The following is a 56395-nucleotide window of genomic DNA, read 5'->3' on the forward strand; positions in this document are numbered from 1 at the left end:
ATAAGCGCGTCACCGTGGTGCATGAGGTCAACGGCATCGCGCGAACCATCGAAACGCTGATGCCCGATGTGATCATCATCGATATCGAAAATCCCAACCGCGACATGATGGAGCATCTGTTCCAGCTGACGCGCACGGTCAGCCGTCCGATCGCCATGTTCGTCGATCGCTCCGACACGGCCTCGATCGAGGCGGCGGTCGATGCCGGGGTCTCCGCCTATATCGTCGACGGATTGAAGAAGGAACGCGTCAAACCGATCCTCGACATGGCCGTCAGCCGCTTCAATGCCTTCAGCCGGCTGCGGCGGGAGCTTGCCGATGCCCGCTCGGCGCTGGAGGAACGCAAGCTCATCGAGCGCGCCAAGGGGATATTGATGAAGATGCGCGGTCTCTCCGAGGAAGAGGCCTTCGCCCTGCTGCGCCAGACGGCGATGAACGAAAAGAAGAAGATGTCGGAAATCGCCCAGAGTGTGGTCACCGCCGCGGGACTTTTGATGTGATGGCGGGCCGCCTAAATTTCCGGAGGAAACCGGAGTGGATATGATGACGAAGACCGTCAGTTCCAGCGGCGGGCTGCCCTCGCCCGCGCGCATCGACAATGAAGGGCCGAAAGTGCTGCGGGCCGGTTTCATTCCGCTCGTCGATGCGTCGGTGCTGATCGCGGCGGCGGAATTCGGTTTCGCGCAGAAGGAGGGCCTGACGCTCGATCTCGTCAAGGACGTCTCCTGGGCGAATGTCCGTGACCGCCTGGCATTCCGCCAATTCGATATCGCCCATATGCTGTCGCCGATGCCGGTCGCCTCCATGCTCGGCCTCGGCTCCAATCCCTCGCCGACGATCACGCCGTTTTCCCTCGGGCGCGGCGGCAATGCGATCACGCTGTCGACGCGGCTCTTCGACAGGATGCGGGATGACGCCGGATTACCGGAAACGGCAAGCGCGCTGGATAACGCCCATGCTCTGGCCAAGACGATCGCAGCGATGAAGGCGCGCGGCGAGCCGTTGCCGACCTTCGGGGTCACCTATCCATTCTCCTCGCACAATTACGAATTCCGCTACTGGCTGGCTGCCGGCGGCATCGATCCCGACAGGCACGTCAAGCTCGTCGTCGTGCCGCCGCCACTGACATCGGACGCACTGGCAGCCGGCGCGATCGACGGTTTCTGCGTCGGCGCGCCGTGGAACATGGTCGCCTCGGAGCGCGGCCTCGGACGCATCGTCGCCGCCAAACAGGATATCTGGCCGTCGGCGCCGGAAAAGGTGATCGGCATGCGGCCGGATTGGGCGGAAAGCCGTCCGGAGACCGTTTCCCGGCTGATCGTGGCGCTCGACGCGGCAGCCCGCTGGTGCGACCGGCCGGACAATCACGATGCGCTGGCCGCCGCCCTCGCCGATCCGCGCTATATTGCCGCCCCCGTCGATATCATTCGCCGCGTTCTCGCCGGCGAATTCAGCCTCGATGGCTGGGGAAACAGGCGCATCATCGCCGATTATTTCCAGTTTCATTCCGGCTTCGCCAATTATCCCCGCCCGAGCCATGCGCTGTGGATCTATAGCCAGATGATGCGCTGGGGGCAGGCCGAGGCCAGCCTCAACAAGGCGCGGGCCGCCGCCTCCGCCTACCGCCCGGACCTTTATCGCACGGCTCTTGGCGAGTCCAACGCACCTGACGACGCCGATATCCGCATCGAAGGCAATGACGAAGGCGACCGCTTCATGGACGGCCACGTCTTCGATCCGACGGAACTGCCGAACTATGTGGCGAGCTTCGCCGTCAAAAGCGCCCTGCCCTTCGCTCCCCACAGCGATGAGACCTGATCCATGCCGACCTGCACAAAACGCCAGCAAAGTTCGATGCCCGCCATCACCGCAACGCACAAAAGATTTGCACGTTTTTCGACAGCCACAAAAACGTGCAGACGGATACCCCTTACAAATTCCGTTTCCATTCAATAACTTAAAGCAGAACAGCCAAACTGGCACGCAGTTTGCAAGGCTATCAGCGCACAGGTCAATGGCGATCAGAGCAGTATGAGAGCGCATTAGGCGCTCGCAGAAGACCAAGAATTCGGCGTCCAACGGCGGGCGCCACCAGCAAAGCTGCTGATCAGGATATTTCGCGCACCTCGTGCAGCGCAGCCTGACCAGCGGCTTTTTTGTTTTAACCCCCAGCGATGGATTGGCGCGACCTTGTCGGGCCACGGAGAAGCCATGTCTGTCATCGAGAAAGCGCAGCCCATGTCCGCCGGCGAACCAGCCAAGGCACTGTGGATCTCCACGGTCGCCTTCACCCTCTGTTTTGCCGTCTGGACGATCTTTGCGATCATCGGCGTCCGCATCAAGCAGGAACTCAACCTCAACGAGGCCGAGTTCGGATTGCTGATCGGCACCCCGGTTCTTACCGGTTCGCTCGTGCGCATCGTCCTCGGCATCTGGACGGGGCGTTACGGCGGCCGTCTCGTTTATACGCTGACGATGCTTGCCGCCGCGGTGGCGACTTTTCTGCTCTCCTACGCCCACACCTATACGCAGATGCTGATCGCCGGCCTCGGCGTCGGGCTTGCCGGCGGCTCCTTCGCAGTCGGCGTCGCTTATGTCTCGCCCTTCTTCCCGGCGGAAAAGCAGGGCACCGCGCTCGGCATCTTCGGCGCCGGCAATGTCGGCGCGGCCGTGACCAAATTCGCCGCTCCCTTCGTGCTGCTCGCCTGGGGTTGGCAGGCGGTTGCGGAAATCTGGGCCGTCTGTCTGGCGCTGATGGCCGTCGTCTTCTGGTTCACCACCACCGACGATCCGGCCTTCCGTCTTCGCCGCGAGCGCGGCGTCGCCTCCAAGAGCCTTGCCCAGGAATTCGCGCCACTGCAGAACGTCCAGGTCTGGCGCTTCTCGCTCTATTATTTCTTCGCCTTCGGCGGCTTCGTCGCCCTGTCGCTGTGGCTGCCGCGCTATCTGGTCGGCGTCTACGGCTTCAGCCTCGAAACTGCCGGCATGATCGCGGCGGCCTACTCGATCCCGGGCAGCGTCTTCCGCGCCTTCGGCGGCGTGCTGTCGGATAAGAAGGGTGCACGCAGCGTGATGTACGCAATGTTTGCCGTGTCGGCCGTGGCCACGCTCATTCTATCGCTGCCGGCTGCGACCATCACGCCCGTCATCTTCATCGTCGTCATCTTCGTGCTCGGTTTCTTCATGAGCCTCGGCAAGGCTGCCGTCTACAAGCACATCCCGGCCTACTATGCCGACAGCGTCGGCGCCGTCGGCGGCGTCGTCGGCATGATGGGCGGTCTCGGCGGCTTCATCCTGCCGATCGCCTTCGGCCTCCTCAAGGACATGACCGGCCTCTGGTCCAGCTGCTTCCTGCTGCTCTTCGCAATCGTGGCGATTTCGCTGATCTGGATGCACCTGTCCGTCAAGCAACTGTCGCGCCAGGGGCACTCCGCCCCCATGGCTGCAACCTGATCTAAGGATTTGGAAATATGACCGAAAAACTCGTCATCATCGGCAATGGCATGGCGCCCGGGCGCATGCTGGAGCACCTCTTCGAACGGTCGCCCGGACGCTATGACGTCACGATCTTCAACGCCGAGCCGCGCGTCAATTACGACCGCATCATGCTGTCGCCGGTTCTCTCGGGAGAGAAGGACTACGAGCAGATCATCATTCACGGTGACGGCTGGTACATCAAGCACGGCATCATGCTCTACAAGGGCCACAAGATCGTCAACATCGATCGTGCCGCCAAGACGGTCACCTCCGACCACGGCGTCACCGAAAGCTACGACAAGCTGGTGATCGCCACCGGTTCCGTGCCCTTCATCATTCCGGTTCCCGGCAAGGATCTGCCCGGCGTCATCACCTATCGCGATCTCGACGACGTGCAGGCCATGCTGCTTGCCGCTCAGTCGCGCGAAAAGGCGGTCGTCATCGGCGGCGGTCTGCTCGGTCTCGAAGCGGCGGCCGGCCTCGCCCAGCGCGGCATGGACGTCACCGTGCTGCACGTCATGCCGACGCTGATGGAGCGCCAGCTCGATCCCGCCGCCGGCTATCTCTTGCAGAAAGCGGTCGAGGAACGCGGCATCAAGGTCATCTGCAAGGCCAACACCAAGGCGATCCTCGGCAACGGCAGGGTCGAAGGCATCGAGCTCGACGACGGCCGCATCATCCCGGCAACGCTCGTCGTCATGGCCGTCGGCATTCGCCCAAGCGTCGGCCTGGCGAAAGAGGCCGGCCTTGCGGTCAATCGCGGCATCGTCGTCGATGCGGGCATGCAGACCTCGGACGGCGACATTTTCGCGCTCGGCGAATGCGCCGAGGTCGGCGGCATGGTCTACGGCCTCGTCGCGCCGCTTTACGAGATGGCTCGCATTGCCGCAGCACATCTCTCGGACGACCGTTCGCCGGCTTTCGTGCATGCGGACACGCCGACCAAGCTGAAGGTCACCGGCATCGAACTCTATTCGCTCGGCGATTTCGCCGACGGTGACGACCGCGAGGAGATCGTGCTGCGCGATGCCAGCGCCGGCGTCTACAAGCGCCTGGTGCTGAAGGACAACAAGATTATCGGCACCGTGCTTTACGGCGAGACCGCCGACGGCGCGTGGTTCAACGATCTGAAGAAGAAGGCGACCGATATTTCGGAGATGCGCGAGACGCTGATCTTCGGTCAGGCCTATCAGGGAGGGTCGCCGCTGGACCCTATGGCGGCCGTTGCAGCCTTGCCGGATGACGCGGAAATCTGTGGCTGCAACGGCGTATGCAAGGGCAAGATCACCTCGACGATCACGAGCAAAGGACTGACGTCACTGGACGATGTGCGCGCCCATACCAAGGCGTCCGCCTCCTGCGGCTCCTGCACCGGCCTCGTCGAACAACTGATGGCGCTGACGCTCGGCGAAGGCTACAATCCGGCCGCCGTGCAACCGATGTGCACCTGCACCGAACTCGGCCATGACGATGTTCGCCGCCTGATCAAGGCGAAAGGTCTGAAGAGCATTCCCGCCGTCATGCAGGAATTGGAATGGAAGACCTCCTGCGGCTGCGCCAAGTGTCGCCCGGCGCTCAATTATTATCTCGTCTGCGACTGGCCGGACGAATATGCCGACGACTACCAGTCGCGTTTCATCAATGAGCGCGTCCACGCCAACATCCAGAAGGACGGCACCTATTCCGTCGTGCCGCGCATGTGGGGCGGCGTCACCAATTCGAACGAGTTGCGTGCCATCGCCGATGTCGTCGACAAGTTCGAGATCCCGATGGTGAAGGTGACGGGCGGCCAGCGCATCGACCTGCTCGGCATCGAGAAGGAAGACCTGCCTGCCGTCTGGGCCGATCTCGGCAAGGCCGGCTTCGTCTCCGGCCAGGCCTATGCCAAGGGCCTGCGTACGGTGAAAACCTGTGTCGGCTCGGACTGGTGCCGTTTCGGCACCCAGGATTCCACCGGTCTCGGCATCCGCATCGAGAAATTCATGTGGGGCTCATGGACGCCGGCCAAGCTGAAAATGGCCGTGTCCGGCTGCCCGCGCAATTGCGCCGAAGCGACCTGCAAGGATATCGGCGTGATCTGCGTGGATTCCGGTTTCGAGATCCATTTCGCCGGCGCTGCCGGTCTCGACATCAAGGGCACCGAGGTGCTCGGCCTGGTGAAGACCGAGGACGAAGCGCTGGAGCATATCGTGGCGCTGACGCAGATGTATCGCGAGCAGGCCCGCTATCTCGAGCGCATCTACAAATGGGCCAAGCGCATCGGCCTGGACGAAATCCGCCGCCAGATCATGGACGATGGTGAAAAGCGCAAGGCCTATTACGACCGCTTCGTCTTCTCCCAGAAATTTGCCCAGGTCGATCCCTGGTCGGAGCGTGTTTCCGGCAAGGACAAACACGAGTTCAAGCCGATGGCGACGATCGGCTATCCGCAGGCTGCCGAGTAAGGAGATGGACATGAATTGGATCGCAATCGGTGACATCTCCGATATTCCGCTGCGGGGCGCGCGCTGCGTGAAGACGCCGCAGGGCAAGATCGCCGTCTTCCGCACGGCCGAAAACGAGGTCTTCGCCATCGAGGATCACTGCCCGCATAAGGGCGGCCCGCTCTCCCAGGGCATCGTGCATGCCAAGGCCGTCACCTGCCCGCTGCACAACTGGGTGATCTCGCTGGAAACCGGCAAGGCGCTCGGCGCCGACGAGGGCGCGGTGCGGACCATACCGGTCCGCAACGAGGACGGCGCCCTGTTCATCGCGCTCGAAAGCCTGTTGATGGCGGCTGAATAATGGCGGCTGAGGTCAAGACCACCTGCCCCTATTGCGGCGTCGGCTGCGGCGTTATCGCTACGGTCGACGAAGCCGGCGCCGTCAGCGTCAAGGGAGATCCCGAGCATCCGGCGAATTTCGGCCGGCTCTGCTCGAAGGGTTCGGCGCTTGCCGAAACCATCGATCTCGACGGCCGGCTTCTTTATCCCGAAATCGCAGGCGCACGCAGCGGCTGGGACGAGGCGCTCGATCTGGTCGCCCGGCGTTTCTCCGAAACGATCGCCGAGCACGGACCTGATTCCGTCGCCTTCTACGTCTCGGGGCAATTGCTGACTGAAGATTATTACCTCGCCAACAAGCTGATGAAGGGCTTCATCGGTTCGGCCAATATCGACACCAATTCCAGGCTCTGCATGTCCTCGTCGGTGGCCGGGCATCGCCGCGCCTTCGGCGCCGATACCGTGCCAGGGACCTATGAGGATATCGAGCTTGCGGATCTCGTGGTGCTCACCGGCTCCAACCTCGCCTGGTGTCATCCCGTCATCTACCAGCGGCTGGCCGCCGCAAAAGCGGCGCGGCCGAACATGCGGATCGTCGTCATCGATCCGCGCCGGACGATGACATGCGATATCGCCGACCTGCATCTGGCCATCCGCCCGGACGGGGACGTCGCGCTGTTCATGGGGCTGCTCGCCCATCTTTCGACAAGCCCAGCGATCGACCAGAATTATATCGCCTCCCATACGGAAGGCTTCGCCGGCGCCTTTGCGGCCGCCGCAGCACTTGATATCAACGATCTGCTGGAGCGTACCGGCCTGCCGGCCATGCAGATCCGGGAATTCTTCCGCCTGTTCGAGACGACGTCGAAGGTCGTCACCTGCTACAGCCAGGGCGTCAACCAATCCTCCTCCGGCACCGACAAGGTCAATACCATCCTCAACTGCCATCTGGCGACCGGCCGCATCGGCCGCCCGGGCATGGGACCGTTCTCGCTGACCGGCCAGCCGAACGCCATGGGCGGGCGCGAGGTCGGCGGTCTCGCCAACATGCTTGCCGCCCATATGGCAATCGAAAATCCTGAAGACCGCGACCGCGTTCAGCGCTTTTGGGAATCGCCGGTCATCGCCGCAAAACCCGGTTTGAAAGCGGTCGACATGTTCCGCGCAGTGGCCGAAGGGCGCATCAAGGCGCTCTGGATCATGGCCACAAATCCTGTCGTCTCGATGCCGGATGCCGATAGCGTCGAAAGCGCGATCGCCGCCTGTCCGTTCGTCGTCGTCTCCGACATACTGAGAGAGACGGATACGGCCCGGCACGCACAGGTGCTTCTGCCCTCGCTCGGCTGGGGCGAGAAGGACGGCACCGTCACCAATTCCGAACGGCGCATTTCCAGGCAGCGGCCGTTTCTCGGCATTCCCGGCGATGCCAAGGCCGACTGGTGGCAGCTTGCGGAGGTCGGACGCCGCATGGGATTTGCCGCCGCCTTCGATTTCGATGCGCCGGCCGAAATCTTCGCCGAACACGCCGCCCTGTCCGCCTTCGAAAACAACGGCAGCCGCGACTTCGACATCGGCGCCCGCGCCGGCATGACCGGCACCGCCTATGACGAACTGTCACCGTTCCAGTGGCCGCAGCCGGCAGGCAGCGCGCCAGGCGTCACCCGCTTCTTCGCCGATGGCGGTTTCTACAATGCCGATGGCAAGGCGCGCTTCGTTGCGGTGGAAGCGCCGGCAACCGATCGCACCAATGCCGATTTCCCCTTTACGCTGAATACCGGGCGCATCCGCGACCAGTGGCACACGATGACGCGAACCGGAAAGAGCGCGCGGCTTTCCGCCCATATCGCCGAACCCTTTGCGGAGATCCATCCGCGCGACGCGATCGAGACCGGTATATCGAGCGCCGGCCTCGTCGAGATCGACAGCCCGCATGGCAAGGCGATCGTGCGGGCGCTGGTGACCGATCGCCAGGCGCGCGGCGGCATTTTCGCGCCGATGCACTGGAACGACCAGTTCGCTGCAAAAGCGCGGATCGACGCCGTGGTCGCGCCGATTACCGATCCCGTTTCCGGTCAGCCGGCGTCAAAGAATGTTGCCGTCGCCGTGCGGCCCTTCCGCGCCGCGCATTACGGCTTCGCGGTCTCGGCCGTCAAACCGGCCACGCCGGAGGCGGCCTATTGGGCACTGGCAAAAGCCGAGGGCGGCTGGCGGCTGGAGCTTGCCTTCGAAGGAACCGTCGAGGACTGGACGGCCTGGTGTCGCGCGGTTTTCGCCATTCCCGACGAAATCGAACCGCTCGGTTATGCCGACCGGCAGACCGGCGACCTCCGGCTCGCCTTCTTCGACGGCGAGACCCTGCTCGCTGCGCTGTTCCTCGCCCGCGAGCCGGTCGCCGTGGCGCGCAACTGGGCGATCTCGCAGCTCTCCGCCGCGCATGGTGATTTGAGGAAACGCTTCGCGCTCGTCGCAGGTCGTCCCGGGGCCGGCAGACCGGATCCGGGCGCTACCGTCTGCTCCTGCTTCAGCGTCGGTGTCAACCAGATCGCCGCTGCCGTGCGCGAGGGATGCCACAGCGTCGAGGCGGTCGGCAAGGAAACCAGTGCCGGAACCAATTGCGGCTCCTGCCGCGGCGAAATCGGCAGGATCGTCGATCGCTGTCTTGCCGCAGCTGCGGAGTGAAAGGCAGAAACGTTACGCGGCCCGAGATCAGGCCGCATTCGGGACGATGAGCATCTTATGGTCGGCCGAGATGCGCACCGAGATCTCATCGTAGGATGACAAGGTCGGATGCGGCGTCTCCATCTTCTGGTGATGGGTTGCCGTCACCACCATGATATCGGCGCCCGCCGCCTCGCCGGCGATGATGCCGGCTGCGACATCCTCGAACACCAGGCAGTCCTGGGTGCTGACGCCGAGGCGTTCGGCGCCGAGGATATAGCATTGCGGATCGGGCTTTCCGACCTCGACGTCCTCCGCCGTCACCATGAATTTCGGCAGCGACAGGCCTGCAGCTTCCAGCCGCCGGCGAGCAAGACGCAAGGGCGAAGAGGTGACGATCGCCCAGCGATCCGGCGGCAGCGAACTCAGGAATGCCGCCGCACCGGAAATGGCAACAACGTCGCTGACATCGGCGATTTCGGCCTCGGTCACCAATTTGGCTTCATGTTCGGGATCGACGCCCGGCAGGTTCAGCCGGGCGATCGTGTCGATGCCGCGCGATCCATGCATCTTCGGCAGAAAGTCGGCGACATCGAGCCCTTGACGCCTTGCCCAATCGCTCCATACACGTTCGGCCGCACGGATCGAATTGAGGATGGTGCCGTCCATATCGAACAGGAAAGCGGCATAAGGCTTCTCGAAGCCACGGGGCATCGGCTGGGACAAAAGGCTGAATCCTTCGGGAGAATAGAGTCGGGTGGCGATCGCTGGACGCGATGAAACGGCAAATCGCCCTGTTTTGCAAGCTTTCGATCGTGGCGGCGACGATGTCGCAAATCTGCCCTAAAAAGCGGCGGCGCCCGAAGCCGCGATCAGGTCGCAGGAGAGGCGAAGGCCGATCCGGTCATGGCAGAGGTCGCCGGTGCGGGCGGCAAGCTCCAATTCGGCCGGCGCGTCGGCCCGCAGACGGACCACGCGCGTCGGAACGGCGGTCCACAGCGGGGGACGGCCGACGTCGATCGCGGAAATACCGGCTCTTTCGCCGCCCATGGCCGCGGAAGCGATCGCCATGCCACCTGTCGTCAAAGCAATTGAAAGCGCAATCTGCAGACCGATATCTGCGGCCTCGCGGGGAGAAACGAACATAGTGGCCTCATGCTGCGGATTGGCGTTTCGTCATGCCCTAAGACAGGCAGTGGCAGCGATCCAGCGGCTTCGCCCGTTAAGGTTTGTGCGTAACCATGCAAGGCGAGCGTGCAGGTTTTTCGCAAATTTCGGAACAATGATTCCGTGACGCAGTTTCACCAGGGTCATCCAAGATGAAAATCAAAGGAGGATATCCTCATGACCAAATCCCTTATCGCCGCTTCGCTGCTCGCGATCGGCATGGCATCGTCGGCCTTTGCCCAGACGAACCCCGATCCAATCGGGCCGACGAATGGCGGCTCGACCGATCCGAGATCGGGTAACTATTCGTCGGATTACACCAACAGCGACAATGGCATGTATCCGGTGCAGGTCGCGCCGGTCGATCCGACCACGACGCAGAGCATCGGCCGGCCGCAAACGATGGAATGCCCCGGCATGCCGCAGCAGATGTCGGGCGTCGACACCCGTGGCGGTCAGAGCGGCGCTTCGATCAGCGAAGCCTGCCGCGAATACGACAACTGAGCAGGCCTTCGCCCGCTTTGAGAAAAGGCCGGTTCACGCCGGCCTTTTTCATGTCGCGGCGATAACCAAAAGCCTCTCTCTTCGCATGAAGCTTCTTGATCCGACCATTCCGTAGATTCGCTGCAGCCTGAAAATCGATTCCGATTTTCGGGCCGATGCGCTAGCTTTCAAGGATAATGGCCGGAGGCCGCCCGAGCACTTCGTCATGGATGTATCGTCGTCCCTAACCGGCGAAAAAATGCTGGAGGAGGAGAGATGAGCAAGGCGCAGGATTGGAATCTGCTGGCCCGCGATGCGGTAACGCTGACGGCCGACAACATATCCCGTCTGGTGAAGGGTCTGCCATTCAAGGCCAAGCTGGCGCTGCGCGGACTTCTGCGCATGCAGCACGGCTCGCTTGCCGTCACCCTGCCCGATGGCCGCAGGCTGCTGATCGAGGGCAAGCAGGCCGGGCCGAAGGCGGCCCTCAGCCTCCACAACTGGAACCTTGCCTACCGGGCGCTGACAAGCGGCACGATCGGGATCGCAGAGACTTATATGGACGGCGATTGGGACAGCCCCGACATCGCGGCCTTCCTCGAGCTCTTCCTCGTCAATGGCGAGGCGGCGCACAGCTACGCGCATGGCAAAAGCGGCGTCGGGCGCCTGGTCGAGCGTGTCCGCCATTGGATGAACGCCAATACCAAAGCGGGCTCGAAGCGCAACATCGCCGCCCATTACGACCTCGGCAACGAATTCTACAGGGAATGGCTCGACCCGAGCATGACCTACTCCTCCGCTCTCTATTCCACCGGCGCCAACGACCTGCAATCGGCGCAGAATGCCAAATACCGCGCGCTTGCCGAGGCGACCGGCATCAGGGCCGGGGATCACGTGCTTGAGATCGGCTGCGGCTGGGGCGGTTTTGCCGAATTCGCAGCCGGCGAGCTGAACTGCAAGGTCACCGGGCTGACGATCAGCCGGGAGCAGCTCGCCTATGCCGAAGCGCGCATCGAAAAGGCCGGGCTTGGCGATCGCGTCGAATTCCGGTTTCAGGATTACCGCGATGAAGCCGGGCTCTACGACCGGATCGTCTCGATCGAGATGTTCGAGGCGGTCGGCGAGAAATATTGGCCGTCCTATTTCTCCAAGCTTCGGCAATGCTTGAAGCCGGGCGGCAAGGCCGGCCTGCAGATCATCACCATCCGGCCCGAAGCCTTCGACCAGTATCGCAGCAATCCCGACTTCATTCAGAAATACGTCTTTCCCGGCGGCATGCTGCCGACGCGCAACCACCTGGCCGAGCTCGCCGGCAAGGTCGATTTGTCACTGGTCAGGGACTTCAGCTTCGGGCTCGATTACGCCCGTACGCTTGCCGAATGGCGCGAGCGCTTCCGGTCGGTCTGGGAACGCATCCGTCCGATGGGCTTCGACGAGCGTTTCAAGCGGCTCTGGGAATTCTATCTGTTCTATTGCGAAGCCGGCTTTCGGGCCGGCAATATCGATGTGCGCCAAGTGGTGTTCTCGCGCAGCTGATCATTCCGCCGGATGCGGTGTCGCCGGATGGCGACCTGCCGATGACGGTTCGCGCCAGCCGGTCAAGCGGTTCACCAGCGGGAAATAAGCGCCGTAGGGTAGCAGACGCGCAAGCTTCAGCATCGTGGTGAAGCGCCCGGGGAAAGTGATCTCGAACGCCTGCGATTTCAGTCCGGCTGCGATCTGCCGGGCAGCCTCCTCGGGCGACACCAGCGCCGTCATCGGCAAGGCGCTCTTGCCTGTCGCGGGGGTATCGATGAAGCCCGGGCTGACGAGCTGGATGCGGATGCCCATCTTGTCGAGATCGAATTTCAGGCTTTCGGCCATGTTGATCAGCGCCGCCTTGGTGGCGCCATAGGCAGCGCCCATCGGCAGGCCGCCATAGCCGGTAACGGAGGAGACGATGGCGATCTGCCCCTGCCCTTTCGCCTTCATATGGCGGATCGCCGGCAAGAGACAGTTGACGACGCCGGAAAGATTGACGGCGAAGCTCTTTTCGAAATCGGCGCGGTGCAGGTCCTCGGCATGAACAGGCAGATAGATGCCGGCGTTGAGAATCGCCATGGCGAGCGTGCCGTGCTCGTATTCGATGGAGGCCATGACATGTTCCATGTCCTCGGCATCGGTGACATCGCCGTCGAGAACGACGATGCTGCCGTCAAGGCCGCTGGCCTCGGTCTGCAGTTCGACCAATTTTTCATGGCTTCTGGCGGTGACGGCGACCTTGTATCCCTCGCCGGCGAGCTTCAGCGCAAGCGCCCGGCCGACGCCGGAACTCGCGCCCGATATCCAGACGATTCCATGTTCGGGACGGGCGATGAAATCACGCATGACATGTTCCTCCGGCTCAGCCTGACCAGCACGAAAACAGGTCCGGAAGTTCACATCTCCTCCCGGATTTATGGCTCTATCACACCATTGTGGCTGCTTTCAGCCGATCAGGTCCCCGATCATCTGACGAAGGGATCCGACGAGCTTGATCGGCCCGTCGGAAACGGCAAAGGCGATGCAGGGCCTGTCCTTTTCGGCGACCGGCCGATGCTCGACCGTCTCGTCGGCAATGGAGATGTCGCCGGCACCGAAACGGCCGCGTTCATCGTTGAACGCGCCGTCGAGGATCAGGATCAGTTCCATGCCTTTATGGCTATGGGCCGGTAAGGCCCGGCCCGGACGGATCCACATCAGGCTGACCTCGCAGCCCTCCATACCGAACGAATATTCCTTGAAGCCGGGCAAGCGCCTGCGCCAGGGCACGTCCTCGGCTTCGAAGCCGAGGAGATCGCGCAAAGCCTGCGGAAACAGCGCCCTTTCTGGCCTCGTGGAAACATGAGATTCGGAGGCAGGAGGGGCAGAGGCAAAGATCGCAGCAAGCCGCAGGTCGCGATCGGCAATGGCGGCTTCCGGTGTGCTTTCCAGGGCTTCCCCGGCCAAAAGCTCGAGGCTTCTCACCAGGCTTCGATTATCTGGCTTCATTTGCAGATGTGATCGTACGAGCACCCGCGCCGGCTCGGGCAAAGAACCGGCGACGTAATGGGCCATCAATGCGTCGATCGTATCGATCTGCTCGTGAACCATGTCGGTTTTGGTCACGCCCTGTTGCTACGCTCCGTTTCGTTTTGTCGTCATCCGTACGGGTAAAGTCAATCTTCGGATCACCACGCAACCGCCGGATGGCGGGCGATGCGCCTTTTCGGGCAGGGAAAGCGAAATTTTGTCGTGGCCGACAGAGGCATGGAATAGCATTTCTTGCCAACACAGCCTTGTGAAGGGAAAAGACCGTTCTTAAAGTAAGAGTTCGAAAGAGGCAGATTCCATGACCTTGCACCCCTCCGTCCTCGAAGCCATCGGCAATACGCCCCTGATCAAACTCAAGGGCGCCTCGGCGGCAACCGGCTGCACCATTCTCGGCAAGGCGGAGTTCCTGAACCCCGGCCAGTCGGTCAAGGACCGTGCCGCGCTCTACATCATCCGCGACGCCGAACGGAAGGGGCTGCTCCGGCCCGGCGGCGTCATCGTCGAAGGCACGGCCGGCAATACCGGCATCGGGCTAACGCTGGTCGCCAAGGCGCTCGGCTACCGAACCGTGATCGTCATCCCGGAAACGCAGAGCCAGGAAAAGAAGGACGCGCTGAAACTGCTCGGCGCCGAACTCGTCGAAGTGCCCGCCGTTCCCTACAAGAACCCGAACAACTATGTGAAGGTGTCCGGGCGGCTCGCCGAGCAGATGGCAAAGAGCGAGCCGAACGGGGCGATCTGGGCGAACCAGTTCGACAACGTCGCCAACCGGCAGGCGCATGTCGAAACGACCGCGCCGGAAATCTGGAACGACACCGACGGCAAGATCGACGGCTTTATTTGCTCCGTCGGTTCCGGCGGCACGCTGGCAGGTGTCGCTGCCGGCCTCAAAGCTTTCAAGGCCGACGTCAAGATCGGCATCGCCGATCCCGATGGTGCCGCTCTCTATGAATTCTACCAGAACGGCACGCTGAAATCCGAAGGTTCATCGATCACCGAGGGCATCGGCCAGGGCCGCATCACCGCCAACCTCGAGGGCTTCACGCCGGACTTTTCCTATCGGATCTCCGATGCCGAAGCCCTTCCCTATCTTTTCGATCTCGTCGAAAACGAGGGCCTGTGCCTCGGCGGCTCGACGGCGATCAACATTGCCGGCGCCGTCAATCTCGCCCGGGATCTCGGGCCCGGTCACACGGTGGTGACAATCCTCTGCGACTACGGCAACCGCTATCAGTCGAAGCTCTTCAATCCGGATTTCCTGAGGTCGAAGGGACTGCCCGTTCCGGGCTGGATGGCTAGGTCGTCCGACATACACGTTCCCTATGAACCCGTGTGAGACCCATGCCCGTCAATGCCCTCTACCGTGACGACTTCTATCTCTCGACATGCGAGGCGGTCGTCACCGCCGTTCACGACGACGGGGGCATCGAACTCGACCAGACCTGCTTCTATGCGGCATCGGGCGGCCAGCCCGGTGACACCGGTCAGCTTGAACGGGCCGACGGCAGCAAGATCGCGCTCGGCCAGACGAAACATGGCGCGAGCAAGGATATCATCATCCATGTGCCGCTCGACAATGCGCCACAGCCTGAGATCGGCGAGACGCTGGTGCTGCATGTCGATTGGCCGCGCCGCTACAGGCTGATGCGCATGCACACGGCTTGCCACCTGCTTTCCGTCGTCTGCTCCTATCCGATCACCGGGGCCGCGGTCGGCGAGGAGGAAAGCCGCATCGACTTCGACATGAGCGAGACGATCGACAAGGACGAGGTCACCGCCAGGCTGATGGAACTGGTCGGCCAGAACCATCCGGTCTACCTGCAATGGATCACCGACGACGAGCTTGCGGCCAATCCCGATATCGTCAAATCGAAGAACGTGCGCCCGCCGATCGGCCTCGGTCGTGTCAGCCTCGTCTGCATCGGCGAAAACTCCTCGATTGACAGCCAGCCCTGCGGCGGCACACATGTCTCGGAGACGCAGGAAGTCGGTCAGATCCATATCGCCAAGATCGAAAAGAAGGGCAAGGAGAACCGGCGCTTCCGCATCCGCTTCGGTGCGCCCGGCGAAGAAGCCTGACAAGGGAGATCCAAATGACTGAGAGCAAGAGCCGTTTCGTCGTCTCCGCCGACTGGCTGCAGGCCGAGCTCGGCAAACTGGATCTGCGTGTGCTGGACGCCTCCTTCTATCTGCCGGCGCAGAAACGCGATGCCGATGCCGAATATGCGGCCGGCCATATTCCCGGCGCCATCCGTTTCGACCAGGACAAGATCGCCGACCATTCGACGTCGCTGCCGCACACGATCCCCTCGCCCGATTATTTCGCCACTGAGGCCGGCCGGCTCGGCATCAACGAGAACGATCGCATCGTCGTCTATGACGGCATCGGCGTGTTCGCCTCGCCGCGCGTCTGGTGGCTGTTCCGGGTGATGGGGGCGAAGAACGTTTTTGTGCTCGACGGCGGTCTCGATGGCTGGAAGGCCGAGGGTCGTCCGCTTGAAACCACGGTGCCCGGCCATGCGCCGGCGGCCTTCACGCCGAACTTCGATGCGAGCCGCGTGGTGAGGCTCGATGCCATGCGCGACATCGTCTCGAGCGGCGCGATGCAGATCGCCGATGCCCGCAGCGCCGGCCGCTTCGCCGCCACCGAGCCTGAGCCGCGGGCCGGCATGCGCGCCGGCCATATGCCCGGCGCCCGCAGCCTGCCATCCGGCGTCTTTGCCAACCAGGGCCGGTTCAAATCATTGCCAGAACTCCGCCAGACGATCGAGGAGGCAGGCATCGATCTTTCGAAGCCGGTCGTCACCTCCTGCGGCTCGGGAATCACGGCGGCCATCATCACGCTGGCGCTGGAATCGCTCGGTCATCACGACAACAAGCTGTATGACGGTTCATGGAGCGAATGGGGCAGCCGTGACGATACGCCCGTTGTCACCGGTCCGCCAACACCGGTCAAAGCCTGACCGCCATGGGGAAAACACCCGCTTCGCTGAAAGCTCACATCACCCGTCTCGAAATGACGGCGGCGCCGAAAACCAGCATGCCGGTGCCGGTCAATATCCAGACGGCGATCATGCGTGCGCCCGGCATACCGCTGCCCTTCTACCGCTATCTCTACCGGCAGGTGGGCGCGCGCTGGCAATGGGTGGACCGGTTGCGCATGAGCGACGAGCAGCTTACCCAGACGCTGAACGACAAGCGCAACAATATCAGCGTCCTCTATGTGAACGGCGCCCCTGCCGGCTTCTATGAATATTTCTGCGAGGACGAGGATACGATCGAACTCTGCCATTTCGGCCTGATCGAACATGCGCTCGGCCTCGGCATCGGCAAATGGTTCCTGCTGCAGGCGCTCTATGCCATCTGGTCGCTCAATCCGAAGCGGGTCACCACCACCACCAACAATCTCGACCATCCGCGGGCGCTGCAGCTCTACCAGATGTACGGCTTCTCCCCGGTCTCGACCGGCACCGGCATCGTCCGGCCGCTGAGCGACAAGGAACTACTGGAGATCGCGCGGAAAGGCTGAGGGGTTGGTTTGCTTTTCCGGTGCATGTGCCTGTCAACCATCTCAGGTACACAGCTATGCGGTGAAATGCCCGCCTCTCCTCCTCATTCCTGTGCCTGTCACAGGAATCCAGCCACGGCGCGTCTGCGCGGTGAATGAAGCAATATCTCAAGGAAGAGTCTATGCGCCCAAGGACTTGCTTCACTCATTCCTGTGACAGGCACAGGAATGAGTGAGGAGAGGTGGAATTTCCCTCAAACGTTGATGAACTAGCATGCCTGGCGTGCCGCGGTGATCTCGACAGGCAACAGCATGCGCAAGAATCGGGTGGCTTGCGCGCTCGTTCGGGCGCATTTCATGGCAATTACAAAGGAGATCTGCCATGACCGCCATTCGTTTTGCCGCCATGCCGACTACCGATGCTAGAGCCCTCTGGAGCGGCGGCCGCGATGCCTATGACAGGCTGCCCGAGACAATGGTTTCCGATGGCCCGGGTCATCCCTGCCGCCATTGCCTGAGGAATATCGACGAAGGCGAGGAATTGCTGGTCTTCGCCTACCGGCCCTTTCCGGAGCTGCAGCCCTATGCCGAAACCGGGCCGATTTTCCTGCACAAGCAGCCTTGCCCACGTTATGCCGCCGAGGAAATCCTACCGCCGGTGCTGACGACCAGCCGTGACTTCATCGTGCGCGGCTACGGCGAAAACAACCGCATCGTCTACGGCACCGGCGCGGTGACCGATACCCCCGATATTCCGGCCTATGCGCAGACATTGCTGGCGCGGCCCGAAATTGCCTACGTGCATGTGCGCTCGGCCCGCAACAACTGCTTTCAATGCCGGATCGACAAGGTAAAGGCGCCGGCCCTTGTGGAGACCGGCGCCCTCGCCTAAACCTGGGTCAGATAACTTATGCTACGTTCAGCACACTCTCCGGCGCGAAGACCTCATAGCCGAGCGCTTCGGCGACCGGCTTGTTGGTGATGCGGCCCTTATGCACATTGAGGCCGTTTCTCAAGTGCTTGTCTTCGGCAATGGCGCGCAGGCCGCGATCGGCGAGCGCCAGGCCATGGACCAGTGTGGCGTTGTTCAGCGCGTGCGCCGACGTGACGGGCACAGCGCCCGGCATGTTGGCGACGCAATAATGCACCACGCCGTCGACTTCATAGGTCGGATCGGAATGGGTGGTCGGATGCGAGGTCTCGAAGCAACCGCCCTGGTCGATGGCGACGTCGACGATGACGGAGCCCTTCTTCATGCCGGACAGCATTTCGCGCGTGACGAGCTTCGGGGCAGCCGCCCCCGGAATGAGCACGGCGCCGATGATGAGATCGGCCGAAAAGACCTCCTCCTCCAATGCCTGGATGCTGGAATAACGGGTGTGCACACGGCCGGCAAAAATGTCGTCGAGCTGGCGAAGGCGCGGCAGCGACTTGTCGAGAATGCTGACATCGGCGCCGAGCCCGGCGGCCATCCTGGCGGCGTGCAGGCCGACAACGCCGCCGCCGATCACCGCGACCTTGGCCGGCAGCACGCCGGGTACGCCGCCGAGCAGGACGCCGAGGCCGCCATTGGCCTTCTGCAGCGCGGTCGCTCCCGCCTGGATCGACAGGCGTCCTGCCACTTCCGACATCGGCGCCAGCAGCGGCAAGCCACCGCGTTCGTCGGTCACCGTCTCATAGGCGACCGCGGTGACGCCGGAGGCGATCAGGCCCTTGGTCTGTTCGGGGTCGGGCGCCAGATGCAAGTAGGTGTAGAGAAGCTGACCGTCGCGAAGCTGCGCCCATTCGGCGGGCTGCGGCTCCTTCACCTTGACGATCATGTCGCACTTTTCGAAGATATCCTTGGCGGAGGCGGCGATCTTCGCGCCAGCCGCGGCGTAGGTGGCGTCATCGGCGCCGATACCGGCGCCCGCCTTGGTCTCTACCCAGATCTCGTGGCCGTGGGCGACGTATTCGCGCACCGAGGCCGGAGTCAGACCGACACGATATTCATGGTTCTTGATTTCCTTCGGGCAACCGACACGCATTGGCGTTCCTCTCATTTTGTTTCCGCAGCCGGGGATCTCCTCGCACGATGAATCCAACCACCAAGACAGCGAAATGTCCTTGCAAAGACGATTTGCGAAGAGGCGATTTTTCACGGATTATTGCGTCATCATCATTATTTTTCGAAAGTTCTTCGAATGACTGATCTCGACACCATCGATCTTGCGATTCTCAAGGTCCTGCAGGCCAATGCCCGCATCACCAACGCCGAACTTGCCGAAAAGATCGGCCTGTCGCCTTCGGCCTGTTCGCGCCGGCTCGACATCCTCGAAAGAAGCGGTGTCATCGGCGGCTATCATGCGCGGCTTTCGCACAAGGCGCTCGATTACAAGATGATCGCCATCGTGCATATCTCGCTCTCCGGCCAGTTCGCCAAAACGCTGGCGGAATTCGAAGCCGCTGTGAAGCTCTGCCCGAACGTGCTCGTCTGTTACCTGATGTCGGGCGAATACGACTATATCCTCAGGGTCGCCGCCCGCGATCTCGAGGATTACGAGCGCATCCATCGCGACTGGCTTTCGGCGCTTCCCCACGTGGTCAAGATCAATTCGAGCTTCGCGCTCAGAGAAATCATCGACAGGCCGAATGTGGGACTTTGAGGCCTTGCTTATTTGCCGAAACGCTGCCCAGACTTTCGGAGGGCGCGGACGTTCTCCCCTTTACGGCATATCATGACATCGAAGACCCACGGTTATATTTTTGTCCTGCTGGCAACCACCATCTTCTCTTTGCAGGATGCCATCTCGAAACATCTGGCGTCGACTTATCCGCCGATCTTCGTGACGATGATCCGCTACTGGGCCTTCGCGCTGTTCACGATCGTGCTCGCTTCGAAAATGCGGGGCGGCCTCCAGGCGACGGCCCGCACAAAACGCCCGCTTCTTCAGGTGTTGCGCGGCGTGCTGCTGGCCGTCCAGGTGGTTCTGGCCATCACCTGCTTTGCCGTGATCGGCCTTGCCCGCTCGCAAGCGATCTTTTCCGCGACGCCGATCCTGATCGCGCTGTTGTCGATGCCGATCCTCGGCGAGCGGGTCGGATGGCGACGGTGGACGGCGATCGGCGTCGGGCTTTGCGGGGTGCTGCTGATCCTGAAGCCGGAAGGCGAGTTTTTCGACGTGAAATTGCTTCTCGCCATTCTTTCCTGCTTCAACTTCGCCTTCTACGTCATCGCCACCCGTTTCGTCAGCCGCGACGATTCGTCGATGACCAGCTTCTTCTATACTGGCGTTATCGGCGGCATCACGATGACGCTCGTCGGCCCGTTCTACTGGAGCTGGATGTCGCCGGGCGACTGGGGCTGGATGGCGCTCGTCTGCATGACCAGCATTTCCAGCCACTATTTCCTGATCCGCGCCTACGATCTTCTCGATGCCGCCGCCGTCCAGCCGCTGACCTATCTATCCCTGGTCTACGCCTCGATCATCGGTGTGACGATCTATGACGAAACGCTCAGTCTCAACACGATCATCGGCTCGGTCATCGTCGTTGCCGCCGGCATCTTCACCATCTGGCGCGAACATGTGGTGGGGCGCAGGGCGGCGGCCGCCAACTGAAGTTTCACTGCAATTTTAGCCAAGACCCTAAAACCATTTCAATTTTCCGGCGCTATACTCCCCTCGCGTTTCATAGGGAGACAGCATGAGCAGCAACTTGAAAATCACGGCGCGGAAGGCCGATCGGAAGAATTGCCGCGTCTTCGGCAGCGTCAAATATCTGAACAGCGAAGTGGATGTGCGAATTCTCAACCTGTCGGTGACCGGCGCCGCCCTGGAGACGAAGACGCCGCTCCATGCCGCTTCCGGCAGCAAGGTGCGCATCGAAGCCGAAAACCTTGGACTGCTCGAAGGCATCATCCGCTGGAAGCACAATGGCCGCATCGGCATCCAGTTCGACGTGAATTCGAATGCGCGGGCGCAGATTTCCTCCTATTTCCGCTTTTTTCACAGGGAAATCCGGCCGGTACTGGCGGTGCGTCAACTAAGAGCCGTGACCAACGGCGACCGCCCGCCGCATTCGGCGACATTGACGCTGAAATCGTAGGACCGCATCGCTTTTGCGCCGAAGGAGCGGGCGACATCGTTCCGGCGGCTTGCTTCGGCGTCGGACTGGCGCCGCGGTCCTCTGTCGACGGCGGTGAGGCTATGACCACCCTAAACACGACCCCGCCGCCGATAGATTTTAGCCAGAGGGTTGTGCGATAAATTGCCTTTTAAAACCATTTCGCTTTCGCTGCCGATTGTTGTGACGTCCTGTCATTTTCGCAGTGTACTCCTCGCCAATTCGTCCTAATTCTGACGGGCCGGACGATTGCATGATCCCTATAGGAGAGTTTCCATGTCTTCCATTTTTGATGTCGGCGTCATGAGCCGCCGTTCCCTGCTCGGCGGTCTCGCCGCGACTTCCGCCCTGGTGCTGCTGCACCCTTTCAGCGCCCGTGCCAACGCCAACCAGGCGCATCTGCGGCTGATGGAAACGACCGACATTCACGTCAACGTCTTCCCTTATGACTATTACGCCGACAAGCCGAACGACACGATGGGCCTGTCGCGCACCGGAACGATCATCGACAATATCCGCGCAGAGGCCGTCAACTCGCTGCTGATCGACAATGGCGACGTGCTGCAGGGCAATCCGATGGGCGACTACATGGCCTATCAGCACGGCATGAAGGACGGCGACGTCCATCCCGTGATCAAGGCGATGAACACGCTCGGCTACACGGTCGGGACGCTCGGCAATCACGAGTTCAATTACGGCCTCGACTTCATGTTCACGGTCCTGTCCGGCGCGAACTTCCCCTTCGTCTGCGCCAACTTGACCAAGGGCCAGCTCGCCTCGGATCCCAAGCAGGACGATCTCTTCTTCAAACCCTACATCATTATCGAAAAGCAGATCAAAGACGGCGCCGGCAAGGAGAGCCCGGTGAAGATCGGCTTCATCGGCTTCGTGCCGCCGCAGATCATGCTCTGGGACATCAAGAACCTCGAAGGCAAGGCGCAGACCCGCGACATCGTCGAGGCCGCCAAGGCCTGGGTTCCCGCCATGAAGGAAGCCGGCGCCGATATCGTCATCGCGCTCTCCCATTCCGGCATCGACGGAGCAGCACCGTCCGAAAAGATGGAAAACGCCTCGCTGCATCTTGCCGCCGTCGAAGGGATCGACGCGATCTTCACCGGCCACCAGCATCTCGTCTTCCCCGGCCCGAAGAGCTGGGACGGCATCGCCAATGCCGATCCCGTCAAGGGCACACTGCACGGCAAGCCCGCCGTGATGGCCGGGTTCTGGGGTTCGCATCTCGGCCTCATCGACCTGCTGCTCGAAAAGGACGGCAACAGCTGGAAGATCGTCGATTTCACCTCGGAAGCACGGCCGATCTACCATCGCGACGACAAGAAGAAAGTAGTTGCCGACTACGCCGACAAGAAGGACGTGGTCGAAGCCGCCAAGGCCGAGCATGAGGCGACGCTCGCCTATGTCCGCACGCCGGTCGGCAAGACCTCCGCACCGCTCTATTCCTATTTCGCGCTGGTCGCCGACGATCCTTCAGTGCAGGTCGTCAGCCAAGCCCAGACCTGGTACATCAAGCAGATGCTCGCCGACACCGAGTTCAAGGATCTGCCGGTGCTTTCGGCCGCAGCTCCCTTTAAGGCCGGCGGCCGCGGCGGCGCCGACTACTATACCGATGTCCCGGCCGGCGATATCGCCATCAAGAACGTCGCCGACCTCTATCTTTATCCGAACACGGTGCAGGCTGTCGCGATCACCGGCGCCCAGGTGAAGAACTGGCTGGAGATGTCGGCCGGCATGTTCAATCACGTCGACGCCGGCGCGAAGGACGCGCCGCTGCTCAACGCCGACTTCCCGTCCTACAATTTCGACGTCATCGATGGGGTGACCTATCAGATCGACCTGTCGCAGCCGCCGAAATATGATCCGTCCGGCAAGGCGATCAATCCGCATGCCAACCGCATCCAGAATCTCGCCTTCGACGGCAAGCCGATCGATCCGGCCCAGAAGTTCGTCGTCGTCACCAACAATTACCGCGCCGGCGGCGGCGGCAGTTTCCCGGAGATCGCTGCCGACAAAGTGATCTTCCAGGCGCCGGACACCAACCGCGACGTCATCGTGCGCTACGTCCACGAGCGGGGCACGATCAATCCGTCGGCCGATGCGAACTGGACCTTCAAGCCGCTGCCGGGCACGACGGCGACCTTCGAAAGCGGCCCCAAGGCGAAGCAGTTCCTCGCTGCGGTCAAGAGCGTCAAGATCGAGGAGGCCGGCGACGGGGCCGACGGCTTCTCGAAGTTCAGGCTGGTGCTTTAGCAGCACTATCGACGAAGGCGCGCGGCACAGCGCCTTCGTCATTCGGCCGCGAGCGGCGGAGCTGGCTCACGCAGTTCCGCCATCTCTGCGTGGAAATCGGCCTGGTTCGGGCAATGGGAAAGCCGTGTGCGGAACGCCTCGATCATCCAGGCGGCGGCCGGCCCAGGCGGGTTGGCGAGCTGGCGCATCGAATAGATGGCGTATTCGCCCTGTTCGTAGGCATCCAGGTCGAGATGGACGAGCGCGCCGCTGCGGAGATCGTCGTGCATTATGGGCGCTGGAAGACCGCCCCAGCCGAGACCGGCCTTGATGAGCTGGTGCTTTGTCGCAATATCGCTGACGCGCCACGTCTTGTAGGACAGAACGTTGAAATCCCGCCCCCTCGTCCGGCCTGACGCGTCGGTGACGACGAGCTGCACCTCCTCGCGCACGTCGCCGAGCGTGAGCGGCCGGTCGATCGCGGCAAGCGGGTGGTCGGGCGCGGCGACGGGCAGCATGAAGGAATGGCCGATCCGTTCCGTGACCATCGAATCGTCCGGCTTGAGCACCGCGCCGCCGATGCCGATGGTCGCCTTGCCGCTCAGCACAAGATCCATGACCATTCCGAGTTCACCGACATTGAGGTTCAACGAAACGGTCGGGTATCTTTCGCGGAATTCGTGCAGCACATCCACCATAGCGCGGGAAGGCACCATGACGCTGATGGCGACGGAAACCTCGGCTTCGAGCCCTTCCTTCAGGCTTTTGACGCGCGCGCGCATGACCTGCAGGTCGCCCAGAATGCGGCGTGCATCCTCCAGCATCGCCTTGCCCGCCTCCGTCAACTTCGGTTGGCGCGCGCCGGAACGCTCGAAAAGCGGCATTTCAAGCTGCGCTTCCAGATTGGCAATCGTATAGCTGACGACCGACTGCGCCCGGTTCAGCGTCCGCGATGCGGCCGAAAAGCTGCCTGTTTCGGCAACGGTCAAAAACACCTGCAACTGGTCCAAAGTCGGGTTCGGAAGCATCTTCCATCCATTCCATCGATAATTTCGATCGACATTATCCCCGTTTTTTCGATAGCGGGCCAGACTTATTTTCCTCCTCGACACCGCGGCTCACCTCCCAACAACGAGCCGTCAAATTCAATTCGAAAGGAAATGCAGCATGTCGTCCATCCTTCTTCTGACGTCCAGCCCGCGCGCCGAGTCGCTCTCGACCCCGATCGCCGTCGATCTCGCCGAAAAGCTGAAGAACCAGAAGCCGGGCAGCGTTGTCGTTCGCCGCGACCTCGCAACCAACCCGCTGCCGCATATCGATGACCTGTTCACCGGCGCCATCCGCAAACCTGCGGAAGACCGTACCGCCGAAGAGATCGCCGCCGTCAAGACCTCCGACGAACTCGTCGCCGAACTGTTTGCCGCCGACACGATCGTCATCAGCACCGGCCTGATCAACTTCAATATCTACTCGTCGCTGAAGACCTGGATCGACAACGTCGCCCGCGCCGGCGTGACGTTCAAGTACACGGAAAGCGGCCCGGTCGGACTCGTCACAGGCAAGAAGGTCTATGTCGTTCTCGCCTCGGGTGGCGTCTACTCACAGGGTCCGGCCGCTCCCCTGAACCATGCCGTGCCGTACCTGAAGTCGGTTCTCGGCTTCCTCGGCATCACCGACATCGAAACCATCCATGTCGAGGGCCTGGCTTTCGGTCCGGAAGCTGCGGAAAAGGCCATCGAGGCCGCCAAGTCGCGCGTCGAGGAAATCGCTCTCGCCGCCTGATCGGCTCAATATTCCCTGGAACGGCCGGCCTTCGCCGGCCGTTCGTCATTTGTCGATACCGGCGACAAAAGCCCGGATGGTCTCCAGGATTTCGGCCGACAGAGCCTCGTCGGAGGAAATCCTGGCAAGACCGACGCCACCGGCCATCATCGCGAAGGCCATGATGGCCTTGCGCCGTCTTTCCCCTTCATCGGCTCCCGCGGCCTTGCTCGCCAACCCCGCGAAATTGCGCCTCAGTCCGTCCGTCGCGATCGCTCGCGCCTTCTCGCCGCTGCGCGATATATCGGAGGTCAGCGCTGCAAAAGGGCAGCCCTCGCCTGGATTGTCGCGGTGACAGTTGCTGACATAACGCTCGGCGATATCGGCAGCCGTCATCTCCGCCGGGTTGATCCCCTCGGCCTCCAGCTTGCGTCCCCATGAATCGAAAGCCGACTGGATCGCCTCGGCGACCAGATCGTCGCGGGAGGCGAAGTGCTTGTAAAAGCCGCCGACGGTCAGCCCGGCCTCCTTCATCAGGTCGGCAACGCCGATACCGTCGAGTCCCGCTTCGCGCAGACGCCTGGATGCGGTCTCGACGATCTTCTCATGCGTCTTCTGTTTTTCCAGCTGCGAACGCCCCATCGGTGCCTCTTGACTTATGTGGATTACACTCATAATCCTTATAGATAACGATCATAATCCATAGCGTTGTCATTTCCAAGAGGAGCATGAATCATGCGTCTAAGAAACAAGGTGGCCCTGATCACCGGCGGCAACAGCGGCATCGGTCTTGCCACCGCCAAGGCCTTCATCGATGAGGGCGCCAGGGTCGTGATTACCGGCCGCAATCCGGAAACGCTGGCCGCCGCCGAAAAGGCGCTTGGCGCCGGCACAGTGGCCCTGAGGCTCGACGTCACCGATGCCGTCGCCACCGAAAAGGCCTTTGCTGAAGCGGCCGGAACGGCCGGCAAGTTCGACATCGTCTTCGCCAATGCCGGCATCGGCGGGGCGACACCGCTCGGTGACACGTCGCCCGCGCAGTTCAACCAGATCATCAGCACCAATCTCACGGCGGTTTTCTTCACCGTGCAGGCGGCCCTGCCGCATCTTAACGACGGCGCTTCGGTCATTCTCAATGGTTCCGTGCACGCCGTGGTCGGGGCTCCCGGCTGGTCAGCCTATGCAGCGAGCAAGGCGGCGGTCCGTGCGATGACGCGCAATATGGCCTCCGAGCTTGCACCGCGCGGCATCCGCGTCAATCAGGTGACGCCCGGCGGCACGAAGACGCCGATCTGGTCGCCGATGGCACAGACGGAAGACGCGATGTCGGCACTCGAGGCCCGCCTCGGCGGCATGAGCCCGCTCGGCCGCATGAACGAAGCCGACGAAATCGCCAAGGCGGCGCTCTATCTGGCCTCGGATGACGCGTCCAACGTCACCGGTATCGAGATCACCGTCGATGGCGGCATGACGAGCGCGCCTGCGGGCGCCAAGATCTTTCGGGTCGCCTGAGCGAACGAAAGGCTGGGCAGTCGACCTTGCCCAGCATCGCTTAACCATTCCTGACGCGGTGGGTAATACGAAACAGGACGATTGCCAAATTGGCGGCGGCAAGCAACAGCGGGACATGGAGCATCGTCTGGATGCCGGAGGAGGCGATCAGGTTGCCGGCGATCAGCGGAAAGCCGAAGACGCCGATGAAATAGGACAGCGAGAACAAGAGCAGCGATTGCGGCATAAGGCCCATGGGCGCCTCGTTTGCCGCCAGGTCATGGATGACGGAATAGGTCAGTCCATAACCCAGTCCCAGCATGGCCGCGGCGCCGGCTTAGCCGAGTTTCACCACGCCGGAGCGGCCGACGACGCAGTTGCGGCCGCTCTTCTTTGCCGCGTAAAGCCGGCCGTCGGCAGCCGACAGCACCGTGGTGAAACTGGTGCCGTCCTCGTCGGCGGTCGCGACGCCGATGCTGACGGTGACCGGATTGTCATCCGGCGTCTTGACGCTGGTCGCGATCGTCCAGCGCAGACGCTCGGCAAGCAATAGTCCTTCCTCCTGGTTCGTGCCAGGGCAGACGGCGACGAACTCCTCGCCGCCGAAGCGGAAGATGCGGTCGCTGGAGCGCAGCGTCGTGCCGAGCCGGGCGGCGATCGACTTCAGCACCGCGTCACCCTGGAGATGACCGTAACCGTCATTGACGTCCTTGAAGTGATCGGCGTCAATAATGAGAACGGTCGCAGACAGCCCCTGCCGCAGCGCCTCGCGCAACATCACCGGCGCCTCCAGCTCCATGCGCGTGCGGTCATAGACGCCGGTCAGCATGTCGCGGCCGGTGCGCTCCAGAAGATCGTTGTAGCGCTCGCGGAATGTCAGATCGCCGAAGACGTCGCTGATGGAGCGCGCGGCGGCGTCGGCGCCGAGGCGGCGGATTCGATATTCATAGATCGCAAACATCGCCCCATAGAGGCAGACGGAGAGCATCTTCGCCTTCCAGCCGCCCCAGAATACGCGACCGGCACATCGAGGAAATAGTGCAGCGCGGCGAAGAAGCCGATCTGGTCGAAAGTCAGCAGCACGAAGCCGGAGATCATGAAACGCAGCACGACGCGCCTGCGGAAGAAATCGCCGAGTTTTTCGTAGAGCAGGATGATGCCGAGTGAATCGACATAGAGCAGCGCCGTGCCCCAGATCATCAGCCAGCCCATCTCCTTCAGAAAATCGACGTCGGGCGTATGGTTTAACGACAGCTGCAGCGGCTGGTGCAGTTGCAGTACCCAGGCTATGCCGACGGTGAGCAGGTTGCCGAGAAACAGGCCGTAGATCGGCTGGCGCACCGTCGCGGCATCCTCCCACAGGTATAGCATCAGGATCATCATCAGCTTGCCGGAGAAGAAGACGGATGAACCCGGCGACACATCCCCGAACGGCAGCGAGACGTAAAAGACCGCCGCCAGATAGGTTTCCATGAAATGCATGACGCCGAGCGCCGTCAGGAAGACCCCAAGACCGAGCCGATGGCGGAAGTGCAGAAGCGTCACCATCAGCACGAAATAGGCGACGGCTTCGACGACGAAGAGAACGAGGTTCAGCGCCTCCATTACGACACCTCGGCTACAGGCCGGCGTCGCGCCGACACGGCGATCGCGGCTGCGGATCCTTTGATCGATCGTCCGAAAAAGTCAAACACGAGGGCGCCCTGCAAATCCTCCAGGCCGCAGCTTTCACCGCAATCCTTTAAGATTGCGTGAGCGCGTTCTCATATTTGCGATGAACGCCCAAGTCATACGATTGAAAAGCAAGGAAATTTCTGTCCGGCGCGCCGGGTCGGAACGGATCGCGGCTTCAGACCTGGCGAAGCTTCTCGCCGTCGCCGAAGAGCGACGGGCCATGCTGGTCGATGATCTGGTGCGCCTTGCGCACCGTGCACTCGATCGCGTCGTCGGAGGAGGAGAAGAGATCGGCGCGGATGAAATTGCGCACCAGCACCTCGTCGCCGACCTTCTTTTCGATGCGGCCGGCCAGACGGTATTGGCTGCCTTCCTTGCGCGGTTCCGCATAGATCGTGCAATCGCCGTAAAGCTGCGGCTCGCCGGAGGGGCCTGCCGCCTCCGAAACGGCCTTGCCGCCGGAGAACATCGAAAAGAGATTTGAAAGGAACGAAGCCATGATCCGTCTCTAACACGGCGATATCGCGCTCGCCAAGTCAAATGATCAGACTGGCGAGGATCTCGTTTTCGGTTATATCCTCGTAACCCATGCCGGCGGCTTCGAAATTTGCGATCAGCCGGGCGAAATTCTCCGGCGCCTTGGTTTCGATGCCGATCAGGATCGAGCCGAAATTGCGCGCCGATTTCTTCAGATATTCGAAGCGGGCGATATCGTCGTCGGGGCCGAGCAGATTGAGGAAATCCCTGAGCGCGCCGGGGCGCTGGGCAAGCCTGAGGATGAAGTATTTCTTCAGCCCTGCGTAACGCATGGCTCTTTCCTTTACGTCGGGCAGGCGCTCGAAATCAAAATTGCCGCCGGAGACGACGGCAACGACGGTCTTGCCGCGGATCGCCTGCGCCTCCATCGCGGCGATCGCCGTCAGCGACAGGGCACCGGCCGGCTCCAGCACGACGCCCTCGACATTCAGCATCTCCTGAATGGTGACGCAGATGGCGTTCTCCGGCATCAGTTGCACTTGGCTTGCCGGGAAATCGCGCAGAGCCGCGAAATTCAGGTCGCCGATGCGGGCGACGGCGGCGCCGTCGACGAAGTTGTCGACCTTGGCAAGCGTCGTCACCTGGCCCGCCTCGATGCTGCGCCTGAGGCTCGGGGCGCCGGCGGGCTCGGCAAAGACAAAGGCCGATTTCGGCACGATGCCGTCGAGATAACCGGTAATGCCGGCGGCAAGCCCGCCGCCGCCGACCGGCAGCACGACGATGTCAGGCACCGTTCCATCAGGCAGCTGCTGCAGGATTTCGGCGGCGACGGTCGCCTGCCCCTCGATGATGTCGGCGTGATCGAAGGGCGGCACCATGACGCCGCCGATCGCCTCGACATGGTCACGCGCGGCCTGGTAGCACTGGTCGAAGAAATCGCCGAACAGCCGGATGGTGATGAATTCGGCGCCGAACATGCGGGTCTTGTCGATCTTCTGCTGCGGTGTCGTCACCGGCATGAAGACGACGCCCGGCACGCCGAAATGGCGGCAGACATAGGCGAAGCCCTGGGCGTGATTGCCGGCCGAGGCGCAGACGAAGGTCTTGCCTGAAGCATCCTGCCCGATCGCCTTGCGGAAGAAATTGAAGGCGCCGCGGATTTTGTAGGAGCGCACCGGCGACAGATCCTCGCGCTTCAGCCAGATATCGGCGCCGTAGCGGGCGGAGAGATGGTCATTGAGCTGCAGTGGCGTCGCCGGGAAAAGGCTGCGCATTGCCGCTTCGGCGCTTTCGACTTCAAGTCTTGTCACGGGCGTGGTCCATTCCTAAAGATTAACCGCCGCCGCTATGGCACAGGCCGGCCGGCAAAAGAAAGCCGGCTCCCGCCATTTCCGGTTCGCTGACCGAGCCGCTCATCTCCTGATGCCGGTTCCGGCCTCGGGAAGCGTTTCTTAAGCCAATCGCAAAATCGGCGGCAGATGAACTGATTTTAACTGTCAATGCAAAGGCCTGCCACTTATATGGAGCGATGATGATCGTCAAACTCGCAAGACCGCTCGCCTGGCTGCTGCTCGCCTTGATCCTCTTTGTCACGGTTTCGCCGATCGGGCTGAGACCGCATACGGTCACGAGCGTCGATACGGATCGCGGCGGCGCCTATGTTCTCCTCGGCCTCGCCTTCGCGCTCGCCTATCCCAGACAGTGGAAACTGGTGGCCATGCTGCTGATAACGGGGGCGGTCTCCATCGAATATCTGCAATACTTCACGCCGACCCGCCATCCGCGCCTGCATGACGCCGGCGTCAAGGCGATGGGCGCGGCCCTCGGGCTGCTGGCCGGCTGGGTGATCAACAGGTGGCGCGAGACCAGGGCGCCGCGCCCCGTTCCGCTCACAGAACGCTGACGATTACAGGGAACAGACCACAAGTAAGCCCGAAAATCCAATTCGGAATCTGTGCGGTTCGGAAGTGATAGAGTGTCCTTAGCGCGTCTTCTCCGACGCGCTAAGGACACTCTAGAAATCGGCCAGTTGCACGGCCCACAAGAACAGAGGGATTGCCGCCATTGCAGTCCCCAGAACAAGCGCAACACCGGCCTTGAAGATCCGGATGCGCCGAACCTTAGTCCCACTCCAATCGTAAACCATCGCCTTACTCCCACAAGACAACACTTACTCAACTGTCGCGGCGCAATGCTTGCACCGAAAATGCAGTTGTCAAGCGATAACTCGCCTCTATGCACAATATACATGCATGTTCAATGGAATTATGAAGGCGAGGCAAGCGGAGCATCTGCGCCGGGAGCGGAACGCCTAACGGGCTGATGTGGATGCGGGTAGATCGATTGCAGCTGGCGGGGCCGCCCATTATTGCGCGGAGAACCCGTCGAACCGATACAATTCCCATCCAAATCCGTCCTTCAGCAACAATGTCGACTTCGGCAGCATTCGGGAAATGGTTTCCTCCGCCAACACGAACTTGGCCGCGCCAATGCGGTCAGCCAATAATTCCTTTTTTCCGGTTACCCGGATGAAATAACGAATGTTGTTGCGCGTGATAAAGGCATCCACATCTCCTTCGGATTCAGGAAATATATAGGGCGGCAACAACCATCCCTTATCCCGTCCTCCGGTGTAGGCCGCCGCGTACAGAGTGCTACCCGTATCGAATGGCTGGAAAACGGTCCTCAAATCATTCGCCGCGACATAGCGGTAGATGACATAGCCTTCGCGCTGGGCGCCGAGAAAATCATCAAGCCCCTGCCGGCCGACCAGGACATTCATCACCCCCTGCTCCATCCAGGAATAGGGCTGGCCGCTGGGGCGGTAAACGAATTTAACGGCAGGAAGGCAGAAAACCACGAGAGTGACGGCGGCCACTCCAAACGCAAACAAATAGCCGCTGACAGCCCTATATCCTGCCAGCAGAGGTGCGGACATATCGAACACAAACCCGCCCGACTGAGCGGTTTTGCTCACGGCAATTTTCTCCGCGATCAGGCTCGCGCCGATATAGGCAGTCGAAAAATAAAGCAAATAAGCCGGCGTCGCCCATCGGATATGGTTGAACATGACGACATACCAGATGATGAACATCGCGGCAGTCGTTGCAACAAGCACGAATATCCGTCTCGGCGACGCGATTAAGCCGCCGATGATGAGGATGAGGGCGACGATCGCATAGAGCCTGCGATCCAGAAACCAATCATGCATGATGAAGAAAAAGTCGTGCCAGCCCTGGCGGGTTGTCAGATTGGTGACAAAAACCCGGTTTGCCGGATCGAAAGCGCGTCCGAGCTCAAGCGTATAGTCCACCATCCATTGATCCGAAAGCCCGGGATGTCCGAACATGAAAGGGTAGATGGGGTTGCCGAGCACGATGAGATTTTTGGCGTACCAATAGCCGGCTAGGGACAAAAAGGCGACAACGCAGGTCAGGAAAAGCGGTAATGGCAGCTTTCCGCGGCAGATCGAAGGCAACAGCGCCAAGCCGATCAACCCAACCATTTGAAGTTCCGTGTATTTGCCGCCGACGGCCCCGCCCAGGACGAGAGCACAGGAGACAAGCTCCGAAGGCCGTGAGGTTTCGAGGTACCGCCAAAGATAAAGGACGGCGGCAACCGAAAAACACGATCTTGGAAGGTCCGTGAGAGGAACCGCAGCCCCCGGTGTAAAAAAGGGCTGGAAGGCGATCAGGAAGCAGACCAGCAATGATCCGGCCGCCCGCCAGCGGTGCGCGCAGCTTACAAGCAACAGCAGGAATCCGAGGAAAATCGCCGCGTTGAGCAGACCCGCCGCGAGCCAATGATCGATGAACAGCAATGTGCAAGCGAAAAGCACATTGAAGAAAAGCGGTATGTTCCCGTAGAAATTACTGTCCATCTGCGGCGTCACAAACCCGCCGTGGGAAACGATGCTTTGTGCGAGCGGAATTTGAAAAGCCCAAACATCGGCTGATGCCGCGGGGAAAAGAGCGGTAACTGATATGACGCAGGCCAAACCGATAAATGCGAGGGCCGCCAGGAGAGGAAACGGATCGCCCTTGGCGATCGCCCGCACACCCGCCACCGCCAAAGCGCGCAAATCGGCGAGAATACCCAGCAGGTCATTTCGGCGCCAGATCACGAGAAGGGCGGCGATTGGCAGCACGACCTCCATGCGCAACAGATGCATCGCCCCAAGAACGGTTGCCAAACCACCGACGAGCGCAATTCCAGGCAAGATGCCGCTTAAGAGCAGGTCCGTGCCGTCACGAACAGGTGGATTGAGGCCGCGGTTCAACTGAAGCGCAAGGGCGCGATGAAAGATCAGGCCGAACAGCAAAATCGCTGCAACGACAAGCCAGGCGGCAAGGACGGTCATGGCCTGGCGCTCCTCCCACCTGATGCAGCGCCCCACTTCGCCGGCAGCATGGATGCGAACGCGCGAACCGTTTGACCGGCAACGGATCTCTGGACGGCGGACATCTGCCTGGACATAGCGAAATACTCAAAATTATGGGAGGTCTGCACGTCGATCCAACAGCTTTGTCATCTTGAAAATCGCGATAGCTTGTAAACCAACTGGCTGCAACCCGAGAAACGCTGTGAATTATGTCGCAATCAACACGCTCCTCATTGCAAGCGGCGCGGTTGACGATTGGGAGAGCGCTCGCCCTCAACCTATGCAATCGGAATTGGTGGCCGCTGCGGGAATCGAACCCGCACGGGCGTAGCCCGAGGCATTTTAAGTGCCTTCCGTCTACCAATTTCGGCAAGCGGCCTGCTTTTCAATCCATGTATGCGCGCGACTCAATGGATGCCACGCGCAATCGCCTATAACAGGCTTCTTATCGCACGAACAAGGCAAGCTTCCCAAGTACCCGTCCTTCGCGAAGGCGACCGCCAAGCCCCAGAAACTGCACATCTGCGAGGCGACCGTGCCGCTCACACTTTTCCGCATCATGCTCGAGTGTTTGCAAAGCCGCCGAAGGGCGCTACCTATTGACCAGCCTCACATCACGGAACACCCAATGAGCCATGACACCGTCGTCACCGCCGCCATGCTCGCCATCGGCGACGAACTGCTTTCCGGCCGCACCAAAGATAGGAATATCGGCCATCTCGCCGACCTGCTCACCCTTTCCGGCATCGATCTCAAGGAGGTGCGCATCGTCGCCGACGACGAAGAGGCGATCGTCGAGGCGCTGAATGCGCTTCGCGCTCGATATGACTATGTCTTCACCTCGGGCGGCATCGGGCCGACGCATGATGACATCACCGCCGATGCGATCGCCAAGGCGTTCGGCCTGCCCTGCGAATATGACGAAGCGGCGATGACGCTGCTGGCCGAGATGTACCGGCGCCGCGAGATGGAATTCACCGAGGCGCGCCAGCGCATGGCGCGCATGCCGCGCGGGGCGGCCCATATCGCCAATCCGGTCTCGACCGCGCCGGGCTTCATCATCGGCAATGTCTATGTCATGGCCGGCGTGCCGCAGGTTTTTCAGGCGATGGTCGACAATGTGCTGCCGACGCTTCGAACCGGCACGCCGGTGCTGTCGCTCGCCATCGCCTGCCCTTACGGCGAAGGCGATATCGGCACGCCGCTTGCCGCGATTCAGAAAGCCCATCCGGACACCAGCATCGGTTCCTACCCGCGCTATATCGGCCAGAAATTCTCGACCGAGATCGTCGTGCGCGGCCGCGCGCAGGCGGCGATCGATGCGGCCGGCGCCGAGGTGCATGCGATGATCGACGCCATCCGCCGGAAAAAGGAGGTCACTGAGAACCATTCCGCCGAGGCGTGAGGACAGTACGGGAACTGGCCATCCTTGATATCGGTCAAGGAACAGCAGAGAGGTCCGGTGCATTCCTTCCCTCGCGCCAGCCGTTTCAGCGCAAGGAGAATTGATATGTCTTACAAAACCATTCTCGCCATTCTCGATACGAGAGACAATAGCGCCGCCGTTGCCGATTTCGCCTTTGCCATTGCCGCCGAAAACGGCGCTCATGTGATCGGACTGCACGCCGAAAACATCTCCGCCGTGCCGCTGGTGGCGCCGATGGAAATTCCTGATCCCGTCGCCGTGCAGGCGCTGCAGGACATGGCGCATGGCGAAACGACCGCCGTCGAGGCCATATTCCGCGCCAAAGCGCAGGCCGCCGGCACCTCCTCCGAATGGCGCAGCTTTGCCACATCGACCGGCTACGGTTCCGCACCGCTGATCGACAGCGCGCGCAGCGCCGATCTGTTGATTGCGTCACAAGCCGATCCGGCCAACCCATCCGACAGCCATGTCGATCTCGACAGTTTCCTCTTCGAAACCGGCCGGCCGGTGCTGATGATCCCCTATATCATCCGCCAGCCGAAGCCGATCAAACGTGTGCTGATCGCCTGGAACGGCTCCAAGGAGGCGGCGCGCGCAACCTTCGACGCGCTGCCGTTCCTGAAGGCGGCCGAGGCCGTGGAGATCTTTTCGGTTGATCCGGCCGAGATGGCGCCGCAATCATCGATGATCCCAGGCGCCGAGATCGCCGCGACACTTGCCCGCCACGGCGTGAAGACGACGCTTTCGACGGCCCGTAGTGTTGATAAGAACACCTCGCATGTCATCGAGAACCGGCTTTCCGACGACAGCATCGATCTCCTCGTCATGGGCGCCTATGCCCATTCCTGGCTCTGGCAGATGATCTTCGGTGGCACGACGAGGACCTTGCTGCAATCGATGACGGCGCTGACGCTTCTGTCGCGTTGATCCTCTTGCCAGAATAGTTGGCCGCTCTTGCGTTTTGCCGGCAAATCCCGCTAATTGCGGCGACCGATGAGGGCTTCGAGCCTCGGCCGATCTCGCGCAGTTCCGGCTCGCGCGATTTCTTGTTTTGCCGATCGCCGCCGCAAGCCCGTCCGGTCGCCGGCAAACGGCGTGTCATCTCTATCATGCCGCGGAGCAGCCCCGATGTCCCTTCCCGATAAAGCCTTTCCCGTTTCCTGGGATCAGTTCCACCGCGATGCGCGCGCCCTTGCCTGGCGGCTTGCCGGCCTCGACCAGACGTTCAAGGCGATCGTCTGCATCACCCGCGGCGGCCTCGTTCCGGCCGCGATCATCTCGCGCGAACTGAACATCCGCCTGATCGAAACCGTCTGCATCGCCTCCTATCATGACTATGCCAACCAGGGTGACATGGTGCTGCTCAAGGGAATTGCGCCCGAGCTTGCGGAAAACGGCGGCGAAGGCGTGCTGGTCGTCGACGACCTCACCGATACCGGCAAGACCGCCGCACAGGTGCGCACCATGCTGCCGAAGGCGCATTTCGCCTGCGTCTACGCCAAGCCGAAGGGCGTGCCGACCGTCGACACCTTCGTCACCGAGGTGAGCCAGGATACCTGGATCTATTTCCCCTGGGATATGGGCTTCACCTATCAGGAGCCGATCGCCAAGGGGGCGCGCTGACCGCCACCCATCGGAGCGCGCCGGCATCCTCGCCGGCGCAGTTCGACAGCCCGATTTTTCCGGCGAATCGCCATGCGCATTTGCGCCGGAAATGCCATCACAAGATTTGCCGCAGGACGCTTTTTTGTGGTTCCGGCATTTTCCTTAGCCGGCAGCGCCCGCAAGCCATTGTAATTTCAGCGTTCCCCGGCTTTCCCCAATCTCCACAGGCGCATCCACAAGATGTTGTGGTTAGCAATCAATTAAAACCCAGCCCTTGACGGAATCACCCGTTTCAAACTTACTGTCCCTGATGTTGCGGCGGCGACAGGACCGGAGGTAACGAGACCGGTTCCCTATTGAAAATTAGGACGCGGAATCAGGGTGATGTGCCGGGAACGGTGTCAGGCCTAACAGGATCTCTGCGCGATTTTCGGCCTCCAAAAAAAGTGACGTCGGGACTGGCGATAATAAGCTGTTAATACTATATTTAGCGTTTGCAGCCACCATCACCACAAGATACAGGAAGGACATCTCCGGATGACACCCCTGTGACAATACGGAAACGAGACTGGCTGCACGACGACAATGTGCCGCCGGATAGGAATTTTGCGCCCCGGTCGTGGGGACCGGGCGCCAACACGAGGTCAAGACCATGCGCATCGAACGTCGTTTCACGAAGGCCGGCCAAGGCGCCTATGCGGATATCGAATTCCGCAAGGCGACCAGCGAGATCAAGAACCCCGACGGTTCGATCGTGTTCCGCCTCGAGAATATCGACGTCCCCGCCCAATTCTCCCAGGTCGCGACCGACGTTCTGGCGCAGAAATATTTCCGCAAGGCCGGCGTCCCCACCCGGCTGAAGAAGGTCGAGGAAAACGACGTTCCTTCCTTCCTGTGGCGCTCCGTTCCCGACGATGCCGCGCTGAAGACCCTGCCGAAGGATGAGCAGACCGGCTCCGAAATCGATGCGCGCCAGGTCTTCGACCGCCTCGCCGGCACCTGGACCTATTGGGGCTGGAAGGGTGGCTATTTCTCTTCGGAAGAAGATGCGGCGGCCTTCAAGGACGAGCTTGCCTATATGCTCGCCACCCAGCGCGTCGCGCCGAACTCGCCGCAATGGTTCAACACCGGCCTGCACTGGGCCTACGGCATCGACGGCCCCGGCCAGGGCCATTTCTACGTCGACCCCTTCACCGGCAAGCTGACCAAGTCCAAGTCGGCCTACGAACACCCGCAGCCGCATGCCTGCTTCATCCAGTCGGTCGAAGATGATCTCGTCAACGAAGGCGGCATCATGGATCTCTGGGTGCGTGAGGCGCGCCTGTTCAAATACGGCTCCGGCACCGGCTCCAACTTCTCGATGCTGCGCGGCGAAGGCGAAAAGCTTTCCGGCGGCGGCCGCTCCTCCGGCCTGATGAGCTTCCTGAAGATCGGCGACCGCGCCGCCGGCGCCATCAAGTCGGGGGGCACGACGCGCCGCGCCGCCAAGATGGTGGTCGTCGATATCGACCATCCCGATATCGAGGAATACATCAACTGGAAGGTCAAGGAGGAGCAGAAGGTCGCGGCCCTCGTCACCGGCTCGAAGATCGTCGCCAAACATCTGAAGGCGATCATGAAGGCCTGCTTCAACTGCGAAGGCGGCGACAACGGCGATTGCTTCGATCCGGCGAAGAACCCTGCCCTGAAGCGCGAAATCCGCGCCGCCAAGAAGGACCAGGTTCCGGAGAATTACGTCCAGCGCGTCATCCAGTTCGCCCGCCAGGGCTACAAGGATCTTCAATTCAAGACCTACGACACGGATTGGGATTCGGAAGCCTACCTGACGGTTTCCGGCCAGAACTCCAACAACTCGGTCTCGATCAAGGATGACTTCCTGCGCGCTGTCGAAAATGACGGCGAATGGAACCTGACCGCCCGCAAGGACGGCCGGGTGATGAAGACGCTGAAGGCGCGCGATCTCTGGGAAACGATTTCCTACGCCGCCTGGGCTTCGGCAGATCCGGGCATCCACTTCAACACGACGATGAACGACTGGCACACCTCGCCGGCCGGCGGTCCGATCCGCGGCTCGAACCCGTGCTCGGAATACATGTTCCTCGACGACACTGCCTGCAACCTTGCCTCGCTGAACCTCCTGCAGTTCAAGGATAAGGCCACCAAGCGCATCAATATCGCCGATTACGAACACGCCGTTCGCCTGTGGACCGTGGTGCTCGAAGTCTCGGTGATGATGGCGCAGTTCCCGTCGAAGCGCATTGCCGAACTGTCCTACGAATACCGCACGCTCGGCCTCGGCTACGCCAATATCGGCGGCCTCTTGATGTCGTCGGGCATTCCCTACGATTCGGCCGAAGCCCGTGCGATCGCCGGTTCGCTGACCGCGATCATGACCGGGATCTGCTATGCGACCTCGGCCGAAATGGCGGCCGAACTCGGGCCGTTCCCGAATTTCGCGCCGAACCGCGAAAGCATGCTGCGGGTCATCCGCAACCATCGCCGCGCCGCTTATGGCGAAACGTCGGGCTATGAGGCGCTGTCGATCGACCCGGTCGCGCTGATCCATTCGGAAAACCCGGACCAGGATCTCGCCGCCCATGCCAAATCGGCCTGGGACAAGGCGCTCGAGCTCGGCGAACAGCATGGCTACCGCAACGCCCAGGTCTCGGTCATCGCGCCGACAGGCACGATCGGTCTCGTCATGGATTGCGACACGACGGGCATCGAGCCCGACTTCGCCCTCGTCAAGTTCAAGAAGCTCGCCGGCGGCGGCTATTTCAAGATCATCAACCGCGCCGTGCCGGACGCGCTGCGCACGCTCGGCTATTCCGAGAGCCAGATCGCCGAGATCGAGGCCTATGCCGTCGGCCACGGCAACCTGAACCAGGCGCCGGCGATCAATCCGTCGACGCTGAAGACCAAGGGCTTCACCGACGAGAAGGTGGAAGCCGTCAACGCGGCGCTGAAGAGCGCCTTCGACATCAAGTTCGTCTTCAACCAGTGGACGCTCGGTGCCGACTTCCTGAAGGAGACACTGAAGGTTTCCGACGAGCAGCTCTCCGACATGAGCTTCAGCCTGCTCGACCATATCGGCTTCTCGAAGAAGGACATCGAAGCCGCCAACATCCATGTCTGCGGCGCGATGACGCTGGAAGGCGCGCCCTTCCTCAAGGCCGAGCACCTGCCGGTCTTCGATTGCGCCAATCCCTGCGGCAAGATCGGCAAGCGTTACCTCTCGGTGGAAAGCCATATCCGCATTATGGCGGCCGCCCAGCCCTTCATCTCGGGCGCGATTTCCAAGACGATCAACATGCCGAACGACGCCACTGTCGAGGATTGCAAGAACGCCTACCTCTTGTCCTGGAAGCTCGGCCTCAAGGCCAACGCGCTCTATCGCGACGGCTCGAAGCTGTCGCAGCCGCTCAATGCCTCGCTGATCGAAGACGAGGAGGACGAGGACGCGCTGGAGGAACTGCTGCAGGCCCCGGTCGCCGCCCAGGCCGTCACCATCACCGAGAAGATCATCGAGCGAGTGATCGAACGTGTCTCGCGCGAACGCGAGAAGCTGCCGAACCGCCGCCAGGGTTATACCCAGAAGGCCGCCGTCGGCGGACACAAAGTCTATCTCCGCACCGGTGAATTCGGCGACGGCCGGCTCGGCGAGATCTTCATCGACATGCACAAGGAAGGTGCTGCCTTCCGGGCGATGATGAACAATTTCGCCATCGCCATCTCGCTCGGCCTGCAATATGGCGTGCCGCTCGAGGAATATGTAGAGGCCTTCACCTTCACCAAGTTCGAGCCGGCCGGCATGGTCATCGGCAACGACGCGATCAAGAACGCCACCTCGATCCTCGACTATGTCTTCCGCGAGCTTGCCGTCTCCTATCTCGGCCGGCACGACCTCGCCCATGTCGATACGTCGGATTTCTCCAACACCGCACTCGGCAAGGGCATCCAGGAAGGCAAGACCAACCTGCTGTCGACCGGCTGGACCCGCGGCTACAAGCCGACGCTCGTCTCCGGCACCGGCGGCGAGCGCCAGGCGGGCGAACCCAAGGGTGCGGCCACCGCAGCCCCTGCCCGCGCCGCATCCACCGGCACCGTGACCGCCTTTGCCGGAAGTGCTGCCCGCAAGCTGGAGCCGACCGCCGCCATCTCCACCTCCGAAATCGTCGCCTTCAAGCGCGATTATGAGGAGCGCGCCAAGGAATTGGCCGAAGAGATCGCCGAAGAGGTGATGGAAGAAATCACCAGCGACGCCACCGCCCTCTTCTCCGACAAGGCGGCAGCCGATGCGGCCACGGCCAAGACCGAAGCCAAGAAGGTGGAAGCCGAACGCCGCCAGCGCTCGATCATGCAGGGCTATACCGGCAACATGTGCTCGGAGTGCCAGAACTTCACGATGGTGCGGAACGGGACCTGCGAGAAGTGCGACACGTGCGGGGCTACGAGCGGGTGCAGCTGAGAGGGCCTAAGTAGCGCTCATTCGCAATCATCGCGTTTGAACTCTGACAGCCGACGTTGAGTTGAAGGCCGAGAAAGCCGGGCTGCCACGCCCGGCTTTGTCGTTCACGGCGACCCGTTAGCCGTTGGTCGCGGCCCGGAAGTCACAAAGGCAGGACGTCGAACAGCCGCTTGCTTGCGCTAGCCGCCCAAGATGGCTTTACGCTCCCGGCCGCCAGTGGCGGCCCAGACGATGGAGCCAGCGGCGATGGGTAAAACCGGTTGAGCATCGCGTCGCAGACATAGTGTCCCCAATTCGCCAAGCGCTCCGTCTCTCTCGCGCCGAGGAAATGAAGATAAGTGCCGACGTCGGCGGGAACGACCGACGACGGCGGCAGCGTGTAAGAAGCATAGGGCGCGAGTTCGGCGTCCCTGCTGTCGATCGACCAATAGACGCCGTGCGTTCTTGCGCGCAGAGCCGATTTCGAGGGAGCATCGAGGCCGAGCAGATCAGCCCCTTTTGCGGCCTTGAAGCCGCCGATCAGGTCCCGCCGCCTCAGCGCCCTCACCTGATTGTCCGCCGTGTCGAGCACCCGCTTGAGCTGGCTGAAGTAGTTCCAATATCCGCGGGTGGAGGAACGCCACGGCGCGCCGGCATCGCTGACGAGCAGGCAGTCGCAACGTTTCAGCGCCGGCTCGATGCCGTGATTGTCGTAAACGCCGCCATCGCTCAATATTGCCCTGCCCGGAGCGACAGGTTCACCGACCGTCTCATCGAGCTTTTCTCTCTTCCATGAAAACTGCGACAGGTCCAATCGCAGCGGTGACAGCACGGGCGGGAATGCGGCCGCGGCGGCAACTGCGGTCGCAAGCGGAAGCGCCGGACGAGAGGCCGATCCGGTAATCCGCGATATAGCGATTGGACATGCGGAAGAGCGAACCGGTGCTGAGATTGCTGGCGCAGAAAACGAACCAGGGCGATCCCGGCAGTTCTTTCAGGCTTGGCGACTTTCCGTCGAACAGATGTCGCTCGTAGAGTTTGGCGGCTTCCTCCGCCGCACTCGAGAAGGGATTGAACACGCCCTTCAGGAAGCTCGGCCCATCCGCAAAGACCTGGCTGAAGGCCAGAATGCGATCCAAATACTCGACTTTGAAATTGACAGCGACCCCGTTCTGAAAGACAAGCCGCGGCCACACATAGGCAAGCACGCCGGAGGCGATCGATCCGCCCGATACCGAAGAGATCATATCGAGCTTCGCCAGAAGACCGGCCTCGTTCAGCCTTGCAAGCGATCCCGCATGGAACAGCATGGCCCGATAGCCGCCGCCCGAAAGGCAGAGGCCGAGTTGATAACGCTCCGCCGGCTTCTCGGGTTCGTCGGATCCAGACAAGACGCTGTTCTCCTCGGGATGCTCGTCTTCTGACTGTCGTATCACGTTAACAAGGGTGGCGACATTCGCTGTATATCACATCGAGACCCGAGCGAAGGAATGTCATAGCGGATTTGCCAAGAGATTGGCGTCCGGCCTCCTTCACTTCGATCCACAGGCCGAGCCCTCTGCGGGGTTGCATGATCAGTCTTGCAAAACATCCCTCGCGATGTTCAATAGCGCGAGCGAAGGCGGGGGAAACGATGCGTTACATCGTGGCTGGGTTGTTGTTTCTATGCGCATTTTCTCTGTCCGCAGCGGAGATCACGCGAGAGACACGGACCTGATCTCGGTCACGGGCGTCTTAAACGGAGGTGACGAAATCGTTTTCAGAAACGTGGCCGCGGCCCCCAACAAGGCGCTGGTATTTCTAAACAGCGAGGGCGGGGATCTCAAAGCCGGCATTGAGATCGCACGCGCGATCCGTCTTCGTTTCGTACGAATACGTCACTCGTGATGGACGGCGCTGTCAGGGCCGGGCCGATGTCCAGACCACGCTGGTCTCGAAGATCACGGCACTGGACGGCTGTTAAGCAATAGCTTTCGCATGACCACAGTCGCCGCAGATGATGGCCTCGCCCTGAGGCAAGCTGCCACCATGTCGCCTGCTCCGAGGCATTTGACCAGCGAGGCACTTCGTGACTTCTATCTATGACAATCACGCCCTCGACCTGACGAGCGATCCCGATTTCTTCTCCCTGCTCACCGGCAGCTACGTGCGCATCGTCGGCCGTCCTCTTGTCCAGGACGGACAGGGGCCGGGCTGGCTTTACAACTCTGCTCCTTTCGTGGTCCTCGCGCACAATACCGAGCCCGATCCGCGCTTCATCTACGCGAACAGGACGGCGCAGAGCTGCTTCGAATATAGCTGGGACGAATTCATCACGCTGCCGTCGCGGCTTTCGGCCGAGCCGCCGGATCGCGCCGAGCGTCAGCGGCTGCTGGATAGCGTGACCCGCGATGGTTTTGTCGAGAATGGCCGCGGCCTCAGGATAGCGAAATCTGGGCGGCGTTTCTGGATCGAGAACGTGACCGTCTGGCAGCTTATCGACGAAAGCGGCAAACGGTTGGGTCAGGCTGCGATATTCACTTCGTGGCGGGACGCGTAGGCTCGCCGGCCAGCAGCCTGGCCTCAGCCTGCTGCGTTCCTGCCCGGCGATGAGGCTTCGGCCGCGCGGTCAGGATGCGCCGCCTGGAAGGCCGGCATTGCGGCGCACCTGGCGTCGATCGCGACGATGCGCTTGAAATCCGTGAGATCGACGCCCCAGCGGCGGGCGTTATAAACTTGCGGGACAAGGCAGAGGTCCGCCATTGTCGGCGTATCGCCGAAGCAGAAGGCTCCGCCGGATTCGGCGATCATCGCTTCCAGTTTGCCAAGTCCGTCGGCGATGAAATGCTTCATCCATTCCTCGCGGGCATCCGCCTTCTCGGTCAGGGTCATGACATGCGACACGACGTGCATGTTGCAGATCGGATGGATGTCCATGGCGACCGCATAGGCAAGCGCGCGCACATGCTGGCGATCGGCACTGTCCGACGGCAGCAATCCGCATTCCGGCCGCAGCTCGGCCAGATATTCGATGATCGCCAGCGACTGCGTCAGCGGCCCTCCATCGATCACCAGCGTCGGCACCAGCCCCTGCGGGTTGAGCGCGAGATAGTCCGGCTTCCTGTGCGCCCCCTCCAAGAGGTTGACCGGCACCGTCCTGTAGTCGATCCCAAGCAGGTTGAGGGCGATGCGGACGCGGTAGCTCGCCGACGATCTCCAGTAGTCGTAAAGAACGACCTCGCTCATTGCGGTCCCGCTCCTCCATAGCGTTCGACGGTCTGCTCGATCGCCCCGAAGATCGAATGGCCGGCACGGTCCTTCATCTCGATGCGGACCTGGTCGCCGAACTGCATGAAGGGGGTCTTCGGCGAGCCGCTTTCGATCGTCTCGATCATCCGGATTTCGGCGATGCAGGAATAGCCGTCGCCGCCGTCTTCGACCGGCCTGCCCGGGCCGCCGTCCCGCTTGTTGGAAACCGTTCCCGAGCCGATGATCGTCCCGGCCGCGAGATGGCGGGTTTTGGCGGCATGGGCGATCAGCTGGCCGAAATCGAAGGTCATGTCGATGCCGGCATTGGCCTTGCCGAAAGCCTTGCCGTTCAGGCTGACGAGCAGCGGCAGATGCAGCCTGCCGCCATCCCAGGCGTCGCCGAGTTCGTCTGGCGTCACCGCGACTGGGGAAAATGCCGAGGCCGGCTTGGACTGGAAGAAACCGAACCCCTTGGCGAGTTCTTCGGGGATCAGGCCGCGCAGCGACACGTCGTTGACGAGCATCACCAGGCGGATGGCGTCGCGCGCCACCTGCGGGTCCGATCCCATGGCGACGTCGCCGGTAATGACGGCGACCTCCCCTTCCATGTCGATCCCATAAGCGGCGTCGGCCATCACGATCGGGTCGCGCGGCGCGAGGAAACCGTCCGAGCCGCCCTGGTACATCAAGGGATCGGTCCAGAAGCTTGCCGGCATCTCGGCGCCGCGGGCCTTGCGCACCAGTTCGACATGGTTGACGTAAGCGGAACCGTCGGCCCATTGATAGGCCCGCGGCAAAGGTGACGTTGCGTCATGTTCGTGGAACCGGATCGTCGGCTGGGCGCCGGTCTCGATGCCTTCGGCAATCAGCTGAAGGCGCGGCGCGACATGCTCCCAGTCGTCGAGGGCCGCCTGCAGGGTTCGGGCGATGTGGCCGACTTCCGAGCAGCGGGTCAGGTCGCGGGAAACGACGACGAGGCGGCCGTCCCGGGTGGAATCCTTCAATGTCGCAAGTTTCATGTTCCAATTCCGATGTTATCACTTGATACCGGGGGTTCCGTCGAACTTGCGCTCCAGGCCGTCCCAGCACTCGAGATAATCGTCCTGCAGCGTTTCCAGCTCGGCGGCGTATTTCGTCAGTTGCTGCGGGTATCGGGTCTCGAACATGAAGGCCATGGTGTGATCGAGCTTCACCGGCTTGAGCTCGACATTGGCTGCCTTTTCGAAGGCGAGCGCATCCGGACCGTGCGGCAGCATCATATTGTGCAGGCTCATGCCACCCGGCACGAAACCCTCTTCCTTGGCGTCATACTGTCCATGGATCAGACCCATGAATTCGCTCATGATGTTGCGGTGATACCAGGGCGGGCGGAATGTATGCTCGGCCACCAGCCAGCGCGGCGGAAAGATCACGAAATCGACATTGGCGGTTCCGGCATCCTCGGTCGGCGCGGTCAGTACCGAAAAGATCGACGGATCGGGATGATCGAAGAGGATGGCGCCGACCGGAGAAAATGTCCTGAGATCGTATTTGAACGGGGCATAATTGCCGTGCCAGGCCACCACATCGAGCGGCGAATGGCCGATCTCCGTGACATAGAATTTTCCGCACCATTTCACATGGACGCGGCACGGCGTTTCCTTGTCCTCGAAAGCGGCGACGGGCGTCTTGAAGTCGCGCGGGTTCGCCAGGCAGTTGGCGCCGATCGGGCCGCGCTCCGGCAGCGTGAATTTGGCACCGTAGTTCTCGCATATATAACCACGCCAGGCCGGCTGCTCGCCTGATGTGAGGATCTTGAACATCATGCCGCGCGGGATGAGGCATATTTCCGCAGGCTCGACATCCATGATGCCCATTTCGGTGAACACGCGGAGGGCGCCGAGCTGCGGCACGATCAGCAGTTCGCCATCGGCGTTGAAGAAATAGTCATCGACCATGTCCTCGTTGAAGACATAGGCGTGAGCCGACATGCCCACCTGGGTCGTGGCGTCGCCGGCCGTCGTGATCGTCCGCACCCCTTCCAGAAAATTCAGTCTTTCCTCGGGCGCAGGGATAGGGTCCCAGCGAAGCTGGCCGAGAGGCAGCGAATGCTCGTCGAGGCAGGGCGCGGTCTTCCAGAGCGGATAGGAGGCGTTCGAGAAGCGGCGCGTGTGGCGCACGCTCGGGCGAATGCGATAAAGCCAGGACCTTTCGTTCGTCCCGCGCGGCGCGGTAAACGGCGAGCCGGAAAGCTGCTCGGCATAAAGACCGTAATTGCATTTCTGCGGGCTGTTCTGGCCCTGCGGCAAAGCGCCGGGAAGCGACTCGGTTTCGAAGTCGTTGCCGAAGCCCGGCATATATTTCACTTCGTCTGCCACTGCTGCTTCACCGCCGGAAGCCTGGATCGATGTCTGGTCCATTGCTCAACTCCTCCCTCAATCCTCCAGCGCCGCGCCTCTTTCGGAGGCGCGGCGCCGCAGAGTTTACTCCGCTGCGGTCCCGATGACACCACGCTTGATCTGATCGGCCTCGATCGACTCGAAGAGAGCGCGGAAATTGCCTTCGCCGAACCCCTCGTCACCCTTGCGCTGGATGAATTCGAAGAAGATCGGGCCGATGACGGTTTTCGAGAAGATCTGCAGCAGGATTTTCGTCATGCCGCCATTCACCACACCTTCGCCGTCGATGAGGATGCCGTGCTTCTTCATGCGCTCGATGGGTTCGCTGTGGCCGTTCACACGTTCATAAGACATGTCGTAATAGGTCTCCGGCGGACCCGGCATGAAGCGCAGCCCGTTGTCGGCAAGCCGGTCGGTGGCCCCATAAATATCCTCGGTGCCGACGGCGATGTGCTGGATGCCCTCGCCGCGGTACTTCTTCAGATATTCCTCGATCTGGCTGGTGTCGTCCTTCGATTCATTCAGCGGAATGCGGATCTTGCCGCAGGGCGAGGTGATGGCGCGGCTGACCAGACCGGTGATGCGGCCATCTATATCGAAGAAGTGGATCTGCTTGAAGTTGAACAGCTCGCGGTAGAAATCCCACCACTTGTCCATATTGCCGCGGAAGACGTTGTGGGTGAGATGATCGAGGTAGTAGAAGCCGATCCCTTCAGGGCGCGGGTTGCGCTCACCCAGCCAATCGAATTCGGCATCGTAGGCCGATCCCTTGGCGCCATAGGTCTCGACGAAATAAAGCAGCGAGCCGCCGATACCTTCAATCGCCGGGACGTCCAGCATCTTGTCATCGCCTTCATAGGGAACGGCGCCTTTCGACACCGCATGGTCGAAGGCGTGTTTGGCGTCGACGACACGCCAGGCCATCGATGCGGCGCAGGGACCGTGCTTTTCTACGAAGCGGGCGGCATGACTGCCGGGTTCGGCATTGACGACGTAGTTGATATCGCCCTGGCGCCAGACGGTGATGTCTTTCGTCTTGTGCCTGGCAACCGGAACATAGCCCATGCGTGTGAAGAGCTCGCTGAGCTTCTCCGGCTCGGGATGCGCGAACTCGACGAATTCGAAGCCGTCGGTGCCGGCCGGGTTGTCGGCGGTGATTTCCGACGGCGGTGCATCATGCGGGAAAGGACCCATTTTCTCCTCCTGAAGATTGGAGTTTGACTGTGCAAAGTGTGGCCCAAAGCGCGCGCAAAGTTCTTGCATTCTTTATGCGTGCAGAAGATATTATGCACGGTTCGTGAGTATTTTGGAGATTTTGCGCAATGGATGAACAGCTGGACAAATTGGATCTGCGCCTGCTCCAGGAACTGCAAAGGGATGGCAGGCTGACGAACAACGAGCTCGGCGATCGCATCGCTCTCTCACCCTCGCAATGCTCGCGCCGGCGTACGCGGCTGGAGGCCGAGGGCTATATCCGCAGCTACCGTGCCTATCTCGATCGGGAGAAGCTGGGGCTGGACATGCTGGTGGTCATTTCGGTGACGCTTGCCACCCACAACAGGGATAATGCCCGGCGGTTTTCCCAGCTGATCAACGGACTGCCGGAGGTTCTCGAAGCCTATGCGCTGACCGGTGAAATGGACTACCACCTGAAGGTCGCGACCCGCGGGCTCGCCGACCTCTCCAAATTCGTCAACGACGTTCTCCTGCCGCACGAGTCGGTGCAGCACGTGAAAACCTCGATCGTCCTCGACACGCTGAAGACATTCGAGGGTTTTCCGGTACGCATGCCGGGCAGCTGGCACGGCGACGGCACACGTTGAACGCCGGTCCGGACAGGGGTCAGAGCGGCAGTTCGGTCGAAAATTTCAGCTCACGCAGCACGAAGCTCGATACCACGGTGCGCACATGCGGGTTGCGCATGAGGTAACGCGTCATGAAGGCTTCGTAGCTTTCCACGTCGCTGGCCCGGATCTTCAACATATAGTCGAAGGCGCCCGACAAGGCATAACACTCCATGATCTCCGGGCGTTCCAGCACCACGGAAGCGAAGGACGCGACCGCCTCTTCGTGGTGATCCTCCAGCGTGACATGGGCGATCACGCAGAGTTTGAGATCGAGTTTGCCGGGATCGAGCAGCGTCACGCGCTTGCGGATAACGCCGTCGGCTTCCAGTTCCTGGATCTTCCGCCAGGCGGAGCTCTGCGACATGCCGGCCTTCTCCGCCAGGTCCGCCAGCGACAGGCTGCCATCGGCCTGGATGAGCTTCAGAAGCTTGCGGCGAAAGTTCCCGGTTTCTTTCATTTTCGCTCTGCCGGTCGAGAATATTTTTCATCACTATGGCGATACGCGGCACGAAAGAAAAGAAAATCCGCCCGGCACGGAGCATAATCGCAGAAATAGCGCCATTCTCGGGAGGAATCAGCCGATGACCAAAGAAAGCAGCTACACCGCCAAACTGCCCGGCCCGGACGGCCTCTACGACTACAGCCCCGAGGAAGATGCGATCTGGGGCGAACTCTACCGGCGTCAGATGAAGATATTGGCCGACACCGCCTGCCAGGAATATCTGGATGGCGTCAAACTGCTGGGCTTGAAGCCGGAGAAAGTGCCTCAGCTTCTCGATGTGAACAGACGCCTCAACGAGACCACCGGCTTCGGCGTCGAAGGCGTGCCGGCGCTCATTCCGCCCTCGCGCTTTTACGAGCTTCTGTCGCAAGGCAAATTCCCGCTGGCAACCTTCCTGCGCCGTCGCGAACATATCGACTATATCGAAGAGCCAGACCTGTTTCATGAGGTCTTCGGCCACTGCCCGCTGCTGACCAATCAGAGTTATGCCAATTTCGTCCGGCATTTCGGCGAAACGGCCATGCGCCTCGGCAAGGGCTATTCATGGCACCTGTTCCGGATTTTCTGGTTCACGGTCGAATTCGGCCTGATCAATACGCCGCAAGGCCGCCGCTGCTTCGGCGCCGGCATCGTCTCATCGCCGAGTGAGGCGAAGGCGGCAACGGAAGGCACGGCCTGCGAATTCCGGCCGTTCGATTTGTTGAGCGTTCTCAGGACGCCCTACCGCATCGATATCCTGCAGCCGATCTATTACGTCATTGACGGCTTCGCCGATCTGGAAGCGATCGTGGAGCAGGATATCGGCGGCATGATCCTCAAGGCGAAATCGCTGGGTGATTTTGCCCCGGCTTTCGAAGCCAAGGCATCGTAATCGCTGACACGGCGGAGCCCGGTGGATTGCAGGCCGGCGCGCCTCACCTCGGGGCGGCCGGGCTGCGATTGACGAAATCGACAAGGACGCCCGGCTTGACCATGCCGGCCAGCTCTTCGGCGTCCCAGTTCGTCAGCCGCACGCAACCATGCGAGCCGACCTTGTCGATGAGCTTGGGCTCCGGCGTCCCATGGATTCCATAGGTCGGCTCGGTCAGGTCGATCCAGACGCTGCCGACCGGTCCGTTCGGCCCCTTCGGGATCGTCAGGACCTTGTCGTTCTTTCCCTGCTTGAAGTTGCGCTTCGGATCATATCGGTAGACCGGCATCCTCGCGACGCCCTTGACCTTGTGCTTTCCTGAGGGCGACGGATTGTCTTTGCTGCCGATCGTCGCGGGATAGACGGCCAGCAAAGATCCGTCCTCGGCATAGGCCAGCACCTGGCCTATCTTCTTGTCGGCCTCGATCTTCTTGACCTTGCCTGCCCTTGCGGGGCCGGGGTCGACGACCCACACCGTGTCTCCAGGTGCAAACTGCGAAGCCGGGTTGAGCGCGTTCAACAGATCAAGACCCATATGAAAGCGTTCGGACAACTTCTCCGCAACGCTGGTATAGCCGAGGCTCTGCATCTTTGCCTTGTCGCCGTAATCCTCTGGGATCGTCTCGACGAGACCCGTGGCGTCCTCCGGCGAGACGACGTAGCTCCTGATAATGGCGGCAGTGTCTTCCAAACGGGAAACGACCTCGGGATCCGGCCTGCCGTCGACAGGAAGCTTGTTCATGGCCTCGAAGCCGGCCACGGCCTTATTGACGTTCTCCCCGGATAGGCCGTCGATCACGCCGGGGGACGAGCCCGCCCGGTCGAGCAGGACCTGAAGACGGACGATCGCCGGGTCCGGATCTGCGGGCGACGGCTTTGCCGTCTCGATGTCGGCAATCGAGGCGGCGTTGATCGCTTCGGGTTGGAGATCCCGCGCGGCGGCGCCGCCAACGGAGATGGCCAGCGCGAGCAGCGACATCGGCAGGGTTGTTTTCATGGACGACAAATGGCCGACGTGGGAATTTGTTCCCACGCGGACTGCGCACACTGGAACTGCCTCTGCGACAGGTCCAGCCCCTTGCGGCAGCTGCGGTCACGGCGCCTTCGCGCGCTTCTTGGCGTTGCGTGATCTTGCCGCGCGGCGGGCGGGCCTCAGCTCTTCGATCGTCGGCAGCCACCATCTGGCACCTCGAAGGGGCGGTGTTTTTGCCGGCCACGTACGGACAAGCTCTTCGAATGTCGGCGCCCGCCAATATCCCCAGAGATCATCCTCGTTGACGCCAGGATAGAAGTTCGCAACGGGGTGGGCATCAACCAGTTCGCCGGTGATATCAGTAAACACGACGATCCCATAGGAGGTGGCGATCGGGCGTCCTATCGGCGGCAAGTCGCCGGCGGGAAGCGGGTAGCGATGGCGCTTTCGTTCGGCCGAGCGAAGCCTGCTGCGCAGATCCTGTTCGGCCCCCTTACGCGCCTCGGCGCGCCGTCGTCTCTCCTCCGGCTCGTTTCTGCGAGCCGCCGCTTCGATATGAGGCCATCGGCGTCTGAGACCCTCATAGGATCGGAAGGGGACGTGCCATAAGCGAAGGTCGCTGTCCCACCGCGAGAACGGCACTTCGCGCAATTCGTCGACGACGGTCTTCGAATAGGGTGTGCGGATTCGAAAGCCTGCCTTGCCGAGTTCAAGATATGGACTGTCGATCGGATCGAAGGCGAAGGCATCCCGCCCCTTCGCATCCGCATGCGCGTCGGCCTCGGCCTCCAGCTCGGCAAGCCATCGTCCGATGCGGCGGGACGCCGTGCTGCCGGGAACGAACCAGGCCTTGCGATCATCGCTCCAGCGGGCGCGGGGGAAGCGTCTTCGGAATTGCTCGACAGTCATCCTGTCGTAGGGAAAGGATACATCCGCGCCGGGCTTTCGATCATCTTCGCCGGAGGGCGCCGCGTCGGGAGATTTTGTTTCGGTCATGCGAGGAGAACGCTTGCGCACCGGGATCGGTTTCCAGCGCAGTGGCCCGTCGTACAGGTCATATTGAAAGGGTCATCAGTCCCGTCATTGCCAGGGTCGAAGCTAGTGAACCGTCCTCGACGGCTTTTCCGGGCGGGAAATGTTATGCAGCGTCGCCATGAGCTTTTCGAACTCGTTCAGAACCCGATTGAATTCGGCGTCCTGCATGGTGACGATTTCCGATATCGTCGAGGAGACCGATGCAATAAGCCTGTCGATCCAGACACAGCGATCGGCCGGCACGTTTCCGAGAACCTCCTGACGCAGCGTCTTCAGCTCACGAAGGATGCGCATGATGAGGGCTCCCCGCTCCGCCCTGCTCAGGAACGGAAGCCTTGTCTGCGCCTGGTGGATTTCTGCTATCAGCGTCGTCGCCATCCCCACTCTCCGCCCTCAAATACAACCGGATATCACAACCGGTACGATTACAACACGGACTTTAGTCTGGCCTGCCCGCTCGGCGCGATTTCGTACGCCTCGCCCCGGCCATGGTTAGTTGCTGGTCGCGACCAGATCCGAAATGTCGCAGCTTCGCCGCGGTCCGTCCCAGGGTTGATAGCTATTGTCTTCCGGCCGGTATGATCGATAGCGAGCGGCGCATCGGGCAGCTGCCTGCGCATTTACTTTCGGACCGCCGCCTTCATCGCCTTCGGCGATATTCTGCTGAAACGGCGACGAGCATTCGCGGGTCTCGCCGCTATAGGATCGGTAGCTATTGGTCGCCGGATCGAAGGAGCGGTAGCGCTGCGCGCACCAGGCGAGATGCTGGAGGGACAATTCTGGCTGCCGCGTCTGCAGCTTGCTCGCCGGGCGAGCGGGCTGCGCCGTTGTCCTTGACGCCACGGTCGTCGGCGCTTCGGTGACATAGCTGGAATAGAGCGGGGCAATTCGTTCATAATGCTGTTGGCGAGGATCGATTTTCACCGGGCTCGCCGTCCATAGATCGCCCGCGGCCAATTCAGGGAAAGCGTGCGGTTCGGAATCCGCCACGACGTGCGAGGCAACCGATACCGCGGCCATACAGGCGCCAACCGAACTGACGATGCCGAAGGCGACGGATGCAACGGCGTTCATTGGCCCGCCTCCTGCTGTTGTGCCTGGGGAACCCAAACGCGTGGACCGGCACTGCTGTGGCCGCCGGTGGCGACAAGCGCGGCGAGAATGCCGGCGATTGCGAGCAGGATGGCGATCAGCGGCATGGCCAGGCCAGCGGATTTTTCTTCGGAATAGATCATGTCCTTCTCCCTGGTTCCGGCGGCACAGACTGCCGCCGGGCACCGCGGCGCTCTACGCCGAGATGATGTAGACGATGGTGAACGACGAGGGATCGACGATGACGATCCGGCCGTCCGCCAGGATGAAGAAACGATAGGCCTTGTACTGCGGCACGATCTCGACGATCCGCGGCGGCAGCGGTTCGAGCCTGATCTTCTTCGGGATGGCGGTACCAACCGAGACCGTAAAATCCGTCTCCCGAACCGGCTCGACGTGAACCTCCTTCACGACGCTGCGGATTTCCGTCTGCTGCTCGACCGAGATGTTCACGTTGGTCGTGGTGTTCGTCTGGGTCTTGCTGCTGTCGACCGAGGTATTGCTGTTCGACTGGGTCTCGGTCGAACCGCCGGAAGGCTTCGCCTCGCCCGACTTCTGGGTTTCGCCGGAGCCCGTCGATGTGCCGGCGTCCTTGCTGCCGGCAGGCTGCTGGCTTTCCGTCGAAGGTTTGCCAGGCTCGGTCGTTTTCGAGCTGTCCGAAGTTCCACCGGAGCCGGTTTCGCCGGAGCTCTGTGTCTTCGCATCCGGCTGCGTTTTGGCGTCGGGCTCGGTCGCCTGGCCAGAGGGTCCATTGGTGGTGGCTCCCGAGGATGCACCCGACGAGCTTCCGCCGGAGCTGGAAGGCTGCTGCGCACCCTGGTCAGTCGCTGTGCCCGGGTCAGTCGCTGTGCCCGTGCCGCCCGGCGCGGCGGCGCCCGCATTCGGCTGCTCAGTCGCAGCGCCGCCGGACTGGCCGCTTTGAGCGGCACCCTTCTTCGGAATGATCGGCGCATCCTGCGCCGAGGCGGAGATGAGGCCAACCGGCGAAACGCCGATCGAGAGTGCCGTCATCAGCACGGCAAATGTCTTGGTCTTCATAATGATCTCTCTGTTTCGGCCGCACGACGACGCTGCCGTCCATCGTGCGGCTGGTTCTGAAAGCTGATTTTCGGAAGCAAGACGCGGCAGAGCCGCGTGTACGATCAGGTCACTTGATAACCTGGATCACCTTGCGAGACGACGGTTCGACTATGACACGCTGGTCATTGACCACCGCGTAAGCATATGTCGGGTCGTCCGGGATGGGCGTCACGACGACCGTTTCCGGCAACGGCTGGCCGACGACAACTTTTTCCTTCACGACCACGCGCGTCGACGGTGCCGGAGCTTCGCGGACATAGGTGACCACCTTTTGCGGCGGCGGATCGATCGCCGTGCCGACAACTGCGCCGGCAACGCCGCCGATAGCAGCGCCCGCGGGACCACCGACGATCGCTCCTGTGACCGCGCCGCCCGCCGCCCCGTTGACGGTCGAGGACTGGGCGAATGCGACGCCCGACATCAGGGACACGGCGGTTGCCGCGCCGGCAATAAGCTTCAAGAGCATGTTTTCCTCCTTCTGTTTCAACACGGTCTTCGCGACCGCTGGCAGACCAACTAGCTGCGCACCGGGTCGTTCCAGCTCTCGGACCTCAGTCTGAGGGGGCCCGGCCATAGGTCCGAAACCCATTTCAATAATCGTTGCCGGCGCTATTTAAGGATCGCAGGGGCTCCGCGTTGTGGGCATGGCAGGAGACTGAGGGAGATGACACGATCCAACCGCCGGGAAGCTGGACGCAGGCGCCTGGCGATGCGCCTGCCGCAGATACGGACGCTGATCATGGAGGCGCGCGAGCCGTGGCAGCTCGAGCTTTTCGAGGCCTATCAGATGGCGGTCGAAGCACGCGACCGTCTCCGGCGGCGACGGTTCAATCTGAAGCTGGTGCGGGAATATGACGAGACCTGTCTCGAGATCGAGCAGCACGTCATCGACGCGATGCACGAACCCTCACGTACAAACTACGGGATGGTACCTTAATCAAAGCCTCCGCGCCGATCAGGCGTCCGCTCTGCATTTTGATCCGCGGCTGGAACAGTTACCGAACGCGGCCGGCGACGATGAACGCGCTCATGTCTCCGCAAGGGCTCGCGCCGTAGCGCGACGCTACCTGCTCCGCCACCTCATCAACGATCTCGGACATGCGCTCCGGCGCCCGCCCCTCGATCTCTCCTCTGAGAGGCGAACCCTTGCAGAATGCCGCCGCAACGTGATCGGCGGTGGCCGCGACCGAGGTCAACGTCACCCGATCGCAGGAAACCGCCTCGAAGCCCGCCGAAGAAACCTGTGCCTTGATCGCACCGGGGTCAAAATAGGAGTATGGCAAACGTTCGAGGAAGTCCGGGGGGGCGGACGGAAAGAGCCTTCTCAGACATTCGTCCACACATCTTGCGAAGTCGTTGGTCGCAAGCGAATCCCATGTCGAAAACAGGAAACGGCCCCCGCTCCGCAAAACTCTTTTCGCCTCACCATAGGCCTTTGGCTTGTCGGGAAAGAACATGACGCCGAACTGACAGATGACGAGATCGAACATTGCGTGGGCGAAGGGCAAATTTTGCGCATCCGCATGCATCCAATGGGTCCGCGACAGCGTCAAGGACGGGGCGCCGACGTCGATCATTGCCTGGCTGAGATCGGTGGCGACGATCTCGGCCGCCGGATCGAGCCTGGCGCGCAGAGCGCGTGTCAGGGCGCCGGTCCCCGCCGCGACTTCGAGCACGCTGACGGGTTTTAGCCGTTGGGCGACGTTCGCCATTTCCGACGCATAGGGTTCGAAGAGGATCGGCACGAGAAGGGCTTGGTAAAGGTCGGCGACGCCCTCCCCGAACGGTGTCGAAGAGGTGGAAAATGCGGCGTCTGCGCCGCCTTCGATGTCCGCAGAAATTGTCACGCATACGCCTCCGAAACCAACTCCGTCGAACCGGAAAATATGGCTGAATCGGCCATTGTCCACGGTGATCGGACCATGGTCCCAAGCCTCTTCGACCGAAGTCCCCGGCGTGGAACGGGGGCCTGACGGCGTCGTTTGAAAGACACGGAAGGAGATCCGCACATGAACCGCAATAACAGATCCCATGTGAATGACGCCTGGAACGTCTCCGTCATCGCTCTCGTCGTCGTTCTGGCCGGCCTTCTCTATGCCTTTGGCGCAGCCATGTCAGGCGACGGCCTCCGGTTGACCGAGAGCATCAGAGGCGCCGAGGTCTTCGATACCAGGAATCTGCCCTGATCCTGTCTGGAAAAACTCTAAAGACGCTGTAGGTTAGTCGGCAAAATCACTTGCCGGTATCAAAATGAATTGGCTTCGCCGCTGGAATGCCCGCTCTCTCGCCTCCCAGTTTTTCATCGCGGGCGGCCTGGTCTCGATCGCCGTCATGTTTCTGGTCGGTGTTCTCGTGACCCATCTGATCGAGGAAGCCGTCATTCATAATTCCGGCGCGGCAACGGCGCTTTACGTCGACAGCGTCGTGGCGCCGCTGCTTCCCGACATGCAAACGGAATCGCTATTGGATGAAGGCACCGCCCAGGCGCTGGACGAGACGCTCGGCCAGGGCGCGCTCGGCAGGCGCCTTATCTCGTTCAAGCTGTGGCGAAGCGACGGCACCATTCTCTATTCGAACGTGAAAGAACTGGTGGGCCAGAAGTTTCCCGTAAGCGACAAGCTGCAGAAGGCATTC

At 61.6% G+C, this 56395-nt stretch carries 54 protein-coding genes, 1 tRNA gene and 3 pseudogenes (2 of these 58 only partly in view); 30 read left to right on the forward strand and 28 right to left on the reverse strand.

All coding sequences use genetic code 11. The features are described from left to right. The 6 genes from K6M89_RS13990 to K6M89_RS14015 all read left to right on the forward strand — a co-directional run. On the forward strand, nt 1-500 hold the 3' portion of the coding sequence (locus K6M89_RS13990) for an ANTAR domain-containing response regulator (protein WP_064683734.1). The gene continues 88 nt to the left of window position 1, outside the view; only the last 500 of its 588 coding nucleotides appear in the window; its start codon lies off the left edge, out of view; it ends in the stop codon at nt 498-500. 34 nt (nt 501-534) lie between these two features. Beyond that, nucleotides 535-1818 carry a CmpA/NrtA family ABC transporter substrate-binding protein gene (locus tag K6M89_RS13995; protein ID WP_222139829.1) on the forward strand — a complete coding sequence of 428 codons (1284 nt, stop codon included), beginning with the start codon at nt 535-537 and terminating at the stop codon, nt 1816-1818. 393 nt (nt 1819-2211) lie between these two features. After that, nucleotides 2212-3453 (forward strand): MFS transporter, encoded by a 1242-nt coding sequence (locus K6M89_RS14000; RefSeq protein ID WP_222139830.1) that lies wholly within the window; start codon nt 2212-2214, stop codon nt 3451-3453. Nucleotides 3454-3470: 17 nt separating this feature from the next. Continuing rightward, nucleotides 3471-5921 (forward strand): nitrite reductase large subunit NirB, encoded by a 2451-nt coding sequence (gene nirB, locus K6M89_RS14005; RefSeq protein WP_222139831.1) that lies wholly within the window; start codon nt 3471-3473, stop codon nt 5919-5921. A 4-nt stretch (nt 5922-5925) separates the two neighbouring features. After that, the gene (gene nirD / locus K6M89_RS14010; protein WP_170964722.1) at nt 5926-6261 is read left to right on the forward strand and encodes a nitrite reductase small subunit NirD; all 336 of its coding nucleotides are present in this window, start codon (nt 5926-5928) and stop codon (nt 6259-6261) included. Beyond that, nucleotides 6261-8918, forward strand: a complete 2658-nt coding sequence (locus K6M89_RS14015; RefSeq protein WP_222139832.1) for a nitrate reductase — start codon at nt 6261-6263, stop codon at nt 8916-8918. Before nirD ends, K6M89_RS14015 begins: the two co-directional genes overlap by 1 nt. A 27-nt stretch (nt 8919-8945) precedes the next feature. On the opposite strand, the gene K6M89_RS14020 is transcribed toward K6M89_RS14015, so the two are convergent. Together K6M89_RS14020 and K6M89_RS14025 are read right to left on the reverse strand one after the other, a co-directional pair. Continuing rightward, a complete protein-coding gene (locus tag K6M89_RS14020) occupies nt 8946-9623 on the reverse strand; it encodes an HAD-IA family hydrolase (RefSeq protein ID WP_222139833.1) in 678 nt (225 codons plus the stop codon). Nucleotides 9624-9740: 117 nt separating this feature from the next. Beyond that, a complete protein-coding gene (locus K6M89_RS14025; RefSeq protein WP_222139834.1) occupies nt 9741-10043 on the reverse strand; it encodes a hypothetical protein in 303 nt (100 codons plus the stop codon). A 198-nt stretch (nt 10044-10241) separates the two neighbouring features. Here K6M89_RS14025 and K6M89_RS14030 point away from each other — a divergent pair, with 198 nt between their 5' ends. Together K6M89_RS14030 and K6M89_RS14035 are read left to right on the forward strand one after the other, a co-directional pair. Continuing rightward, nucleotides 10242-10568: a hypothetical protein gene (locus tag K6M89_RS14030; protein ID WP_222139835.1), complete on the forward strand. Its 327-nt coding sequence runs from the start codon at nt 10242-10244 to the stop codon at nt 10566-10568. Nucleotides 10569-10823: 255 nt separating this feature from the next. Continuing rightward, the gene (locus tag K6M89_RS14035; protein WP_222139836.1) at nt 10824-12083 is read left to right on the forward strand and encodes an SAM-dependent methyltransferase; all 1260 of its coding nucleotides are present in this window, start codon (nt 10824-10826) and stop codon (nt 12081-12083) included. Here K6M89_RS14035 and K6M89_RS14040 read toward each other — a convergent pair whose 3' ends face one another. Continuing rightward, nucleotides 12084-12914 carry an SDR family NAD(P)-dependent oxidoreductase gene (locus K6M89_RS14040; protein WP_097579053.1) on the reverse strand — a complete coding sequence of 277 codons (831 nt, stop codon included), beginning with the start codon at nt 12912-12914 and terminating at the stop codon, nt 12084-12086. It lies immediately after the preceding gene. Nucleotides 12915-13013: 99 nt separating this feature from the next. After that, nucleotides 13014-13673 (reverse strand): ChrR family anti-sigma-E factor, encoded by a 660-nt coding sequence (locus tag K6M89_RS14045; protein WP_222139837.1) that lies wholly within the window; start codon nt 13671-13673, stop codon nt 13014-13016. 223 nt (nt 13674-13896) lie between these two features. Between K6M89_RS14045 and K6M89_RS14050 the strand changes: the two genes are divergently transcribed. From K6M89_RS14050 to K6M89_RS14070, 5 genes are all read left to right on the forward strand, one after another. After that, nucleotides 13897-14934: a cysteine synthase A gene (locus K6M89_RS14050; RefSeq protein ID WP_222139838.1), complete on the forward strand. Its 1038-nt coding sequence runs from the start codon at nt 13897-13899 to the stop codon at nt 14932-14934. Nucleotides 14935-14939: 5 nt separating this feature from the next. After that, a complete protein-coding gene (locus tag K6M89_RS14055) occupies nt 14940-15677 on the forward strand; it encodes an alanyl-tRNA editing protein (RefSeq protein WP_097579051.1) in 738 nt (245 codons plus the stop codon). A gap of 14 nt (nt 15678-15691) precedes the next feature. After that, on the forward strand, nt 15692-16561 hold the full coding sequence (gene sseA, locus K6M89_RS14060; RefSeq protein ID WP_222139839.1) for a 3-mercaptopyruvate sulfurtransferase: 870 nt from the start codon (nt 15692-15694) through the stop codon (nt 16559-16561). Nucleotides 16562-16566: 5 nt separating this feature from the next. Next, nucleotides 16567-17127 (forward strand): GNAT family N-acetyltransferase, encoded by a 561-nt coding sequence (locus K6M89_RS14065; RefSeq protein ID WP_097579049.1) that lies wholly within the window; start codon nt 16567-16569, stop codon nt 17125-17127. 361 nt (nt 17128-17488) lie between these two features. Continuing rightward, nucleotides 17489-17998 carry a DUF1203 domain-containing protein gene (locus K6M89_RS14070; protein WP_222139840.1) on the forward strand — a complete coding sequence of 170 codons (510 nt, stop codon included), beginning with the start codon at nt 17489-17491 and terminating at the stop codon, nt 17996-17998. A gap of 16 nt (nt 17999-18014) precedes the next feature. Here K6M89_RS14070 and ald read toward each other — a convergent pair whose 3' ends face one another. Further along, nucleotides 18015-19133, reverse strand: a complete 1119-nt coding sequence (ald, locus tag K6M89_RS14075; RefSeq protein ID WP_097579047.1) for an alanine dehydrogenase — start codon at nt 19131-19133, stop codon at nt 18015-18017. 156 nt (nt 19134-19289) lie between these two features. Between ald and K6M89_RS14080 the strand changes: the two genes are divergently transcribed. The 4 genes from K6M89_RS14080 to K6M89_RS14095 all read left to right on the forward strand — a co-directional run bounded on the left by K6M89_RS14080 (nt 19290) and on the right by K6M89_RS14095 (nt 23475). Beyond that, complete coding sequence (locus K6M89_RS14080; RefSeq protein WP_004672173.1) at nt 19290-19751, forward strand: Lrp/AsnC family transcriptional regulator; 462 nt, start codon at nt 19290-19292, stop codon at nt 19749-19751. A 72-nt stretch (nt 19752-19823) separates the two neighbouring features. Continuing rightward, complete coding sequence (locus K6M89_RS14085) at nt 19824-20705, forward strand: DMT family transporter (RefSeq protein WP_222139841.1); 882 nt, start codon at nt 19824-19826, stop codon at nt 20703-20705. 85 nt (nt 20706-20790) lie between these two features. Beyond that, nucleotides 20791-21192 (forward strand): PilZ domain-containing protein, encoded by a 402-nt coding sequence (locus tag K6M89_RS14090; RefSeq protein WP_097579045.1) that lies wholly within the window; start codon nt 20791-20793, stop codon nt 21190-21192. A gap of 294 nt (nt 21193-21486) precedes the next feature. Then, the gene (locus K6M89_RS14095) at nt 21487-23475 is read left to right on the forward strand and encodes a bifunctional 2',3'-cyclic-nucleotide 2'-phosphodiesterase/3'-nucleotidase (protein WP_222139842.1); all 1989 of its coding nucleotides are present in this window, start codon (nt 21487-21489) and stop codon (nt 23473-23475) included. 38 nt (nt 23476-23513) lie between these two features. Here the strand turns inward: K6M89_RS14095 and K6M89_RS14100 are convergent, their stop codons facing one another. Then, on the reverse strand, nt 23514-24482 hold the full coding sequence (locus tag K6M89_RS14100; protein ID WP_222139843.1) for a LysR family transcriptional regulator: 969 nt from the start codon (nt 24480-24482) through the stop codon (nt 23514-23516). A gap of 139 nt (nt 24483-24621) precedes the next feature. Between K6M89_RS14100 and K6M89_RS14105 the strand changes: the two genes are divergently transcribed. Further along, nucleotides 24622-25236, forward strand: coding sequence for an FMN-dependent NADH-azoreductase (locus K6M89_RS14105; RefSeq protein ID WP_222139844.1), 615 nt, complete (start codon nt 24622-24624; stop codon nt 25234-25236). A 45-nt stretch (nt 25237-25281) separates the two neighbouring features. Here the strand turns inward: K6M89_RS14105 and K6M89_RS14110 are convergent, their stop codons facing one another. Then, nucleotides 25282-25857: a TetR/AcrR family transcriptional regulator gene (locus K6M89_RS14110; RefSeq protein ID WP_222139845.1), complete on the reverse strand. Its 576-nt coding sequence runs from the start codon at nt 25855-25857 to the stop codon at nt 25282-25284. 93 nt (nt 25858-25950) lie between these two features. On the opposite strand from K6M89_RS14110, the gene K6M89_RS14115 reads away from it, so the two are divergent. Further along, entirely contained in the window at nt 25951-26727 is a 777-nt protein-coding gene (locus K6M89_RS14115; RefSeq protein WP_222139846.1) for an SDR family oxidoreductase, read from the forward strand. A 40-nt stretch (nt 26728-26767) separates the two neighbouring features. Here K6M89_RS14115 and K6M89_RS14120 read toward each other — a convergent pair. The 5 genes and pseudogenes from K6M89_RS14120 to K6M89_RS14140 all read right to left on the reverse strand — a co-directional run. After that, nucleotides 26768-27040: pseudogene (locus K6M89_RS14120) on the reverse strand (MFS transporter); the annotation flags it as partial. A gap of 3 nt (nt 27041-27043) precedes the next feature. Continuing rightward, a pseudogene (locus K6M89_RS14125) lies at nt 27044-28311 on the reverse strand (GGDEF domain-containing protein). Between the two features lie 244 nt (nt 28312-28555). Further along, entirely contained in the window at nt 28556-28879 is a 324-nt protein-coding gene (locus K6M89_RS14130; protein WP_222139847.1) for an HlyU family transcriptional regulator, read from the reverse strand. A gap of 37 nt (nt 28880-28916) precedes the next feature. Further along, nucleotides 28917-30167 (reverse strand): threonine ammonia-lyase, encoded by a 1251-nt coding sequence (gene ilvA / locus K6M89_RS14135; RefSeq protein WP_222139848.1) that lies wholly within the window; start codon nt 30165-30167, stop codon nt 28917-28919. 22 nt (nt 30168-30189) lie between these two features. After that, nucleotides 30190-30399: a hypothetical protein gene (locus tag K6M89_RS14140; protein WP_141507388.1), complete on the reverse strand. Its 210-nt coding sequence runs from the start codon at nt 30397-30399 to the stop codon at nt 30190-30192. Between K6M89_RS14140 and K6M89_RS14145 the strand changes: the two genes are divergently transcribed. After that, nucleotides 30386-30760 (forward strand): VanZ family protein, encoded by a 375-nt coding sequence (locus K6M89_RS14145; RefSeq protein ID WP_097579037.1) that lies wholly within the window; start codon nt 30386-30388, stop codon nt 30758-30760. The two genes, K6M89_RS14140 and K6M89_RS14145, sit on opposite strands and share 14 nt — an antisense overlap. A gap of 462 nt (nt 30761-31222) precedes the next feature. Here the strand turns inward: K6M89_RS14145 and K6M89_RS14150 are convergent, their stop codons facing one another. Together K6M89_RS14150 and K6M89_RS14155 are read right to left on the reverse strand one after the other, a co-directional pair. Next, nucleotides 31223-33217, reverse strand: a complete 1995-nt coding sequence (locus tag K6M89_RS14150; RefSeq protein ID WP_222139849.1) for a glycosyltransferase family protein — start codon at nt 33215-33217, stop codon at nt 31223-31225. Between the two features lie 314 nt (nt 33218-33531). Further along, nucleotides 33532-33617: transfer RNA gene (locus K6M89_RS14155), tRNA-Leu, on the reverse strand. Between the two features lie 249 nt (nt 33618-33866). On the opposite strand from K6M89_RS14155, the gene K6M89_RS14160 reads away from it, so the two are divergent. From K6M89_RS14160 to K6M89_RS14175, 4 genes are all read left to right on the forward strand, one after another. Next, nucleotides 33867-34643 carry a competence/damage-inducible protein A gene (locus K6M89_RS14160; RefSeq protein ID WP_222139850.1) on the forward strand — a complete coding sequence of 259 codons (777 nt, stop codon included), beginning with the start codon at nt 33867-33869 and terminating at the stop codon, nt 34641-34643. 105 nt (nt 34644-34748) lie between these two features. Next, a complete protein-coding gene (locus K6M89_RS14165; RefSeq protein WP_222139851.1) occupies nt 34749-35591 on the forward strand; it encodes a universal stress protein in 843 nt (280 codons plus the stop codon). Between the two features lie 201 nt (nt 35592-35792). After that, nucleotides 35793-36287, forward strand: coding sequence for a xanthine phosphoribosyltransferase (gpt, locus tag K6M89_RS14170; RefSeq protein ID WP_097579379.1), 495 nt, complete (start codon nt 35793-35795; stop codon nt 36285-36287). 634 nt (nt 36288-36921) lie between these two features. Next, nucleotides 36922-40737, forward strand: coding sequence for a vitamin B12-dependent ribonucleotide reductase (locus K6M89_RS14175; protein ID WP_222139852.1), 3816 nt, complete (start codon nt 36922-36924; stop codon nt 40735-40737). 142 nt (nt 40738-40879) lie between these two features. On the opposite strand, the pseudogene K6M89_RS31630 reads toward K6M89_RS14175, so the two are convergent. After that, nucleotides 40880-42149: pseudogene (locus tag K6M89_RS31630) on the reverse strand (patatin-like phospholipase family protein). A gap of 635 nt (nt 42150-42784) precedes the next feature. Between K6M89_RS31630 and K6M89_RS14185 the strand changes: the two are divergent. Further along, nucleotides 42785-43255, forward strand: a complete 471-nt coding sequence (locus tag K6M89_RS14185; RefSeq protein ID WP_097579033.1) for an MEKHLA domain-containing protein — start codon at nt 42785-42787, stop codon at nt 43253-43255. A 23-nt stretch (nt 43256-43278) separates the two neighbouring features. Here the strand turns inward: K6M89_RS14185 and maiA are convergent, their stop codons facing one another. The 4 genes from maiA to hppD form a co-directional block, all read right to left on the reverse strand. Further along, on the reverse strand, nt 43279-43941 hold the full coding sequence (gene maiA, locus K6M89_RS14190) for a maleylacetoacetate isomerase (protein ID WP_222139853.1): 663 nt from the start codon (nt 43939-43941) through the stop codon (nt 43279-43281). After that, entirely contained in the window at nt 43938-44963 is a 1026-nt protein-coding gene (locus K6M89_RS14195; protein WP_222139854.1) for a fumarylacetoacetate hydrolase family protein, read from the reverse strand. Before K6M89_RS14195 ends, maiA begins: the two co-directional genes overlap by 4 nt. A gap of 18 nt (nt 44964-44981) precedes the next feature. Beyond that, nucleotides 44982-46343 (reverse strand): homogentisate 1,2-dioxygenase, encoded by a 1362-nt coding sequence (gene hmgA / locus K6M89_RS14200; protein ID WP_222139855.1) that lies wholly within the window; start codon nt 46341-46343, stop codon nt 44982-44984. A 63-nt stretch (nt 46344-46406) separates the two neighbouring features. Continuing rightward, nucleotides 46407-47516, reverse strand: a complete 1110-nt coding sequence (hppD, locus tag K6M89_RS14205) for a 4-hydroxyphenylpyruvate dioxygenase (RefSeq protein WP_222139856.1) — start codon at nt 47514-47516, stop codon at nt 46407-46409. Between the two features lie 128 nt (nt 47517-47644). Here hppD and K6M89_RS14210 point away from each other — a divergent pair, with 128 nt between their 5' ends. After that, nucleotides 47645-48145: an Lrp/AsnC family transcriptional regulator gene (locus K6M89_RS14210; protein WP_222139857.1), complete on the forward strand. Its 501-nt coding sequence runs from the start codon at nt 47645-47647 to the stop codon at nt 48143-48145. A gap of 19 nt (nt 48146-48164) precedes the next feature. Here K6M89_RS14210 and K6M89_RS14215 read toward each other — a convergent pair whose 3' ends face one another. Next, nucleotides 48165-48626, reverse strand: coding sequence for an Lrp/AsnC family transcriptional regulator (locus tag K6M89_RS14215; RefSeq protein ID WP_010030248.1), 462 nt, complete (start codon nt 48624-48626; stop codon nt 48165-48167). A 124-nt stretch (nt 48627-48750) separates the two neighbouring features. Between K6M89_RS14215 and K6M89_RS14220 the strand changes: the two genes are divergently transcribed. After that, the gene (locus tag K6M89_RS14220) at nt 48751-49542 is read left to right on the forward strand and encodes a phenylalanine 4-monooxygenase (RefSeq protein ID WP_222139858.1); all 792 of its coding nucleotides are present in this window, start codon (nt 48751-48753) and stop codon (nt 49540-49542) included. A 43-nt stretch (nt 49543-49585) separates the two neighbouring features. On the opposite strand, the gene K6M89_RS14225 is transcribed toward K6M89_RS14220, so the two are convergent. The 7 genes from K6M89_RS14225 to K6M89_RS14255 all read right to left on the reverse strand — a co-directional run bounded on the left by K6M89_RS14225 (nt 49586) and on the right by K6M89_RS14255 (nt 54227). Continuing rightward, a complete protein-coding gene (locus tag K6M89_RS14225) occupies nt 49586-50578 on the reverse strand; it encodes a L,D-transpeptidase family protein (RefSeq protein WP_222139859.1) in 993 nt (330 codons plus the stop codon). Between the two features lie 96 nt (nt 50579-50674). Continuing rightward, nucleotides 50675-51550, reverse strand: a complete 876-nt coding sequence (locus K6M89_RS14230; protein WP_222139860.1) for a hypothetical protein — start codon at nt 51548-51550, stop codon at nt 50675-50677. A gap of 102 nt (nt 51551-51652) precedes the next feature. Beyond that, entirely contained in the window at nt 51653-51967 is a 315-nt protein-coding gene (locus K6M89_RS14235; RefSeq protein ID WP_097579025.1) for a hypothetical protein, read from the reverse strand. A 114-nt stretch (nt 51968-52081) separates the two neighbouring features. Further along, nucleotides 52082-52663, reverse strand: a complete 582-nt coding sequence (locus K6M89_RS14240; RefSeq protein WP_222139861.1) for a BA14K family protein — start codon at nt 52661-52663, stop codon at nt 52082-52084. Then, nucleotides 52660-52824, reverse strand: coding sequence for a hypothetical protein (locus tag K6M89_RS14245; protein WP_222139862.1), 165 nt, complete (start codon nt 52822-52824; stop codon nt 52660-52662). The genes K6M89_RS14240 and K6M89_RS14245 overlap by 4 nt, the downstream gene beginning before the upstream one ends. 52 nt (nt 52825-52876) lie before the next feature. Beyond that, nucleotides 52877-53719: a DUF1236 domain-containing protein gene (locus K6M89_RS14250; protein ID WP_222139863.1), complete on the reverse strand. Its 843-nt coding sequence runs from the start codon at nt 53717-53719 to the stop codon at nt 52877-52879. 109 nt (nt 53720-53828) lie between these two features. Further along, nucleotides 53829-54227, reverse strand: coding sequence for a DUF1236 domain-containing protein (locus K6M89_RS14255; RefSeq protein WP_097606978.1), 399 nt, complete (start codon nt 54225-54227; stop codon nt 53829-53831). A gap of 198 nt (nt 54228-54425) precedes the next feature. Here K6M89_RS14255 and K6M89_RS14260 point away from each other — a divergent pair, with 198 nt between their 5' ends. Further along, nucleotides 54426-54698, forward strand: coding sequence for a hypothetical protein (locus tag K6M89_RS14260; RefSeq protein ID WP_222139864.1), 273 nt, complete (start codon nt 54426-54428; stop codon nt 54696-54698). Nucleotides 54699-54756: 58 nt separating this feature from the next. Here K6M89_RS14260 and K6M89_RS14265 read toward each other — a convergent pair whose 3' ends face one another. Next, nucleotides 54757-55608 carry a class I SAM-dependent methyltransferase gene (locus tag K6M89_RS14265; protein ID WP_222139865.1) on the reverse strand — a complete coding sequence of 284 codons (852 nt, stop codon included), beginning with the start codon at nt 55606-55608 and terminating at the stop codon, nt 54757-54759. 162 nt (nt 55609-55770) lie between these two features. Here K6M89_RS14265 and K6M89_RS14270 point away from each other — a divergent pair, with 162 nt between their 5' ends. Beyond that, a complete protein-coding gene (locus tag K6M89_RS14270) occupies nt 55771-55947 on the forward strand; it encodes a hypothetical protein (RefSeq protein WP_170964719.1) in 177 nt (58 codons plus the stop codon). A gap of 64 nt (nt 55948-56011) precedes the next feature. Next, nucleotides 56012-56395, forward strand: partial view of a sensor histidine kinase gene (locus K6M89_RS14275; protein ID WP_097579021.1) — the 5' portion only. Its footprint extends 1005 nt past the window's final position; the window shows 384 of its 1389 coding nt (coding positions 1-384); it begins with the start codon at nt 56012-56014; its stop codon lies beyond the right edge, outside the window.

It is taken from the genome of Rhizobium croatiense (genome assembly GCF_019793465.1).
Lineage (GTDB): Bacteria > Pseudomonadota > Alphaproteobacteria > Rhizobiales > Rhizobiaceae > Rhizobium > Rhizobium croatiense.

Bases quoted from the DNA above. Each gene is read 5' to 3' on its own strand.
- K6M89_RS14000 (WP_222139830.1), top strand. From the start codon at position 2,212: ATGTCTGTCATCGAGAAAGCGCAGCCCATGTCCGCCGGCGAACCAGCC.
- nirB (WP_222139831.1), top strand. From the start codon at position 3,471: ATGACCGAAAAACTCGTCATCATCGGCAATGGCATGGCGCCCGGGCGC.
- nirD (WP_170964722.1), top strand. From the start codon at position 5,926: ATGGACATGAATTGGATCGCAATCGGTGACATCTCCGATATTCCGCTG.
- K6M89_RS14015 (WP_222139832.1), top strand. From the start codon at position 6,261: ATGGCGGCTGAGGTCAAGACCACCTGCCCCTATTGCGGCGTCGGCTGC.
- K6M89_RS14025 (WP_222139834.1), bottom strand. From the start codon at position 10,043: ATGTTCGTTTCTCCCCGCGAGGCCGCAGATATCGGTCTGCAGATTGCG.
- K6M89_RS14030 (WP_222139835.1), top strand. From the start codon at position 10,242: ATGACCAAATCCCTTATCGCCGCTTCGCTGCTCGCGATCGGCATGGCA.
- K6M89_RS14035 (WP_222139836.1), top strand. From the start codon at position 10,824: ATGAGCAAGGCGCAGGATTGGAATCTGCTGGCCCGCGATGCGGTAACG.
- K6M89_RS14040 (WP_097579053.1), bottom strand. From the start codon at position 12,914: ATGCGTGATTTCATCGCCCGTCCCGAACATGGAATCGTCTGGATATCG.
- K6M89_RS14050 (WP_222139838.1), top strand. From the start codon at position 13,897: ATGACCTTGCACCCCTCCGTCCTCGAAGCCATCGGCAATACGCCCCTG.
- K6M89_RS14055 (WP_097579051.1), top strand. From the start codon at position 14,940: ATGCCCGTCAATGCCCTCTACCGTGACGACTTCTATCTCTCGACATGC.
- sseA (WP_222139839.1), top strand. From the start codon at position 15,692: ATGACTGAGAGCAAGAGCCGTTTCGTCGTCTCCGCCGACTGGCTGCAG.
- K6M89_RS14065 (WP_097579049.1), top strand. From the start codon at position 16,567: ATGGGGAAAACACCCGCTTCGCTGAAAGCTCACATCACCCGTCTCGAA.
- K6M89_RS14070 (WP_222139840.1), top strand. From the start codon at position 17,489: ATGACCGCCATTCGTTTTGCCGCCATGCCGACTACCGATGCTAGAGCC.
- ald (WP_097579047.1), bottom strand. From the start codon at position 19,133: ATGCGTGTCGGTTGCCCGAAGGAAATCAAGAACCATGAATATCGTGTC.
- K6M89_RS14080 (WP_004672173.1), top strand. From the start codon at position 19,290: ATGACTGATCTCGACACCATCGATCTTGCGATTCTCAAGGTCCTGCAG.
- K6M89_RS14085 (WP_222139841.1), top strand. From the start codon at position 19,824: ATGACATCGAAGACCCACGGTTATATTTTTGTCCTGCTGGCAACCACC.
- K6M89_RS14090 (WP_097579045.1), top strand. From the start codon at position 20,791: ATGAGCAGCAACTTGAAAATCACGGCGCGGAAGGCCGATCGGAAGAAT.
- K6M89_RS14095 (WP_222139842.1), top strand. From the start codon at position 21,487: ATGTCTTCCATTTTTGATGTCGGCGTCATGAGCCGCCGTTCCCTGCTC.
- K6M89_RS14100 (WP_222139843.1), bottom strand. From the start codon at position 24,482: ATGCTTCCGAACCCGACTTTGGACCAGTTGCAGGTGTTTTTGACCGTT.
- K6M89_RS14105 (WP_222139844.1), top strand. From the start codon at position 24,622: ATGTCGTCCATCCTTCTTCTGACGTCCAGCCCGCGCGCCGAGTCGCTC.
- K6M89_RS14110 (WP_222139845.1), bottom strand. From the start codon at position 25,857: ATGGGGCGTTCGCAGCTGGAAAAACAGAAGACGCATGAGAAGATCGTC.
- K6M89_RS14115 (WP_222139846.1), top strand. From the start codon at position 25,951: ATGCGTCTAAGAAACAAGGTGGCCCTGATCACCGGCGGCAACAGCGGC.
- K6M89_RS14130 (WP_222139847.1), bottom strand. From the start codon at position 28,879: ATGGCTTCGTTCCTTTCAAATCTCTTTTCGATGTTCTCCGGCGGCAAG.
- K6M89_RS14145 (WP_097579037.1), top strand. From the start codon at position 30,386: ATGATGATCGTCAAACTCGCAAGACCGCTCGCCTGGCTGCTGCTCGCC.
- K6M89_RS14150 (WP_222139849.1), bottom strand. From the start codon at position 33,217: ATGACCGTCCTTGCCGCCTGGCTTGTCGTTGCAGCGATTTTGCTGTTC.
- K6M89_RS14160 (WP_222139850.1), top strand. From the start codon at position 33,867: ATGAGCCATGACACCGTCGTCACCGCCGCCATGCTCGCCATCGGCGAC.
- K6M89_RS14165 (WP_222139851.1), top strand. From the start codon at position 34,749: ATGTCTTACAAAACCATTCTCGCCATTCTCGATACGAGAGACAATAGC.
- gpt (WP_097579379.1), top strand. From the start codon at position 35,793: ATGTCCCTTCCCGATAAAGCCTTTCCCGTTTCCTGGGATCAGTTCCAC.
- K6M89_RS14175 (WP_222139852.1), top strand. From the start codon at position 36,922: ATGCGCATCGAACGTCGTTTCACGAAGGCCGGCCAAGGCGCCTATGCG.
- maiA (WP_222139853.1), bottom strand. From the start codon at position 43,941: ATGAGCGAGGTCGTTCTTTACGACTACTGGAGATCGTCGGCGAGCTAC.
- K6M89_RS14195 (WP_222139854.1), bottom strand. From the start codon at position 44,963: ATGAAACTTGCGACATTGAAGGATTCCACCCGGGACGGCCGCCTCGTC.
- hmgA (WP_222139855.1), bottom strand. From the start codon at position 46,343: ATGGACCAGACATCGATCCAGGCTTCCGGCGGTGAAGCAGCAGTGGCA.
- hppD (WP_222139856.1), bottom strand. From the start codon at position 47,516: ATGGGTCCTTTCCCGCATGATGCACCGCCGTCGGAAATCACCGCCGAC.
- K6M89_RS14210 (WP_222139857.1), top strand. From the start codon at position 47,645: ATGGATGAACAGCTGGACAAATTGGATCTGCGCCTGCTCCAGGAACTG.
- K6M89_RS14215 (WP_010030248.1), bottom strand. From the start codon at position 48,626: ATGAAAGAAACCGGGAACTTTCGCCGCAAGCTTCTGAAGCTCATCCAG.
- K6M89_RS14220 (WP_222139858.1), top strand. From the start codon at position 48,751: ATGACCAAAGAAAGCAGCTACACCGCCAAACTGCCCGGCCCGGACGGC.
- K6M89_RS14225 (WP_222139859.1), bottom strand. From the start codon at position 50,578: ATGAAAACAACCCTGCCGATGTCGCTGCTCGCGCTGGCCATCTCCGTT.
- K6M89_RS14230 (WP_222139860.1), bottom strand. From the start codon at position 51,550: ATGACCGAAACAAAATCTCCCGACGCGGCGCCCTCCGGCGAAGATGAT.
- K6M89_RS14235 (WP_097579025.1), bottom strand. From the start codon at position 51,967: ATGGCGACGACGCTGATAGCAGAAATCCACCAGGCGCAGACAAGGCTT.
- K6M89_RS14240 (WP_222139861.1), bottom strand. From the start codon at position 52,663: ATGAACGCCGTTGCATCCGTCGCCTTCGGCATCGTCAGTTCGGTTGGC.
- K6M89_RS14245 (WP_222139862.1), bottom strand. From the start codon at position 52,824: ATGATCTATTCCGAAGAAAAATCCGCTGGCCTGGCCATGCCGCTGATC.
- K6M89_RS14250 (WP_222139863.1), bottom strand. From the start codon at position 53,719: ATGAAGACCAAGACATTTGCCGTGCTGATGACGGCACTCTCGATCGGC.
- K6M89_RS14255 (WP_097606978.1), bottom strand. From the start codon at position 54,227: ATGCTCTTGAAGCTTATTGCCGGCGCGGCAACCGCCGTGTCCCTGATG.
- K6M89_RS14260 (WP_222139864.1), top strand. From the start codon at position 54,426: ATGACACGATCCAACCGCCGGGAAGCTGGACGCAGGCGCCTGGCGATG.
- K6M89_RS14270 (WP_170964719.1), top strand. From the start codon at position 55,771: ATGAACCGCAATAACAGATCCCATGTGAATGACGCCTGGAACGTCTCC.